Annotated in this window: 40 protein-coding genes and 1 tRNA gene (2 of these 41 running past the window's edge); 20 read left to right on the plus strand and 21 right to left on the minus strand. The window is 63.1% G+C overall.

Going from position 1 to position 57,671, the window contains the following annotated elements; genetic code table 11:
- Positions 1 to 77 carry the 3' portion of a DUF4403 family protein gene (locus tag HCN50_RS27320; RefSeq protein ID WP_171712997.1) on the plus strand. Its footprint begins 1,369 nt before the window's first position, so only the last 77 of its 1,446 coding nucleotides appear in the window; its start codon lies off the left edge, out of view; the stop codon is at positions 75 to 77.
- A gap of 16 nt (positions 78 to 93) precedes the next feature.
- Positions 94 to 1,290: an alpha/beta fold hydrolase gene (locus HCN50_RS27325; protein ID WP_235977231.1), complete on the plus strand. Its 1,197-nt coding sequence runs from the start codon at positions 94 to 96 to the stop codon at positions 1,288 to 1,290.
- A gap of 519 nt (positions 1,291 to 1,809) precedes the next feature.
- On the opposite strand, the gene HCN50_RS27330 is transcribed toward HCN50_RS27325, so the two are convergent.
- Positions 1,810 to 1,885, minus strand: a tRNA-Ile gene (locus HCN50_RS27330).
- 171 nt (positions 1,886 to 2,056) lie between these two features.
- Here HCN50_RS27330 and HCN50_RS27335 point away from each other — a divergent pair.
- The gene (locus tag HCN50_RS27335; protein WP_171712998.1) at positions 2,057 to 3,022 is read left to right on the plus strand and encodes a TAXI family TRAP transporter solute-binding subunit; all 966 of its coding nucleotides are present in this window, start codon (positions 2,057 to 2,059) and stop codon (positions 3,020 to 3,022) included.
- Between the two features lie 79 nt (positions 3,023 to 3,101).
- On the opposite strand, the gene HCN50_RS27340 is transcribed toward HCN50_RS27335, so the two are convergent.
- Positions 3,102 to 4,313: an ABC transporter substrate-binding protein gene (locus HCN50_RS27340; RefSeq protein WP_171712999.1), complete on the minus strand. Its 1,212-nt coding sequence runs from the start codon at positions 4,311 to 4,313 to the stop codon at positions 3,102 to 3,104.
- Positions 4,314 to 4,493: 180 nt separating this feature from the next.
- Between HCN50_RS27340 and HCN50_RS27345 the strand changes: the two genes are divergently transcribed.
- Genes HCN50_RS27345 through HCN50_RS27355 form a run of 3 tightly spaced genes read left to right on the plus strand, consistent with a single transcriptional unit; the run spans position 4,494 to position 8,750 of the window.
- Positions 4,494 to 5,603 (plus strand): molybdopterin-binding protein, encoded by a 1,110-nt coding sequence (locus HCN50_RS27345; protein WP_171713000.1) that lies wholly within the window; start codon positions 4,494 to 4,496, stop codon positions 5,601 to 5,603.
- A 13-nt stretch (positions 5,604 to 5,616) separates the two neighbouring features.
- Positions 5,617 to 7,566 carry a molybdopterin biosynthesis protein gene (locus tag HCN50_RS27350; RefSeq protein ID WP_171713001.1) on the plus strand — a complete coding sequence of 650 codons (1,950 nt, stop codon included), beginning with the start codon at positions 5,617 to 5,619 and terminating at the stop codon, positions 7,564 to 7,566.
- A gap of 53 nt (positions 7,567 to 7,619) precedes the next feature.
- Positions 7,620 to 8,750 (plus strand): FAD-dependent monooxygenase, encoded by a 1,131-nt coding sequence (locus HCN50_RS27355; protein WP_171713002.1) that lies wholly within the window; start codon positions 7,620 to 7,622, stop codon positions 8,748 to 8,750.
- A 73-nt stretch (positions 8,751 to 8,823) separates the two neighbouring features.
- On the opposite strand, the gene mobA is transcribed toward HCN50_RS27355, so the two are convergent.
- Positions 8,824 to 9,453 carry a molybdenum cofactor guanylyltransferase MobA gene (gene mobA / locus HCN50_RS27360; RefSeq protein ID WP_376700328.1) on the minus strand — a complete coding sequence of 210 codons (630 nt, stop codon included), beginning with the start codon at positions 9,451 to 9,453 and terminating at the stop codon, positions 8,824 to 8,826.
- A complete protein-coding gene (locus HCN50_RS27365; RefSeq protein WP_171713004.1) occupies positions 9,434 to 10,324 on the minus strand; it encodes a formate dehydrogenase accessory sulfurtransferase FdhD in 891 nt (296 codons plus the stop codon). The genes mobA and HCN50_RS27365 overlap by 20 nt, the downstream gene beginning before the upstream one ends.
- Before the next feature lie 94 nt (positions 10,325 to 10,418).
- Between HCN50_RS27365 and mobB the strand changes: the two genes are divergently transcribed.
- The 8 genes from mobB to fdhF all read left to right on the plus strand — a co-directional run bounded on the left by mobB (position 10,419) and on the right by fdhF (position 22,898).
- Complete coding sequence (gene mobB / locus HCN50_RS27370; RefSeq protein WP_171713005.1) at positions 10,419 to 10,946, plus strand: molybdopterin-guanine dinucleotide biosynthesis protein B; 528 nt, start codon at positions 10,419 to 10,421, stop codon at positions 10,944 to 10,946.
- 8 nt (positions 10,947 to 10,954) lie between these two features.
- Positions 10,955 to 12,208: a molybdopterin molybdotransferase MoeA gene (locus tag HCN50_RS27375; protein WP_171713006.1), complete on the plus strand. Its 1,254-nt coding sequence runs from the start codon at positions 10,955 to 10,957 to the stop codon at positions 12,206 to 12,208.
- A 68-nt stretch (positions 12,209 to 12,276) separates the two neighbouring features.
- Positions 12,277 to 12,528 (plus strand): sulfurtransferase TusA family protein, encoded by a 252-nt coding sequence (locus HCN50_RS27380; RefSeq protein WP_171713007.1) that lies wholly within the window; start codon positions 12,277 to 12,279, stop codon positions 12,526 to 12,528.
- A 69-nt stretch (positions 12,529 to 12,597) separates the two neighbouring features.
- Complete coding sequence (locus HCN50_RS27385) at positions 12,598 to 14,028, plus strand: sigma-54-dependent transcriptional regulator (protein WP_171713008.1); 1,431 nt, start codon at positions 12,598 to 12,600, stop codon at positions 14,026 to 14,028.
- Complete coding sequence (locus HCN50_RS27390) at positions 14,021 to 16,045, plus strand: sensor histidine kinase (protein WP_171713009.1); 2,025 nt, start codon at positions 14,021 to 14,023, stop codon at positions 16,043 to 16,045. The genes HCN50_RS27385 and HCN50_RS27390 overlap by 8 nt, the downstream gene beginning before the upstream one ends.
- Positions 16,046 to 16,453: 408 nt before the next feature.
- Complete coding sequence (locus HCN50_RS27395) at positions 16,454 to 18,109, plus strand: OFA family MFS transporter (RefSeq protein ID WP_171713010.1); 1,656 nt, start codon at positions 16,454 to 16,456, stop codon at positions 18,107 to 18,109.
- A 308-nt stretch (positions 18,110 to 18,417) separates the two neighbouring features.
- Positions 18,418 to 20,136, plus strand: coding sequence for an NADH-ubiquinone oxidoreductase-F iron-sulfur binding region domain-containing protein (locus HCN50_RS27400; protein ID WP_171713011.1), 1,719 nt, complete (start codon positions 18,418 to 18,420; stop codon positions 20,134 to 20,136).
- A complete protein-coding gene (gene fdhF, locus HCN50_RS27405; protein ID WP_171713012.1) occupies positions 20,133 to 22,898 on the plus strand; it encodes a formate dehydrogenase subunit alpha in 2,766 nt (921 codons plus the stop codon). Before HCN50_RS27400 ends, fdhF begins: the two co-directional genes overlap by 4 nt.
- Before the next feature lie 60 nt (positions 22,899 to 22,958).
- Here fdhF and HCN50_RS27410 read toward each other — a convergent pair whose 3' ends face one another.
- The gene (locus HCN50_RS27410) at positions 22,959 to 23,708 is read right to left on the minus strand and encodes a crotonase/enoyl-CoA hydratase family protein (RefSeq protein WP_171713013.1); all 750 of its coding nucleotides are present in this window, start codon (positions 23,706 to 23,708) and stop codon (positions 22,959 to 22,961) included.
- Positions 23,709 to 23,797: 89 nt separating this feature from the next.
- Here HCN50_RS27410 and HCN50_RS27415 point away from each other — a divergent pair, with 89 nt between their 5' ends.
- Complete coding sequence (locus tag HCN50_RS27415) at positions 23,798 to 24,382, plus strand: TetR/AcrR family transcriptional regulator (protein ID WP_171713014.1); 585 nt, start codon at positions 23,798 to 23,800, stop codon at positions 24,380 to 24,382.
- A 181-nt stretch (positions 24,383 to 24,563) separates the two neighbouring features.
- The gene (locus tag HCN50_RS27420; RefSeq protein ID WP_210265119.1) at positions 24,564 to 25,169 is read left to right on the plus strand and encodes a pyridoxamine 5'-phosphate oxidase family protein; all 606 of its coding nucleotides are present in this window, start codon (positions 24,564 to 24,566) and stop codon (positions 25,167 to 25,169) included.
- Positions 25,170 to 25,253: 84 nt separating this feature from the next.
- On the opposite strand, the gene HCN50_RS27425 is transcribed toward HCN50_RS27420, so the two are convergent.
- Complete coding sequence (locus HCN50_RS27425; RefSeq protein ID WP_171713015.1) at positions 25,254 to 26,861, minus strand: AMP-binding protein; 1,608 nt, start codon at positions 26,859 to 26,861, stop codon at positions 25,254 to 25,256.
- A 155-nt stretch (positions 26,862 to 27,016) separates the two neighbouring features.
- Positions 27,017 to 27,901: a non-homologous end joining protein Ku gene (gene ku / locus HCN50_RS27430; protein WP_171713016.1), complete on the minus strand. Its 885-nt coding sequence runs from the start codon at positions 27,899 to 27,901 to the stop codon at positions 27,017 to 27,019.
- 102 nt (positions 27,902 to 28,003) lie between these two features.
- On the opposite strand from ku, the gene ligD reads away from it, so the two are divergent.
- Positions 28,004 to 30,664, plus strand: coding sequence for a DNA ligase D (gene ligD, locus HCN50_RS27435; protein ID WP_171713017.1), 2,661 nt, complete (start codon positions 28,004 to 28,006; stop codon positions 30,662 to 30,664).
- Positions 30,665 to 30,813: 149 nt separating this feature from the next.
- Here ligD and HCN50_RS27440 read toward each other — a convergent pair whose 3' ends face one another.
- Positions 30,814 to 30,978 (minus strand): DUF3309 family protein, encoded by a 165-nt coding sequence (locus HCN50_RS27440; RefSeq protein WP_065752791.1) that lies wholly within the window; start codon positions 30,976 to 30,978, stop codon positions 30,814 to 30,816.
- Between the two features lie 164 nt (positions 30,979 to 31,142).
- Between HCN50_RS27440 and HCN50_RS27445 the strand changes: the two genes are divergently transcribed.
- On the plus strand, positions 31,143 to 31,454 hold the full coding sequence (locus tag HCN50_RS27445) for a polyhydroxyalkanoic acid system family protein (RefSeq protein WP_171713018.1): 312 nt from the start codon (positions 31,143 to 31,145) through the stop codon (positions 31,452 to 31,454).
- A gap of 7 nt (positions 31,455 to 31,461) precedes the next feature.
- On the opposite strand, the gene treY is transcribed toward HCN50_RS27445, so the two are convergent.
- From treY to HCN50_RS27475, 6 genes are read right to left on the minus strand one after another with little or no spacing between them, the layout of a single operon-like run.
- Positions 31,462 to 34,251, minus strand: a complete 2,790-nt coding sequence (gene treY, locus HCN50_RS27450; RefSeq protein ID WP_171713019.1) for a malto-oligosyltrehalose synthase — start codon at positions 34,249 to 34,251, stop codon at positions 31,462 to 31,464.
- A gap of 4 nt (positions 34,252 to 34,255) precedes the next feature.
- Complete coding sequence (gene treZ, locus HCN50_RS27455) at positions 34,256 to 36,007, minus strand: malto-oligosyltrehalose trehalohydrolase (protein ID WP_171713020.1); 1,752 nt, start codon at positions 36,005 to 36,007, stop codon at positions 34,256 to 34,258.
- A complete protein-coding gene (glgX, locus tag HCN50_RS27460) occupies positions 36,004 to 38,079 on the minus strand; it encodes a glycogen debranching protein GlgX (protein WP_171713021.1) in 2,076 nt (691 codons plus the stop codon). Before glgX ends, treZ begins: the two co-directional genes overlap by 4 nt.
- A gap of 3 nt (positions 38,080 to 38,082) precedes the next feature.
- Entirely contained in the window at positions 38,083 to 40,230 is a 2,148-nt protein-coding gene (gene glgB, locus HCN50_RS27465; protein WP_171713022.1) for a 1,4-alpha-glucan branching protein GlgB, read from the minus strand.
- Positions 40,227 to 43,532: a maltose alpha-D-glucosyltransferase gene (gene treS / locus HCN50_RS27470; protein ID WP_171713023.1), complete on the minus strand. Its 3,306-nt coding sequence runs from the start codon at positions 43,530 to 43,532 to the stop codon at positions 40,227 to 40,229. Before treS ends, glgB begins: the two co-directional genes overlap by 4 nt.
- A 9-nt stretch (positions 43,533 to 43,541) precedes the next feature.
- Positions 43,542 to 45,491: an alpha-1,4-glucan--maltose-1-phosphate maltosyltransferase gene (locus HCN50_RS27475; protein WP_171713024.1), complete on the minus strand. Its 1,950-nt coding sequence runs from the start codon at positions 45,489 to 45,491 to the stop codon at positions 43,542 to 43,544.
- A gap of 197 nt (positions 45,492 to 45,688) precedes the next feature.
- Here HCN50_RS27475 and malQ point away from each other — a divergent pair, with 197 nt between their 5' ends.
- Both malQ and HCN50_RS27485 read left to right on the plus strand, forming a co-directional pair.
- A complete protein-coding gene (malQ, locus tag HCN50_RS27480; RefSeq protein ID WP_171713025.1) occupies positions 45,689 to 47,641 on the plus strand; it encodes a 4-alpha-glucanotransferase in 1,953 nt (650 codons plus the stop codon).
- A gap of 16 nt (positions 47,642 to 47,657) precedes the next feature.
- Positions 47,658 to 49,457, plus strand: coding sequence for a glycoside hydrolase family 15 protein (locus HCN50_RS27485; RefSeq protein WP_171713026.1), 1,800 nt, complete (start codon positions 47,658 to 47,660; stop codon positions 49,455 to 49,457).
- A gap of 318 nt (positions 49,458 to 49,775) precedes the next feature.
- On the opposite strand, the gene HCN50_RS27490 is transcribed toward HCN50_RS27485, so the two are convergent.
- From HCN50_RS27490 to HCN50_RS27520, 7 genes are all read right to left on the minus strand, one after another.
- A complete protein-coding gene (locus HCN50_RS27490) occupies positions 49,776 to 50,579 on the minus strand; it encodes an HAD family hydrolase (protein WP_171713027.1) in 804 nt (267 codons plus the stop codon).
- Positions 50,576 to 51,064, minus strand: a complete 489-nt coding sequence (locus HCN50_RS27495) for a gluconokinase (RefSeq protein ID WP_171713125.1) — start codon at positions 51,062 to 51,064, stop codon at positions 50,576 to 50,578. The genes HCN50_RS27490 and HCN50_RS27495 overlap by 4 nt, the downstream gene beginning before the upstream one ends.
- Before the next feature lie 29 nt (positions 51,065 to 51,093).
- Complete coding sequence (gene pgl / locus HCN50_RS27500) at positions 51,094 to 51,843, minus strand: 6-phosphogluconolactonase (protein WP_171713028.1); 750 nt, start codon at positions 51,841 to 51,843, stop codon at positions 51,094 to 51,096.
- Positions 51,844 to 51,846: 3 nt separating this feature from the next.
- Positions 51,847 to 53,358 (minus strand): glucose-6-phosphate dehydrogenase, encoded by a 1,512-nt coding sequence (gene zwf, locus HCN50_RS27505; RefSeq protein WP_171713029.1) that lies wholly within the window; start codon positions 53,356 to 53,358, stop codon positions 51,847 to 51,849.
- Between the two features lie 6 nt (positions 53,359 to 53,364).
- Entirely contained in the window at positions 53,365 to 54,360 is a 996-nt protein-coding gene (gene gnd / locus HCN50_RS27510; protein WP_171713030.1) for a phosphogluconate dehydrogenase (NAD(+)-dependent, decarboxylating), read from the minus strand.
- A 12-nt stretch (positions 54,361 to 54,372) separates the two neighbouring features.
- On the minus strand, positions 54,373 to 57,219 hold the full coding sequence (locus HCN50_RS27515; protein WP_171713031.1) for a bifunctional transaldolase/phosoglucose isomerase: 2,847 nt from the start codon (positions 57,217 to 57,219) through the stop codon (positions 54,373 to 54,375).
- 345 nt (positions 57,220 to 57,564) lie between these two features.
- A protein-coding gene (locus HCN50_RS27520; RefSeq protein WP_171712895.1) for a hypothetical protein crosses the window boundary here: on the minus strand, positions 57,565 to 57,671 show its 3' end. 208 nt of this gene lie beyond the right edge of the window; 107 of the gene's 315 nt are visible here — the last part of the coding sequence; its start codon lies beyond the right edge, outside the window; it ends in the stop codon at positions 57,565 to 57,567.

Raw genomic sequence — 57,671 nt, forward strand, 5'->3', positions numbered from 1 at the left:
AGGTGCAGTTGTTGAGCGAAGGAATCTTGATTGCCCTTCATGCCAGCGGCGGTCTGAAGATACTTTACGGGCTGTGAGCACGTGAGCTGGACCATGCGATACTTCAATTCCGTCGGCCGCTGGCGACGCAAATGGATGCCAAATGCGCTCGTCGCCGCAGCGATCTTTGGCTTGGCGCAAATAGCGTCGGCCCAGACGGCATTTTATGATGCGCCGGAATCATTGCTCGCCGGTGCACCGGGCACCCTGGTGCGGCAGGAGCCGATGGACGGTGCGCCGCTCGGCGCCTCTACCTATCGCGTGCTCTATCGGTCGACCGGGCTGAATGGCCGGCCGATCTTTGTGTCAGGCGTCGTCATCGTCCCGCAAGGTGCGCCCCCGTCCGGCGGTCGTCCGATCGTTGCTTGGGCACATCCCACATCCGGCATCGTCCCGCGCTGCGCCCCGTCGCTCGCCATTTTTCTGTTTCAGCAGATCCAGGGCCTTCGCTCGATGGTCTCCCGTGGCTTCGTCGTGGCGGCGACCGATTATCCGGGGCTCGGCACGCCGGGCCCGCATCCTTATCTCGTGGGTGAGAGTGAAGGTCGCGCCGTGATCGATATCGTGCGCGCGGCACGTGCCCTTCCCCGCGCAGGCGAGGGCAAGGATTTTGCGGTGTGGGGACATTCGCAAGGTGGGCAAGCCGCGCTCTTCGCTGGGATGTTGGCAAACGCCTACGCCCCTGAGCTGAGGCTTCTCGGCGTCGCGGCGGCGGCGCCGGCGACGGATCTTGCGAAGCTGATGAGTGACGATATCAACTCGATCGGCGGCAAGAACATCACCGCGATGACGCTATGGTCGTGGCACCGCGTCTACGGAGCCGCCATCGATAGCGTCATCGACCCGCGCGCCATGCGCGCAATCGACAGGCTGGCGCAAGAATGCATCGAAGGGCCTTTCGATTTGATCGTCAGGCAGAGGACAGGGAGACCACTCGAGCAATATTTCCTGACCGTGCAAGATCCGACCAAGACCGAACCGTGGCGCTCGCTTCTCGAACAGAACAGCACCGGCGTGCTCTCCCCTGAGATACCCATCTTTCTGGCGCAGGGGACCAACGATGAGATCATCCAGCCCGCGGTTACCCAGGCCTATATGGACAAGCTGTGCAAGGCCGGCAGCAAGGTCAGGATGGTCAAGCTGCCCGGTATCGGCCACGCCCGCGCCGCCCAAGCGAGCACGATGGCGGCGGTGAACTGGATGACGGATCGTTTTGCGGGAAAAACACCTCCGGACGATTGCGTCAGATAGGCTATCTTCGCCTCGCGTGTGCATCGGGCAATTGAGCGGGAGCAACGAACTCGCGCCTTGCCTCGACGGCGGTTCTTGAAGCCAAAGGCATCGGCTCATCCCTCGGAGCAAGCAGGCCGAAATACCATACCTCTAGCGGATCAGGGAACTGACTCGATTTTTCAGAGCGGCAGATCGAATTCCCATGGGCCGTGCGATCAGGTGAGCACAAAGGGCTTAAGCTCGTCCTTGCATTCGATAACGCAGCCGAATCCACGATTGAACGGCGGAGGGCCTGTTGTCGGATCGAGGTCCCGCAATTATTTGCCGTCGCCGAGGTTAACAGGTGCAGACAGTCGATCGCGGGTGATGTTCCTTTGCCGCTGATTTGCCCGACGTGTCAATGTCCTCGGTAACACGTGGCGGCAACGGTCACGCTACTTTGCATGGGGTTGTTTTCGATATTTTGGTCGGGAGCGGTCCGGTCCGCCTGCGCCCTGAGGGTTTCGGCGCGGCAGCTTCCGCTCGCGTCGCGAAGGCTGGTGGGCCCGGCAGGACTCGAACCTGCAACCAGACCGTTATGAGCGGCCGGCTCTAACCATTGAGCTACAGGCCCCGCCGCGGAGCGGCCGCGGGGGAGGGCGGCCGGCAACGGTGCCGCCATCGTTTACAGGCATGACAGCGATACGGCAATGACGGGTTCTGGGCCGAAAACGTGCTTTCACAGGCTATTGGCCTTGCTTACAACCTTCCTCGCATCATCGTCACCGAACGTTTGAGGCCAACAATGAAACTCGCTGGGATCGCCTGGGCCGGCCTGCTGCTGTTGGCTGGCACCGCTGCGGCGCAGGAGGGAGGCAAGGCCATTACCAAGACCACGATCAGCCTGGGAACCGCGACACCGGGGGGCGGCTTCCCGGTTTACGGCAATGCGTTTGCGGAGGTGATGAACACCGCCGATCCGGCGCTGTCGATCGAGCCGCGCAACACCAAAGGCTCCAACGAAAACATCCCGCTCCTGGAATCCGGCCAGCTCGACATCGCGCTGGTGGCGGGCGAGCCCGCCTATGAGGCTTTCATGGGCATCGGGCGGACGCCGACCAAACTGAAAATCCTCACCGCGATGTATTCCAGCCCCGGCATGTTCGTGGTGCGGGCGGACAGCCCCTACAAGACGATCGGAGATCTGGTCGGCCAGCCGGTCGCTTTCGGCGCGAAGGGCTCGGGCCTGCCGATCCTGTCACGCTATATCCTCGACGGCATCGGGCTGAAGCAGGACGAGGATTTCAAGTCGATCTATCTCGATCGCGCCGGCGACGGCCCCGCCATGGTGCAGGACGGCCGCGCCGCCGCGCTGTGGGGCGCGGGCGTCGGCTGGCCCGGCTTTGCGGCAATGGCGCAGGCACCGGGCGGTGCGCGCTTTATCGCGCCCGACGCCGGCGAGATCGCGCGCGTCCGTGCCAAGCATACGTTCCTCAAACCGCTGACGGTCCCCGCCAACAGCTATCCGAATCAGCCGACGGCGATCGATTCCGTCGGCTCCTGGAGCTTTGTGCTGGCGCGCGAGAGCCTGCCCGACGACGTCGCTTACCGGCTGGCACGCACGCTGCACGCGGCGGAAGCTGCGCTCTGCAAGAAGCTGCCGCAGGCCTGCGAGACCACGGCGGCGAACACGGTTGCTGCCGCGCCGAATGCGGCGCTGATTCATCCCGGCGTGATGAGGTATTTTAGGGAGGCGGGGGTGGTGAAATGAGAGGCGAATAGCGAATAGCGAGTAGCGAATAGAAGTTCGCTGCTTACCACTCGCTATTCGCCACTCGCCATTCGCTTACTTACTTCTTCGCCATCGCACACGCCGGATCGGGCGGGCCGAACGCTTCGTCGCCGGGAATCTTCGCGAGGATCTGATAGTAGTCCCACGGATATTTGGATTCTTCCGGCTTCTTGACCTGCACCAGCCACAGGTCGTGCACCATCAGATTGTCCTCGCGCAGTTTGCCGTTGCGGGAGAAGAAATCCTCGATCGGCTTCTCGCGCATCTTCGCCGCCACCTTCAGCGGCTCATCGGTGCCGGCTTCCTTGATGGCGTTGAGATAGCTCATGACCGAGGAATAGACGCCGGCCTGCCACATCGTCGGCATCCGGTTCATCTTGGCGAAATAGCGCTTCGACCATTCGCGGGTCTTGTCGTCCATGTCCCAGTAGAACGAGGTCGTCAGCAACAGGCCCTGGGCCGCCGGCAATCCCAGCGAATGAATGTCCGTGATCAGCGCCAGCAAGGCCGCCATCTGCTGCCCGCCCTTGAACACGCCGAACTCGGCGCCGGTCTTGATCTCGTTCATGTTGTTGGGCGGCCCCGCCGCGATGCCGATGATCTTGGCCTTGGAAGCCTGCGCCTGCAGCACGAAGGATGACAGATCAGGCGTAGCGAGCGGCGGCCGCACCGAGCCCAGCACCTTGCCGCCATTGGCGGTGACGACGCTCGAGGCGTCGCGCTCGAGCGAATGGCCGAACGCATAGTCGTCGGTGATGAAGAACCAGCTATCGCCGCCGCGCTTCACCACGGCCTGTGCGGTGCCGACCGCCAGCGCGCGGGTATCGAACACCCATTGTATCGCGTGTGGCGAACAGAGCTTGCCATGGAAGTCTGCGGTGCCGGTCGAGTGCACGATCAACAGCTTCTTCTTCTCGCTGGTGATGTTTTGCACCGCAAGCCCGACCGCAGAAACCGGAACGTCGAGGATCACGTCGACCTGATCAACGTCATACCAGCGCCGCGCGATGCCGCCGCCGATATCCGGCTTCAACTGGTGATCGCCGACGACGATGCTGATCGGCTTGCCCAGCACCGTGCCGCCGAAATCGTCCACCGCCATTTGCGCGGCCGTGACCGAGCCCTGGCCGGTCGCCGTGGCCGCCGGGCCATTCATGTCAGTGAGAACGCCGAGCTTGACGACGTCGTCCGAGATTTGCGCAAGCGCTGTGGTCGATGCCAGCATCGCGGCCGCGAGTATTCCCAGCCTGGATAGGTCCCTGGCGAACATCCCTGTTTTCTCCCCTGGAATCGGCGCGTTGGCCGTAGGCTTTTCGCAGGCGGTTGATCCCCTATTGGTCTCATTTGCAACTATTTCGGAACCGCGTCAACGCTGTTCATCTATATGTATTGCAGTGCCGCCAGACCGGTTCTGTTTATTTCCGGTCGGATTCAGGGCATAGCCGGGGCCATGACCTCGCCCCAACGCCTGCCGATCTCGCTGACACCGCTCGATGCGGCACTCGATGTCTTGCTCAATGGCGTGGACCCGGTTGGGCCGGTGGAACTAACGCTGCAGGAAGCACTGGGTTGCATCGCCGCCGGGATGCCGCCGCTCCAGGCCTATCCGCCGCGCGATACCGCGGCGGCGGACGGCTACGTTTTTTGTGCGCGCGATCTCGTCGGCGCATCTTCCTATTCGCCGCTGCCCTTGGCGGCGCCACCGGTTTGGGTCGAAGCCGGGGATGCCATTCCCGAGGCTTGCGATTGCGTGCTCGATTCCGATTCCGTCGATGTGTCAGGCCCGCTGCCACAGGTGCTGGCGGAAGCGATCCCGGGGCAGGGGGTGCGCCGGGCGGGTAGCGATATCGCTGCGGGCAGCCTCGTCGCGATTGGGCGGCGCGTGCTGCCGCGCGATCTCCTGGTGGCGCGGGCGGCTGGATTGGCGCGACTGAAAGTCCGGCGCCCGCGGCTCCGCATCGTCAACGTGCCCGGCGGCAACATGACGGCGGATCTGATCGCGGACAGCGCACACGCCGCAGGTGCCGAGACTACATCCTTCACCGCCGCGGGCCGCGATGCAGGATCGATTGGCGCGGCGCTGGAGGATAGCGCGTGTGACCTGCTGCTGATCGTTGGCGGCTCCGGAGTCGGGCGCGCCGATGCGGCGGTGACGGCATTGGCTGCGCGTGGCGAAGTTCTCGTCCATGGCATTGCCCTGCAGCCCGGCCGCACGTCGGCCGTCGGGCGTATCGGCAACATGCCTGCCGTAGTGCTGCCGGGCGCGCCGGATCAGGCCCTTGCGGCATGGTGGACGCTGGCGCTTCCCGCAGTCGATCAGCTCGCCGGGCGAGGCGTGCGACAAACATTCAATTTGCCGATGATGCGCAAGATTGCATCTTGCGTCGGCCTCGCCGAGATCGTGCTCGTGGAGCGGAAGCAGGACATGTGGATCCCACTGGCGGTCGGCGAATTGTCGCTGGAGGCGATCGCGCGCGCCGAAGCCTGGCTGGTGGTGCCCGGCGGCTCGGAAGGATTTGCGGCTGGCGCGCCAGTCGCTGCCTATATGTTGCGGGAATGATGTGAGTGCAGGAATGACCAACACGCTTTCGCCCGGAGATCGCGACAGCAGCGAGCAGGAGCAGTTCCTGACGATCCTGTCGCGCGAGGATGCGCTGGCGCGTTTCGAAGCCGCCTTGTTTCCGCGGGCAATCGCGCGCGAGCAGCGCTCGCTCGCTGACGCACTCGGCTGCGCGCTTGCCGAGGACGTAGTGGCGCCGATCGACGTACCGCCGTTCGATCGCTCCAATGTCGATGGCTTCGCGGTGCGCTCGGCCGATCTCGCCGCTGCCGGCGAGGCTACGCCGGTCTGTGTGATGCTGAACGACGAGGAGATCGCCTGCGGCACTGCGCCAACGCGGCCGGTATTGTCGGGAACAGCCACGGCCATCGCGACCGGCGGTCCGGTGCCGCGCGGGGCCGACGCCATCGTGATGGTCGAGCATACGCAAACGGCAGGAAATCGCGCTATCGACATTCGCCGCGCCGCTTCGCCCGGACAATTTGTATCCTATGCAGGCTCCGACGTCGCCCGCGGCGAGGCGCTGCTGCGCGCCGGCACCGTCATCGGCTCGCGTGAGATCGGCATGCTGGCGGCCTGCGGCATCGCGGATGTGACCGTCGCGCGCCGGCCGCGCGTCGCCATCATCTCGACCGGCGACGAGCTAGTGCAGCCCGGCCAAGCCCTGCGGCCGGCTGCGATCTACGACACCAACGGTGCGATCGTCACCGCGGCGATCTCGGAGAACGGCGGCGAGGCCCGCTTTCTCGGCGCCATCCCGGACGACGAGGCGCAGCTTGAAGCCGCGATGCGCGAGGCGCTCGCAACGAGCGACATGCTGGTGCTGTCAGGCGGCACCTCCAAAGGCGCGGGCGACGTGTCACATCGTATCATCGGTCGGCTCGGCGAGCCCGGCATCATCGCCCATGGCGTGGCGCTGAAACCCGGCAAGCCGCTATGCCTTGCGGTATGCGACGGCAAGCCCGTGATCATCCTGCCGGGATTTCCGACGTCGGCGATGTTCACCTTCCATGACATGATCGTGCCGGTGTTGCGGCGGATGGCGGGCCTGCCGCCGCGTTCGGATGCCAAGGTCAATGCACGCGTTCCTGTACGGATCGCCTCCGAGCTCGGCCGCACCGAATTCGTCATGGTGTCGCTGGTCGAAGGCGCGGATGGATTGATCGCGTACCCCACGGGAAAAGGCTCCGGCGCTATCACCTCCTTTGCACAGGCGGACGGCTTTCTTCGGATCGACGCGCTGGCCGACCAGATGCCGGCGGGCAGCGCGGCCGAGGTCACGCTATTCACGCCGCATGTGCGGGTGTCCGATCTCGTTATCATCGGCAGCCACTGCACCGGGCTCGATCTCGTCACCGCGCCGCTGGCGCATGCCGGACTTATCGTGCGCTCGATCGCCGTCGGCAGCCTCGGCGGCCTCGCAGCCGCCAAGCGCGGCGAATGCGACTTTGCCCCGATCCATCTGTTCGACGAGAAGACCGGGACCTACAACACGCCGTATCTCAGCGACGGGCTCGAACTGGTGCCGGGCTGGCGGCGCATGCAGGGCATCGCATTCCGCAGGGGTGACCGGCGTTTCGAAGGGCTGGATGTGGAGGAGGCGGTGCGCGCCGCACTCGCCGAACCCGCCTGCATCATGGTCAACCGCAACCAGGGCGCCGGCACGCGTATTTTGATCGACCGGCTGCTTGGCGGCGCTCGCCCGGAGGGCTACTGGAATCAGCCGCGCTCGCACAATGCGGTGGCAGCAGCCGTTGCCCAGCACCGTGCCGACTGGGGCATGACCATTGCGCCGGTCGCGCATGCATCGAACCTGGGTTTCATTCCCTTTGCCGAAGAGCATTATGACTTCGCGCTGGTGAAGGCACGCAAGCAAAGGCCGGCCGTGCAGGCCTTTCTCGGCGCGCTGGCGTCGGAGGCCGGCCGCGCGGCATTGGCGCAGGCAGGTTTTCGGCCGGCCTGAAGCGTTCGCGAAGCGAGAAGCCGTCAACAGAAACGGCTCGGGCAGGGATCGGAATGGCAAGACCGCTGTCGATTGCGATTGTTGGCGCCGGCATGGGTGGGCTCGCGACCGCCGCGGCGCTGCGACGGGTGGGTATCGACGTCACCGTCTACGAACAGGCGACGCAGTTCGCGCGGATCGGGGCCGGCATCCAGATCGGCTGCAACGCCATGAAGGTGCTGCGCACCCTTGGACTGGAGGCAAGGCTGCGCGCGCAATCCTTCTATCCGCGTTCCTGGAACAACCGCGACTGGCGCACCGGCGAAGTCAGGTTCGACATGATCTTCGGCGAGAGCGCCGAACAGAAATTCGGAGCGCCTTATCTCCTGGCGCATCGCGGCGACCTTCACGCGGCGCTCGCCGGCGCCGTTCCCGATGCATGCATCAAGCTCAGCCACAGACTTATCGGACTGGAGGAAAGCGGCGAAGGCGTCCGGCTGGTCTTTGCAAATGGCGCGACCGCCGTCGCCCACGCTGTGATCGGCGCCGACGGCGTCCACTCGGTCGTGAGAGACATTCTGTTCGGCGTCTCGGCGGTGAACTTCACTGGGCGGATCGCCTACCGTACCACCTATCCGGCTGCGCTGCTCGGCGGCGAAAGGATCGACGACTGCACCAAATGGTGGGGCGAGGACCGCCACATCGTCATCTATTATGTCAAGCCGGATCGCAGTGAGATCTATCTCGTCACCAGTCCGCCGGAGCCGGACTTCCGGATCGAATCATGGTCAGCGAAGGGCGATGTGAGGGAGTTGCGCAAAGCGTTCGCGGACTTCCACCGTCAAGTCGAACAGGTATTGGCGGCTTGCCCAGACGTCCACAAATGGGCGATCGTCGATCGCAATTCGCTGAAACGATGGACGGATCGCAACATCACGCTGCTCGGCGATGCCTGCCATCCGATGACGCCCTACATGGCGCAGGGTGCAGCGATGGCGATCGAGGACGCTGCCGTGCTCTCGCGCTGTCTCGACGGCGTGGAGCGGGAAGGCGTTGCCAATGCATTTCGTCGGTTCGAGGCGACGCGCAAGGCGCGGACGGCGCGCATTCAAGCGACTTCGCGCGCCAATACGTGGCTCAGCGGCAAGACCGATGCCGACTGGGTCTATGGCTACGACGCCTGGACCGTGCCGCTGGCGGCGTAGATTTTCGATGGTGGCACGTGTCCCGGACGCCGTGCAGCGTGTAACGCTGCTCCGCAGAGCCGGGGTACGAAGCCTAACCGCCGTCCAGCGCCGCCAGCCGTTCGGCTTCCGCAATGTCATCCATGGTATTGGCATTGAAGAACGGATCCAGCGGCGTGACCGGCCATGTCACCGTGGCAAGCCGGTAGCGCGCGGTCCAGCGGTCGATCTTCCTGATGTCCTCGACGACGAGCGCATGACGCAGCTCTTCGCGCAAGCTCACGCTCCATAATCCGATCACTGGATGCGACTGGCCATTGGAGGCGGCAACGGCCAGTTCGGTCTTCTCCGCTTCGAGCGCGCCATGGAGCCGCGACACCAGATCGCGTGGCAGGAATGGACAGTCCGCGGCGGCGCTGAGCACAACCTTTACGTCGGGCCGGTTGCTCGCGGTCCAGTCGAGTGCCGCGAGGATCCCTGCGAGCGGTCCCGGAAAATCGGCGACGCTGTCGGCGATCACTGGCAGGCCGAATGCCGCAAAGCGCGCCGGATCGCCATTGGCGTTGAGGATCAAGCCGTCGCACTGCGGCGCAAGCCGCGCGATCACGCGATCGAGGATGGTGCGGCCGCCGATCGCGCGCATCGGCTTGTCGCCGCCGCCCATCCGCCGCGCAAGGCCGCCGGCGAGCAGCACGCCTGGAATATTACTCGTCACGCTCTTCACCCTTGCGCTTGTGCCGTGCGGATTCCTCCTCGACATAGTCGAGGTTCTGGTCGAACACGATCCGCTCCTGTCCCGACAGCGCAATGAAGCGCTTGCCGCGCGTGCGTCCGACCAGCGTCAGACCGACCTGCCGCGCCAGTTCGACGCCCCAGGCGGTGAAGCCGGAGCGCGAGACGAGGATGGGAATGCCCATCCGCACCGTCTTGATCACCATTTCCGAGGTGAGCCGGCCCGTGGTGTAGAGGATCTTGTCGGCGGGATCGACGCCATGGCGGTAGATCCACCCCGCTATCTTGTCGACGGCGTTGTGGCGGCCGACGTCCTCGGTGTAGCAGATGGGCCGGCCTTCCTTGCACAGCACGCAGCCATGGATCGCGCCGGCTTCCAGATAGAGCGAGGGCATGGTGTTGATGGTGCGGGTCATCTCGTAGAGCCACGACGTGCGCAACTCGGCCTTCGGCAGTGCCACGCTTTCCACCGCTTCGAGCAGGTCGCCGAATGCGGTGCCCTGCGCACAGCCTGAGGTCTGCGTGCGCTTCTTCAGTTTCGCTTCGAAGTTGGTGTGATGCTCGGTGCGCACCACCACCACCTGCAGGTCGTCGTCATACTCAACCTCGGTGACGACGTCATCGTATTTCAGCATGTTTTGGTTGAGCAGGTAACCCAGCGCCAGATATTCGGGGTAGTCGCCGATCGTCATCATGGTGACGATCTCCTGGGCGTTCAGATAGAGCGTCAGCGGTCGCTCCATCGGCACCCGGATCTCGACCGCCGCGCCGGTCTGGTCGGTCCCGGCAACCCGCTCCGTCAACCGCGGATCCTCAGGATTCGGCACGATCAGGGGGGCGGGGGCTTTTTCCATTTTCATCATAGGACGCAGGTTAGCATGACAACGGCTTCCAGCCGATATAAAGCACACTTGGAGAATGCCTAGCCCGGTCCTGGCCAAGGCAGCGGAGAACGCAATGAAAGTGATAGGCCTCGCCGGATGGAGCGGCGCCGGCAAGACCACCTTGCTGACGCGGGCGATCCCGCAATTCGCAAGACAGGGCCTGCGCGTGTCCGTGATCAAGCACGCCCATCATGCCTTCGATGTCGACGTGCCCGGCAAGGATTCCTGGCGGCACCGCGAGGCCGGTGCGGCCGAAGTGCTGGTGTCCTCCAGCAAGCGCTGGGCTCTCATGCACGAGTTGCGTGGCGACGCGGAGCCGAGACTGCCGGAACTGCTGGCGAAGATGTCGCGGGTCGATCTCGTCGTCGTCGAGGGATTCAAGCGCGAGCCGCATCGCAAGATCGAGGTCTATCGCGCTGCCAACGGCAAGCCGTTGATGTTCCCCGACGATCCCGGCATTGTCGGAATTGCGGCCGATACGGCGGTTGAAACTGCGCTGCCCACAGCCCATCTCGACGATATCGAGGCGGTGACGTCGATGATGCTGAAATCGGCGATTTCGCTCGAAGACGTGCTGGCCAAATGCGAAGCTGAGGGCTGATCAGGCACATGGCGCAATTGTCCGACGATTGCTTTGCCTTTGGCGGCCCGATGATGTCGGTCGATGAGGCCGTGGGTCTCATTGCTACGCGCGTGACGCCGGTCGTGGACGTCGAGACGGTCCCGCTTGCGCGCGCCGATGGCCGTATTCTCGTGCACGAACTTCTCGCGCCGTTACCGCTGCCGCCCTTCACCAACTCGGCCGTCGACGGTTATGCGGTGTCGAGCCGCGACCTGCCGCAGAAGGAAGAGCAGGCATTTCCGGTTACCGGCCGCGTCCAGGCGGGTGGCGCCGCATCTGCGCCACTCAAGCCGGGTCAGGCGATGCGCATCTTTACCGGCGCACCGATGCCCGAGGGCGCCGATACCGTGTTCATGCAGGAAGACGTCCGTGTCGAAGGCGACAAGGTCGTGCTTCCTGCGGGCCTCAAACCGGGCGCCAATGTGCGACCTGCGGGAGAGGATATTCCCGCAGGCTTTGCGGCGCTGAAGGCTGGTCAGCGGCTGCGGCCGCAGGACGTTGCGCTCGCCGCAGCCTTCGGTCTGACTGAGCTCAATGTGGTCAGACGCCTGCGCATTGCGGTATTTTCCACCGGCAATGAACTTGCCTCGCCGGGCGAGATGCGCGCTGCGACGCAATTGTTCGATTCCAACCGCTTCATGCTGATGGCAATGCTGTCGCGGCTCGGCTGCGAGGTCAGCGATCTCGGCATCATCGGGGATGACCGCGCCTCGCTCGCTCGCGCGCTGCAGGAGGTGGCCGCCGCGCACGACCTGATCCTCACCACCGGCGGTGTCTCGACCGGCGAGGAAGATCACGTCAAGGCGAGCGTCGAGAGCGTCGGCCGGCTCGTGCTGTGGCGGATGGCAATCAAGCCGGGACGTCCGGTTGCGATGGGCATTATCGGTGGCACGCCCTTTATCGGGTTGCCCGGCAATCCGGTGGCCAGCTTCGTCACCTTCGTTCACGTGGTGCGACCGACAATCCTGGCGCTTTCGGGCGCGATACAGGAGAGGCTGGTTCCGATACCGGTTCGCGCCGCTTTCACTTACAAGAAGAAGATCGCCCGCCGCGAATATGTGCGCGTGACCTTGCGCAGGGCCGCCGACGGTGCGCTCGAAGCGGTCAAGTTTCCGCGCGAAGGAGCGGGGCTCTTGTCCTCGTTGGTCGACACCGATGGCCTGGTCGAACTCGGTGAACAGGTCGCGCTGGTCGAGCCCGGCCAGGCGGTCGGCTTTCTGTCATATGCAAGTTTGCTGTAGGAAATCGCAGGGAAGCCGCCTGCCAGCCATCCGTTGACGGCACACTCCCGTTTCGCCATGGTCGCAACATGACCACCACCAAACTTGATCTTACCGGCCTCAAATGCCCCTTGCCGGCGCTGAAGACCCGCAAAGCGCTGAAGACGATCACACCCGGCGACTTCCTCGAGGTGCACTGCACCGATCCGTTGTCGGTGATCGATATTCCTAACCTGATCCGCGAGACCGGCGACAAGGTCGAGATCACCGAACGCGTCGAAACGCGCATTGTTTTTTTGATAGAAAAGGCAAATCGCCCGATAGAAAAGGCGAATGTCTAAGTCCTCCAGGTCGAGGATCACTAGAGCGTGCGATTGCCGGGTGCCGCAATCGGCCCTACAAACTCGCCCATGACTTCCCCGACATCGAAAGCGCGCGCAGCGGTGGGGCTTCCCGCGGGTAATGACCCGGCCAGAATCGGCCGGCCGGCCAGCGGTCCCGAATTCAGTGCGCTGGCGCAGGCCTCGATCCTGATCATCGACGACGAGCCCGGGATGCGCAATTTTCTGATGCGCACGCTGGGCCCGCGCTGCAAGCATGTGGAAGAGGCGGCAGACACCGAGGAAGCCTCGCGCAAGCTCGACAAGAACCGGTTCGATGTCGTGATCCTCGACAACATCATGCCGGGCAAGAATGGGGTCGACTGGCTGGCGGAGCAGCGGGCCGTCGGCTTCTTTGCGGATGCCATCCTCATCACGGCCTATGCCGATCTCGACACCGCAATTCAGGCGCTGCGCGCAGGTGCTGCCGATTTCGTGCTGAAACCTTTTCGCTCGAACCAAATCCTCAACGCGGTCGCGCGCTGCCTCGATCGCCTGCAACTGCAGCGCGAGAACTACGTGCTGCGCTATGCGTTGCGGGCTTCATCGGATCGCACATTCCTGCGCGACAATCTGGTCGGGACATCGCCGGCCACCCGTACGGTGCGCGAAACGATTGCGCGTGTCGCCCCGCTGCCGACCTCGATCCTGCTCACCGGCGAATCCGGCACCGGCAAGGAAGTTGCCGCGCGCTCGATACATTCGTTGTCCGACCGCGCCGATAAGCCGTTCGTGCCGGTGAACTGTGCCGCCATTCCGCCCGAGATGATCGAGGGCGAGCTGTTCGGCCACATCAAGGGCGCCTTCACCGGCGCGGATAGCGGCCGCGAGGGCCTGTTCCTCTATGCGCATGGCGGTACGCTGTTTCTCGATGAAATCGGCGAACTGCCGCTACCGATGCAGAGCAAGCTGCTGCGTGTCCTGGAGGACCGCCGCGTCCGTCCGGTCGGCTCCGAACGCGAAGTCCCGGTCGACCTTCGCTTCATCTTTGCGACCAATGCCGATCTACAGAAGGAAGTCGAGAAGGGACGCTTTCGTGCCGACCTCTATTACCGCCTGAACGTGATGCAGATTCGTCTGCCGCTCTTGAAGGACCGCGGCGATGATGTGCAGGAGCTTGCTACGATCTTCATGAACAAGCTCTCGACGCAGCTCGGCATGCCGCCGGTTCCTATCGACGGCGCGGTCCGCGCCGCACTGGCGAGCTACGACTGGCCCGGCAATGTGCGCGAGTTGCGCAACCTGATCGAGCGCACCTTGATCCTCGGCGCATTCCCGGACGATTTTGCCGGCCCGCGAAACGATGGGCAGCCCGCCACCGCCGACAGTCTGGCGGATTTGGAGCGCCGGCACATTCTTTCGGTGCTGAAGGAAACCGGCGGCAACCGCGAAGAAGCGGCGCGGCGGCTCGGCATCTCGCGCAAGACCATCGATCGCAAACTCGCGTTATGGAATGGCTGACCGGACGAGCAGCATGGAAGCGCCGGTGCGCGGGCGATCCGTCCGCTTTCGGCTGCTCGCCATTGCACTATTGCCGATGCTGGTCATCCTGCCGCTTCTGCTGGGGGTCGCCATCTATCGTTGGAACGCGCGGTTCGATGCCACGCTGATTTCGAAGGTGAACGGCGATCTTACCATCGCCCACCAATATCTGGCCCGCATTCTGGAAAAGACCGGCGTGCAGATTCGCGGGTTGAGCCTCTCGTTCCGCTTCCGTGAAGTTGAAGAGCAGGAAACGCTCTCGGCCGTCGAGACGTTGCTCGAACAGTCACGCAAGGAGATCGGCCTCGACTTCCTCTATTTGATGGATGCCGGTGGCAAGGTCATCGCCTCGTCACCCGCGCTCAAGGGAGCGCCAAGGGCCGAGTGGCCGATCATCACTTCGGCGTTGTCAAGCGAATCCCCGGCGACCGGCATCGATATCTTTACCAACGACGAACTTGCGGCGATTTCGCCTGCGCTTGCCGAGCGCGCGCGCCTCGACCTGGTGCCGACGCCAAATGCGGTGCCGACCGATCGCAGCACGGAAGCCCATGGCATGGTGGTGCATGCCGCGAGCCGCGCGACGGCGCCTGGAGGAGGACCAGCCGCGCTGGTTGGCGGCATTCTGCTGAACCAGAATCTGGAATTCATCGATACCATTAACGACCTCGTCTATCGCGCGGCAAGCCTGCCAGAAGGAAGCCAGGGAACGGCGACACTGTTCCTGGACGACGTACGGATTTCGACCAATGTCCGGCTGTTCGAGGGACGCCGCGCGTTGGGGACGCGGGTGTCGGCGGCGGTTCGCTCAGCAGTCATGGGCGAGGGGCGCACCTGGCTGGACAGCGCCTTCGTCGTCAACGACTGGTACATCTCGGCCTATGAGCCGCTCGTCGACACCTACGGCAAGCGTGTCGGCATGCTCTATGTCGGATTTCTGCAGAAGCCGTTCAACGATGCCAAGCTCGAAACACTCCTGATCATCGCGCTCGCGTTCATCGTGATCACGGCGGCAACCGTACCGATCTTCCTGCGCTGGGCGCAATCGATCTTCATGCCGCTCGAACGCGTCACCGCGACGATCGGCGAAGTGGAGAGCGGTAATCTCTCCGCGCGGACCAAATTGCCAGCGTCTGGCGACGAGATCGGCCGCGTGGCGTTCCACCTCGATACGTTGCTGGACCAGATCCAGGAGCGCGATCGCCAGTTGCGCGCGTGGAACGAGGAGTTGAACGCGCGGGTACGCGAGCGGACCCGCGAGCTCGAGCTCGCCAATCTGAAGCTCGAGGCGACCACCAAGCAGCTCATCATGTCGGAAAAACTCGCCGCCATCGGCGAGATCACGGCTGGTGTTGCCCACGAGATCAACAACCCGATCGCGGTGATGCAGGGCAATCTCGACGTCATCCGCAGCGTGATCGGTGCCGACGTCGAAAAGGCCAAGGTCGAGTTCCGCCTGGTCGACGAGCAGATCCACCGCATCAGCCAGATCGTCACCAAGCTCCTGCAGTTTGCGCGGCCGGAGGAATATGCCGGCTATATCGAGCGTCATGCGCCTGGCGCCGTCGTGGCGGACTGCCTGCCACTGGTGCAGCATCTCCTGAACAAGACCGAAATCAAGCTTACACGGGAAGACCGCGCGAGCCGGCTGGTCCTGATGAATCGCACCGAACTGCAGCAGGTGCTGATCAACCTGATCGTCAACGCGATCCACGCCATGCCGGATGGCGGAACGCTGACCCTTCGATCCTTCGATGCCGATCGCGACGGCGTGACCGGCATTGTCATCGAGGTGGCCGACACGGGAATCGGCATGGATGCGGATGTCGTGGAGAGGGTATTCAATCCCTTCTTTACAACAAAGCGCCGCGATGGAACCGGCCTTGGTCTTTCCATCAGCCAGACCCTGATCAAGCGCCAGCGTGGCCAGATTACGGTGGAGAGCGAAGTCGGCCGGGGAAGTACGTTCCGCGTGTGGCTTCCGGAGGCGGATTGATTACGACTGATTTGGACATTTTGTCCGGCAGGTCCGGACATTTTGTCTTCAGCGGCACGATGGTCACCCGCAAGTCATTGATCTCCGGCATCGTGCCATTTGGCACATGGATTGCTCACTCCTTTTCGACAAGGTGAAAAGGGAGGGCGTCAACCAGCGGTGCGCAGTCGAGTTGAGCTGTCGCCCGCGCAATCATGCCGGCAAAATCTCACCTCAATTGGCCGGCATTGCTGCGAACATAATCAAAAGCATCAGGGTGGATGTTCTCGAATGCGCGGGTCAATTCCGCGCGTTAGCGGAATCGCATGGAACAGCGGATGGGGCTGTTCCACTGCGCGGCCGAAGATGACGGACGGAAAACAGTAAAACAGAGGCCCAGTTCAAGACTGGGCCGCAGGGGAAATAGCGATGACAACAATCAGTAGCGCCGGGAGCATCCCGGGCGCAGGAACAGGATTCCTTGACAAAGAGCGAACGATTGCGACAGCCGGCTTCAACCGCTGGCTGGTGCCGCCGGCGGCGCTTTGCATCCATCTTTGCATCGGCATGGCCTATGGCTTCAGCGTGTTCTGGCTGCCGCTGTCGCGCGCGATCGGCGTGACGGCGCCAAAGGCCTGCCCCGACATGACGCTGGTGCAGGAATTGTTCACCACCACCTGCGACTGGAAAGTCGCCAGCATGGGCTGGATGTATACGCTGTTCTTCGTGCTGCTTGGCGTCTCCGCCGCGATTTGGGGCGGCTGGCTGGAGCGCGTCGGACCGCGCAAGGCAGGTTTTGTGTCGGCGCTGTGCTGGTGCGGCGGTCTCGTGCTGGGCGCGATCGGCATCATCACCCATCAACTGTGGCTGTTGTGGCTGGGCTCCGGCGTCATCGGCGGCATCGGGCTCGGCCTCGGCTACATCTCGCCGGTGTCGACGCTGGTGAAATGGTTTCCGGACCGTCGCGGCATGGCGACCGGCATGGCCATCATGGGTTTTGGCGGCGGCGCCATGATCGGCGCGCCGCTGGCGAACCTGTTGATGAATTATTTCAGGTCGCCGACCTCGGTCGGCGCCTGGGAAACCTTCATCGCGATGGGCGCGATCTATTTCGTGTTCATGATGATCGGCGCCTTTCGCTATCGCATTCCGCCGGCGGGCTGGCGGCCCGAGGGTTGGACGCCGCCGGCGAAGGCCAATGCGATGATCTCGCAGAACCACGTCCACCTGAAGGACGCGCACAAGACGCCGCAGTTCTGGCTGATCTGGTGGGTGCTCTGCCTCAACGTCTCGGCTGGCATCGGCGTGATCGGCATGGCCTCGCCGATGCTGCAGGAAATCTTCGCCGGCAAGTTGATCGGACTGCCCGACGTCGGCTTCAACCAGCTCGACGCCACGCAGAAGGCGACGATTGCGGGTATCGCGGCCGGCTTTGCCGGGCTGCTCTCGCTGTTCAACATCGGCGGCCGGTTCTTCTGGGCCTCGCTGTCGGACAAGATGGGCCGCAAGAACACGTACTATACGTTCTTCATTTTGGGCATCGCGCTCTACGCGCTGGCGCCGACATTTGCGGCGATGGGCTCAAAACTTCTGTTCGTGCTCGGCTTCGGCATTATCCTGTCGATGTATGGCGGCGGCTTCGCCACCGTGCCGGCCTATCTGGCCGATATGTTCGGCACACAGTTCGTCGGCGCTATCCATGGCCGTCTGCTGACCGCGTGGTCGACGGCGGGCATCATCGGTCCCGTAGTCGTAAACTACATCCGCGAGTTCCAGCTTGCCGCCGGCGTGCCGCGCGACCAGCTCTACAACACCACGATGTATATACTGTGTGCGATGCTGATCGCGGGCTTGATTTGCAACTATCTGATCAAGCCGGTCGACGCGAAGTGGCACATGAGCGATGCCGAGGTCGCCAAGCTGCAGGCGGCGACAGCGAATGCCGGCAGCTCGGGACCGTCAGGTTCCTACGGCATCGGCTTTGGCGGGCTCGACGCCAAGGCCGCGCTGTTCTGGGCGTTCGTCGGCATTCCCCTGGCCTGGGGCGTGTGGAAGACGCTGGAAAGCGCCGTCAAGATCCTCTGACTCTTCTGGCCGTCGCGGGACGCGCGTTCCGCGACGGCATTCAGATGCGATGTCGAATTCAAATCGGGTAATCGGAAACCCAGATCAATGCGCATTCGCAATCGCAGCATGAGACGGCTTTATTGATCTCCGAGCCAAATTCGCGTTCTCATTCAGGGATCAGGCAAAGCGAACGTGGTTGCTCCGGGCCCGGATAGGATCGAAAGCTCGCGGCCTGTGTTTGCCCTAAACATCTGACAAACCTCTTGGCATCTGGCATGCCACGGACTAGAGTTGGCCGGCAGACCGGCAGGAACGAGACCGTTTCGATGGATCACGACGTACACGACCTACAAAAAGTCCGCTCGTTCGATCATCCTGGCGCGGGACGGAAACGGGCCAAGGCAACGCCGAAGGGCCGCCAGGTCGATCCCACCGCCGCCCATGAGATCGAGCTCCTGCTCGGCGACCGGCCGCGGCGCCGCGATCTGCTGATCGAGCATCTGCACCTGATCCAGGACAGGTATCACCAGATCTCGGCGGCGCATCTGGCGGCGCTGGCCGATGAGATGAAGCTCTCGTTTGCGGAAGTGTTCGAGACCGCGACGTTCTATGCGCATTTCGACGTGGTGAAGGAGGGCGCGCCCGACATCGCGCCATTGACCATTCGGGTCTGCGATTCACTGACCTGCGCCATGATGGGCGCGGAAAAGTTGCTGCATGATCTGCAGGACAAGGCAGGCCCCGGCATCCGCGTGGTGCGCGCGCCCTGCGTCGGCCGCTGCGACACGGCGCCCGCCGCGGAAGTCGGCCATCACTTCGTCGATTATGCTTCCGTGGCGAACGTGCTCGCCGCCGCGAAGGCCGGCGACACCCACGCGGATCTGCCCAAATATACTGACTATGACGCCTATATCGCGGATGGCGGCTACAAGCTGCTCAACCGCCTGCGCTCCGGCGAAATGAGCAGGGAAGAGCTCCTGAAGGCGCTCGACGACGCTTCGCTGCGCGGGCTCGGCGGCGCGGGCTTTCCGACCGGGCGCAAATGGCGCGCGGTGCTGGGTGAGCCCGGCCCGCGGCTGATGGCCATCAATGGCGACGAGGGCGAGCCTGGGACGTTCAAGGATCGCTATTACCTCGAGACCGATCCGCACCGCTTCATCGAGGGCATGCTGATCGGCGCGCATGTGGTCGAGGCGAGCGACGTCTACATCTACATCCGAGACGAATATCCGGCCTCGCGCGAAATCCTCACGCGCGAAATTGCGAAGCTGCCGCCGGGTGGGCCTGTCTTGCACATGCGGCGGGGTGCGGGCGCCTATATTTGCGGCGAGGAATCCTCGCTGCTCGAATCGATCGAGGGCAAGCGCGGCCTGCCCCGGCACAAGCCGCCGTACCCGTTCCAGGTCGGCCTGTTCGGTCTGCCGACGCTGATCAACAATATCGAGACGCTGTGGTGGGTGCGCGACATCGTCGAGAAGGGCGCCGACTGGTGGAAGAGTCACGGCCGCAACGACCGTCACGGCCTGCGCAGCTATTCGGTGTCGGGACGCGTGAAAAATCCCGGCATGAAGCTGGCGCCGGCCGGCGTCACCGTGCGCGAGCTGATCGACGAGTTCTGCGGCGGCATGGCCGATGGCCACACCTTCCACGCCTATCTTCCGGGTGGCGCATCGGGCGGCATTTTGCCGGCGTCGATGGACAACATCCCGCTCGACTTCGGCACCCTGGAAAAATACGGCTGCTTCATCGGTTCGGCCGCGGTCGTCATCCTGTCCGAGCAGGACAGCGTGAGGGATGCGGCGCTGAATCTGATGAAATTCTTCGAGGATGAAAGCTGCGGCCAGTGCACGCCGTGCCGTGTCGGCACCCAGAAGGCAGCGCTTTTGATGCAGCGGCCGGTCTGGAACCGCGAACTGCTCGATCAATTGAGCCAGGCGATGCGCGACGCCTCGATTTGCGGGCTTGGACAAGCCGCCTCGAATCCACTGACGTCAGTGATTAAATATTTTCCGGAAGAATTCGTGCCGAAAGAGGCCGCGGAATGACCAAGATCAAGTTCGAACTCGACGGCCAACAGGTCGAGGCCAACGCGGGCGAGACCATCTGGCAAGTGGCCAAACGCCACCAGAAGGAAATCCCGCACCTCTGCTATTCGCCGGAGCCGGACTACCGGCCGGACGGCAACTGCCGTGCCTGCATGGTCGAGATTGAGGGCGAGCGCGTGCTGGCTGCGTCCTGCAAGCGCACGCCGAGCGTCGGCATGAAGGTGAAGACCGAAAGTGCGCGTGCGGTCGCGGCGCAGAAGATGGTCATGGAATTGCTGGTCGCCGATCAGCCGGCCCGCGAGACCTCGCACGATCCCGATTCGAAATTCTGGCACTGGGCCGATAAGGTCGAGGTCACCGAGAGCCGCTTCCCAGCGGCCGAACGGTGGACGAGCGATACCAGTCACCCCGCCATGAGCGTCAATCTCGACGCCTGCATTCAGTGCGGCCTCTGCGTGCGCGCCTGCCGCGAGGTGCAGGTCAACGACGTCATCGGCATGGCCTATCGCAACGCCGGCGCCAAGATCGTGTTCGACTTCGACGATCCAATGGGGGAATCCACCTGCGTCGCCTGCGGCGAATGCGTGCAGGCCTGTCCGACCGGTGCACTGATGCCGTCCGTGATGCTGGACGAGAAGCAGACCCGCGTCACTTATGCCGACAAAAAGGTGGATTCGCTGTGCCCGTTCTGCGGCGTCGGTTGCCAGGTCACCTATCAGGTCAAGGACGAGAAGGTCATCTATGCTGAGGGCCGCGACGGCCCGGCCAACCACAACCGCCTCTGCGTCAAGGGCCGCTTCGGTTTCGACTACATCCATCACCCGCATCGTCTGACCAAGCCGCTGGTGCGGCTGGCCAACGCCAGGAAGGATGCCAACGACCAGGTCGATCCGGCCAATCCGTTCACGCACTTTCGCGAAGCCTCGTGGGAAGAGGCGCTGGATATCGCCGCAAAGGGCCTGGTGAAAATTCGCGACGAGAAGGGCGTCAAGGCGCTGGCCGGCTTCGGCTCGGCCAAGGGCTCGAACGAAGAGGCGTACCTCTTCCAGAAGCTGGTGCGCACCGGCTTCGGCTCCAACAATGTCGACCACTGCACGCGGCTCTGCCATGCCTCGTCGGTCGCAGCCTTGATGGAAGGCCTGAACTCTGGCGCGGTGTCCGCGCCGTTTGCCGCCGCGATGGACGCCGAAGTCATCATCGTGATCGGCGCCAATCCGACCGTGAACCATCCGGTCGCCGCGACCTATCTCAAGAACGCGGCCAAGCGCGGTGCCAAGCTGATCGTGATGGACCCGCGCCGGCAGGCGCTGTCGCGCCACGCCTGGAAGCATCTCGCGTTCAAGCCCGGCAGCGATGTCGCCATGCTGAACGCGATGCTCCACACCATCATCACCGAAGGGCTGACCGACCAGCAATATATTGCGGGATATACCGAGGGCTTTGACGAGCTCGCCGAGCGCATCAAGGAATTCCCGCCGGAGAAGATGGAAGCGATCTGCGGCATTCCGGCCGAGACGCTGAAGGAAGTGGCGCGGGCTTATGCGCGCTCGCGTGCCTCGATCATCTTCTGGGGCATGGGCATCAGCCAGCACATCCATGGCACCGACAACGCGCGCTGCCTGATTGCGTTGGCGCTGACGACGGGCCAGGTTGGCCGCCCCGGCACCGGCCTGCATCCGCTGCGTGGCCAGAACAATGTGCAGGGCGCTTCCGATGCCGGCCTGATCCCGATGTTCCTGCCGGACTACCAGCCGGTCGGACGCACTGATCTGCGCCAGCCGTTTGAAAAACTCTGGCACCAGGACCTCGATCCTGTACGTGGATTGACCGTGGTCGAGATCATGAATGCGATCCATGCCGGCGAGATCACCGGCATGTATATCGAGGGCGAAAACCCCGCGATGTCGGATCCCGATCTGCAGCATGCGCGCGAGGCGCTGGCCAAGCTTGACCATCTGGTGGTGCAGGATCTCTTTGTCACCGAAACCGCATTCCATGCCGACGTGATTCTGCCCGCCTCGGCGTTTGCCGAGAAGAGCGGCACCTTCACCAACACCGACCGCCGCGTGCAGCTCGCGCGCGAAGTGATCCGTCCGCCCGGCGATGCGCGGCAGGATCTCTGGATCATCCAGGAGATCGGCAAGCGGATGGGCCTGCCGTGGAACTACAACGGCGCGGCCGATGTCTTCACCGAGATGACGCAGGTGATGCCGTCCTTGAAGAATATCACCTGGGAGCGGCTGGTGCGCGAGGGCGCGGTGACCTATCCGGTCGACGATCCGAACAAGCCGGGCAACGAGATCATCTTCACCACGGGCTTCCCGACCGAAAGCGGCCGCGGCAAGATCGTGCCGGCCAAGGTGGTGCCGCCGGATGAACTGCCCGACGCCGAATATCCGATGGTGCTGTCCACCGGCCGCGTGCTCGAACATTGGCACACCGGTTCGATGACTCGCCGCGCCAGCGTGCTCGATCAGATCGAGCCGGAGGCGGTGGCGTTCATGTCGCCGAAGGATATGCGCAAGCTCAGCGTCTGGCCTGGCGATTTCATTCGCCTGCAGACGCGCCGCGGCGCCGTCGAGGTCAAGGTGCGTTCCGACCGCGACGTGCCCGAGAACATGGTGTTCATGCCGTTCTGTTATGCGGAGGCGGCGGCGAACCTGTTGACCAACCCGGCGCTCGATCCGTTCGGCAAGATTCCCGAATTCAAGTTCTGCGCGGTTCGTGCCGAGCGCGTCGAACTGCGCGACGCGGCGGAGTAGAGCACCGCGTCCGACGTCAGGTCCCGGCAAAAGCCGGGACCGCATCATGGATACTCCAGCCTAATTCCTGGCGCCCGGGAGCACGACGGCCGTCCGCGCCTTGCTGTTCGCTTCATACGCCGCCATCGTCAATTCCCGCTCGATCGCCGCCCGCATCGCTTCCGCGGTCGATCGGCGCAGCCGCTTCTTGGCGGTGGCGTGGGAAGGCCCGTGGATGGCGCGCAATGCCGCGATGGTATCGCCAAGCGTCTTGTCGATCATGGCTTGCGGCACGATACGATCGAGAAAGCCTGCGGCAACGGCGTCTTCCGGCTTGTACATCTCTCCCAACACCGCGGTGCGGCTCAACCACGTCGGATGCAGGCGGCTGCGGGCGAGCTCGATGGCAAATCCGGGCGGCGAAATGCCGATGGCGACTTCGTTGAGACCCATCCGGTGCGGACCATGCGCGCCGAGCCGCACGTCGCAGGCGAGCAGCAGGAAAGTACCCATGGGGTAGGCGTGGCCTTCCAGAACGCCGATGGTCGGAAGCGGATGCAGCATCAGCCGCAAGGCAAGCTCGGCGCCGGCCTTCACCATCGCCAGGCTTCCCGCAATATCGCCGGAGGCAAACACCTTGAGATCGAAGCCGGCGGAGAAAATCTCTGGTCGGGTGGAGCGCAGCACCACGATATCAGCCTCGTTTTCCGTGCGATCAAGCGCCGAATCGATGTCAGCCAGCATCGCGGCTGACATGACATTCACCTTGCCGTCGTCCAGTTCGATATGGGCGACCCTGTTTTCCACCCGGTAATGCACGCGTTGCGTCATCTTCATCATCTCCCTTTTGCGTGCCCTTGACTATCGGAAGCTGATGTAGACCAATCAATATAGTCTGCTCTGCATCAAAAGGGGACGCCATGCCCGCCATTCCGAAGCATCGCCAGCCCATCATCAATGCCGCGGTGACACTATTCCGGCGGCAAGGTTATTCCCGCACCGGCCTCAACGATATCGTCGACGTCAGTGGCGCACCGAAGGGGTCGCTCTATCATTACTTTCCACTCGGAAAGTCCTCGATTGCCGTCGCTGCGGTCGAGGAGGCAGGCCGCCGCGTGGCAACCACCATCGAAGCGCTCGCGAAGGAATGCCGCTCGACCGGCGACCTGTTGCGGGCGCATGCAAGGCTGTTGGCGGGGTGGATGCGAGGCTCGGGATTTCGCAATGGCTGTCCGATCACAACCGTTCTGCTCGAGCTTGCGCCAAGGGAGCGCGCGGTAGCCGAGGCCGGCAGGAAGGCCTATGCGGCGCGCGTGGCAATCCTGTCGGACAAGCTCGTGGCCGACGGCCATCCGAAGGCGCGCGCCGAGGCGCTTGCGGTGCTCTGCACGTCGGCGATGCAGGGAGCGCTGATTCAGGCGCGCGTCGAACGCAGCGGCCGCCCGATCGAAGTGACGGCGGCTGAGTTGGCGCGGCTATTGGAGGAGCGGCCCGCGGGCGTGTAAGGCGCAGTGCGAACAGCCGGTAGGCTATCGTCCGGTCGTGTTGGGTCGCCACGCGGACAGGTGACGCCGCCCATTGCCGTACTCCGAGGCGGACGAGTGATATGCTGATGGGGCACTATGATCGCCACCCCGAAGTGCTGACCTCGCACGCCACAGAGACTTGATAGCAGGAGGGTACCGGATGACCGAGAGCATCATGTATCATGAAGGCAATCGACAATTGCAGGATCGGTTCGACAGCCGCCGGAGTTCGGACCGGCTGGAAGAGAAGCTGATGCGCAGGGAATTTACTGCTGACGACAAGCAATTCATCGAAAGCCTGCCCTACTTCTTCCTGGCGACCGCCGATGCCGGGGGCCGGCCCGATTGCTCGTTCAAGGGCGGTGCGCCGGGCTTCGTGCGCATCACCGGTCCGTCCGAGATCGCATTCCCCGACTATGACGGCAACGGCATGTTCAAGAGCCTCGGCAACATCCTCGTCAATGCCGATGTCGGTTTGCTGTTCATTGCCATGCATGACAAGCCGCGGCGGCTGCGCGTCAACGGCAGCGCCAGGGTGAGCGACAACGATCCGCTGCTATCGGAAACCGTCGGCGCACAGCTCATCGTTCGCGTCACCGCGCGCGCGATCTTTCCGAATTGCCCGCGCTACATTCCGACGATGGGCGCGATCGAGCCGTCGATCTATGTGCCGGTTGCCGGACAGGACGCGCCGGAACCGGCGTGGAAAGGCTTTGCGGATTTCAAGGACTGCATCCATCCGCGGCAGCCGACGTTCAAGGGTTAGGGAGCGATTGTAGTCTGCACCGCAAATTACCTCCATGCGTTCGTAGCGACGACGGCGAATGTTTCTGCAGTGAACGGAAGCGGTTTAGACCGGCGTCATCTCGCCCTTGGTGCACGCCTCACGCAGCTTGAATTTCTGGATCTTGCCTGATCCGGTCAGTGGGAATGCGTCGACGACGTACCAGTGTTTCGGCGTCTTGTGTGGGGCGAGCGAGGCGCGCATGTAGGCGATCAGCTCTTCCTTGTCGATCGCAGCGCCCGGCGCGGGGCGGATGAAGGCCGCGACCTCTTCACCCCATTTCTCGTGCGGCAGGCCGATCACGGCGACTTCGCCGACCTTGGGGTGCTTGAACAGCAGCTCCTCAAGTTCGCGCGGATAGATGTTTTCGCCGCCGCGGATGATCATGTCCTTAAGGCGGCCTTCCACCGTACAGTAGCCGCGCGCGTCCATCGCGCAGAGATCGCCGGTATGCAGCCAGCCGTCAGCATCGATCGCGGCGGCGGTCGCATCAGGCATTTCGAAGTAACCGATCATGACGTGATAGCCGCGGGTGCAGAATTCGCCGATCGTGCCGACCGGCACGGTCTCGCCGGTGTTCGGGTCGATGATCTTGGTTTCCATGTTGGGAAGCGGCAGGCCGATCGTGTTGGCCTTGTCCTCGACGCTGTCATGGGTGCGGGTCTGCGCCGCGACCGGGGAGCATTCGGTCTGGCCGAACACGATGGTGAAGGGCGCGCCGAGCTTTTCCTCGAGCAGCCGCACCAGTGAGGCCGGCACGGTCGAGCCGCCGGAGCAGATCGCCTTGACCGATGAGAGATCGGTCGTTGCGAATGTCGGATGCTCCAGCATCGCGACCAGCATGGTGGGCACGCCGAGCATCGCATTGCCGCGATAGGTCCCCAGCATTTCCAGCACGAGGCCGGGCTCGAAGGCTTCGATCAGCACCTGGGTCGCCGCTTTCGATACCGCGCCTATGACGCAGCAGACGCAGCCGCCGGTGTGAAACAGCGGCATGGTGGTGACGAAGACGTCGCCGGAATCGACGCCCATCCGGTCGGCGGTGTCGGCGCCGTTGTTCAGCAGCCCACGATGCCGGAGCAGGGCGCCCTTTGGAAAGCCGGTCGTGCCCGAGGTGTACTGGATCATCACAGGATCGTCGGGACTGACGGCGGGGAGCGTGATGCTCTCATCATCGCCAGCGGCAATGAAGGCGTTCCAGTCGATAAAACAGATGATTTCGCGCAATTCGGGACAGTTCGGCGCGATTGCCTGCACCGTCTCGAGCATGGGGTTGCCGCGGAAGCCGTCGACGACGAAGACACCGGCCGAGCGCGACTGCTTCAGCACGTACTCCACCTCACGGGCGCGAAAGGCGGGGTTGACGGTGACAAGCACCATGCCTGCGAGGCCCGCGCCGAATTCGAGCATGATCCATTCCGGGATGTTTTGCGCCCAGACCGCGATGCGCTCGCCGGGCCGAAAGCGGGATAACAGCGCGCGCGCCGTGCGCTGCGCCTCCCGATAGAATTCCGCGTAGGTCCATTGCCGTCGCAGCGCAGGATCGGGTACGCCCGCGATCAGGGCGAGACGATCGGGTGCGGCCTCGGCCGCCTTGCGCAAGAGATCGCCGAACGTCATTTCCCGTACCGCAGGCGTAGTCGGCCCTGCGACGTACGATTCCGTCAATGCCATCAAACCCTCCCCGGTCCGGCGCCGTTATTGTCGGTGGCGTCAGGTCCCAGGGGGAAAATGCCTTCCGGCGCTGGCCAATGCAAGCCGACGTGAGGTTGGGTCGAGGAGGGACGGCAACTCAGTCATTGCACAGCAATGACGGCCGGGAGCGAGCCTCAGCTCGCCTTGCGATGCCTGGCTGTGGACCGGTGCGCTTTCCGTGCCGTCCGGCGTGCCGGCGCCCGCCGCGACGCCGGGCCATGCGCGCGCCGTTTCGTTGCCGCCTTGCCTTTCAGGCTGGCCTTGAGCGCATCCATCAAATTGATGACGTTGTCCGGTTTTTCCTCCGGCTCGGCGACCTTGATCGGCTTGCCGGACGCCTTGCGACGCACCAGCGCCTTCAGCGCATCCTCGTATTCGTCCTTGAACTTCGAGGGATCGAAATGCGCGGCCTTGGTGTGCAGGATGTGGCCGGCGAGTTCGACCATATCCTTTGTAATCTTCGGGGTCTTGATGCCCTCGAAATAGTCCTCTTCATCGCGCAGTTCGTAAGGATATCGCAGCGTGGTGCCGAGCAGGCCCTTGCCGAGCGGCTCGATCGCCATGACGTGCTCGCGGTTGGTCAGCACGATGCGCGCCAGCGCAACGCGGTCCTCTTCCTTCATGGCGTCGCGGATCACCGCGAAGGCATCCACCGCGGCCTTGCCGTCGGGTGCGATGTAATAGGGATGGTTGTAATAGCGCTTGTCGATTTCCTCCCGCGGTACAAAGCTGTCGATCTCGATCGTGTGATTGCTCTCGATCTGGACGGCTTCGAGTTCCTCCTTTTCGATCTCGACATACTGGCCCTTTTTCAGCTCATAGCCGCGGCCCTTCTGCTCGCTTTCGACGACATCGCCGGTTTCGGCATCGATCATCTGCTGCTTCAGCCGGTTGCCGGTTTCCTTATTGATCATGTGAAAACGGGTTTTCTCGACCGATGTCGAGGCCGGATAGAGCACCACCGGACATGACACCAGCGAGAGTTTCAGCGAGCCTTTCCAATAGGCGCGGGGGGCCATTTAGGGTCTCCGGCAAAGGTTGGGTTTGGGAACTTCAACGGTTAGTATGGGTTTTCGTTCCGAATGCCGCCGTGCGAGCGGACGTAAGGGTCGAGGTTTGCCGTGGCGTTGAAGAAACTCAGCACGTATCGAAAGAAGCGCGATTTCGGCAAGACGTCGGAGCCGTCCGGTGAAGTCAAGGTTGCGCCCGCCAAACGGCTCCGCTTCGTGATCCAGAAGCACGACGCGACGCGCCTGCATTACGATCTCCGGCTCGAATTCGGCGGCGTGTTCAAGTCCTGGGCGGTCACCAAGGGGCCCTCGCTTGATCCGCACGACAAGCGCCTGGCGGTCGAGGTCGAGGACCATCCGCTCGATTACGGCGATTTCGAAGGCACCATTCCGGAAGATCAGTATGGCGGCGGCACCGTGATGCTGTGGGACCGGGGCTATTGGGAATCCGACGATCCCGAGCGCGGCTTCAAGAAAGGCGATCTGAAATTCACGCTGCATGGCGGCAAGCTGCATGGAAGCTGGGTATTGGTGCGGATGCGGGGCGACCGCTATGGCGGCAAGCGCACCAACTGGCTTCTGATCAAGCACCGTGATGAATTCGCGAAAGAAGGCGAGGCCAACGACATCCTGGAGAACGATCGCTCCGTGGCCTCGGGGCGAACGATGGAGCAGATCGCCCAAGGCAAGGGCAGGGCGCCAAAGCCGTTCATGCTGGCCAGCAAAACGAAAGCCGACGCGGTCTGGCAATCGAACCGGGGCGATGCCGCCGAGGCGCGGACGTTGCGGAAGACGGCTGCCTTGCGGGCGGCGCCGGAAATCAAGACGCGCGCCCCCGCGCCAACCGTCAAACCGAAGAAGGTCGCGGCGATGCCGGATTTCGTGGCGCCGCAGCTTTGCACGGTGGTCGATCGGCCGCCCGGCGGCGCAGGCTGGTGCCACGAGATCAAGTTCGATGGCTATCGCGTGCAGTTGCGGGTCGAGGACGGCGATGCCGTGCTCTATACCCGCAAGGGGCTCGACTGGACCGACAAGTTCAAGGCGATCGCAGATGAAGCGAAGTCGCTTCCCGACGTGCTGATCGACGGCGAGATCGTCGCGCTCGATCACAACGGCGCGCCCAACTTCTCCACCCTGCAGGCGGCGCTGTCGGACGGGGACAGCGAAAGCCTGATCTTCTATGCGTTCGACCTGCTATTTGCCGATGGCGAGGATCTTCGCCGGCTGCCGCTCGGTGACCGCAAGCAACGGCTGAAGAAATTGCTGGAGGCGCAGAAGGGGAAGGACAAGCAGATCCGCTATGTCGAGCATTTCGAAAGCGGCGGCGATGCCGTCCTGCAGTCGGCCTGCAAGCTGGAGCTGGAAGGCATCGTTTCCAAGAAGCTGGACGGGCCCTACCGCTCCGGCCGTACCGAGAGCTGGACCAAGGCGAAGTGCCGGGCCGGTCACGAAGTGGTGCTAGGCGGCTGGAAGACCACCAACGGCAAATTCCGCTCGCTGATGGCGGGCGTCTATCGCGGCGATCATCTCGCTTTTGTCGGGATCGTCGGCACCGGTTTCGGGCAGGACAAGGTGCGCCGCATCATGCCGGCGCTGAAGGCGGCAGCCTCCGACAAGAGCCCGTTTGGCGGCAAGAACGCGCCGAAGAAGACCCGCGATGTGCATTGGCTGAAGCCCGAACTGGTGGCCGAGATCGAGTTCGCGGGCTTCACCGCGGATGGAAATATCCGCCAGGCCGCGTTCAAGGGGCTGCGGCAGGATAAGCCGGCCGAGGAGGTGGCGGCGGAAACGCCGTCCACCGCAGGGGTCGCACAGCCAAGGCCGGGCAAGGCAACAGCGGCCCGGGCAAGGCCTGCCGCGAACAAGACCGGCGAGGTCATGGGCGTGGTGATCTCCAAGCCTGACAAGGAACTGTGGCCCGATGCCGGCGACGGCGAGGGCGTCACCAAGCTCGACCTTGCGCAATATTTCGAGGCAGTCGGCGAATGGATGATCGGCCACCTCAAGGGCCGTCCATGCTCGCTCGTCCGTGCGCCGGACGGCATCCATGGCGAGACGTTCTTTCAGCGCCACGCCATGCAGGGCGCCTCCAACCTGTTCGAATTGGCCAAGGTTTCCGGCGATCGCAAACCCTATTTGCAAATAGATCGGGTCGAGGGGTTGGCGGCGGCCGCGCAGATCGGCGGGCTGGAGCTGCATCCCTGGAATTGCGCGCCGGACGCGTACGACACGCCGGGGCGGCTGGTGTTCGATCTTGATCCCGCCCCGGACATTGAATTTTCCGAAGTGATCGAAGCGGCCAAAGACATGCGCCAGCGGCTGGCTGCCGTCGGCCTCGAAAGCTTCTGCAAGACCACCGGCGGCAAGGGGCTGCACGTGGTGACCCCGTTGCTTCACGGCGCAAGGGACAAGGTGTCGTGGAAAGAGGCCAAGGGCTTCGCGCAAGCCATTTGCCAGTGGATGGCGAACGACGATCCCGAGCGCTATCTACTCAACATGTCGAAGAAGCTGCGCAAGGGAAAGATCTTTCTCGACTATCTTCGCAACGACCGCATGTCGACGGCGGTTGCTGTCCTGTCGCCACGTGCCCGCGAGGGCGCCACCGTCTCAATGCCGCTGACCTGGACGCAGGTGCGCGGCGATCTCGATCCGAAGAAGTACACGGTCCGCACCGTGCCGGCTTTACTGGCAAAAACGAAGGCCTGGGATGGCTATGATGACGCGGCGGCGTCGATCAAGACGGCAATGAAGAAGCTGGTTGGGAAGGTCTAGCTGTACACTCCGCTGCGATACCCCTCGAAAGCGGGGTATCCAGTACGCTGCGGCCCCTCGATCGATTACGAACGTCTCTGGAATACTGGATCACCCGCTTTCGCTTTCGCGGGTGATGACAGTCTTGATGTGGCATAGAGCGCAGCCGCTCACAGCTTGCCGAGCAGCAGCAGGATTAACAGAATCACGATCACTAGCCCCAAGCCGCCGCCGCCGTAATATCCGGTGCCATAGAACGGGCCGCCACCGATGCCGCTAAAGCCGCCGAGCAGGGCGATGATGAGAATGATGAGAATGATGGTGCCGATAGACATAAATCTCTCCTCAGCCCGAACGGGGCGTTATGGATGTTTCTGCCCTTCGCGTGGAACAACAACCGGGAGTCATCTAAGTTCCGCGTTGCATCGCGATAATGCGCGTGGCTCTTTCATTCGCAACGCGTGCAATTACATGCGGATAGATTGAGAGGGATTTCGCGATGACCAAACCGCTTGTGGTATCCATCCCGCATAGTCTGGGGCGCGAGGAAGCGATGCGCCGCCTCAAGACCGGCCTATCGCGCGCCGCTTCCAGCGTGCCGGTGCTGAGCGTCGATGAGGAGCGCTGGGAAGACAATCGCATGATCTTTCGCGTGCGCGCACTTGGGCAAGCAGCGGCGGGCCATGTCGATGTTGCCGATGATCATGTGCAGGTGGAAGTCGTGCTGCCGTGGCTGTTGCAGCGGTTTGCCGAAGCGGCCCAGGCCGCCATCCGCAGCCGCGGCCAGTTGCTGCTGACCAAGAAAAGCTGATGCTGCGCTAGGCGGGGCGACGCATTCGTGCCGGCTTTGTCATGCCGTTGAATCTCGCCTTCAGCACGGCGACCGGCAAATGCGTCAGCAGGTCTGACAGGCGCAATAGCGCGGCATCGGCGTCGGCAAAACTTTCGACCGCATAGCCGTCGACGTGTAGCGCGGCGGCATAGTTTGGCGGGCTAGGCCAATGTCTGCCGCTGTCGGTAAACGGTGCAAACCAGCGTGTGACGACGATGATCGCGGCCTCACGGCCTCGCCGCCGGGCAAAAGCGATGAAATGGTCGCGCTGCGGACCGCTCACCTGCAAAGGCTCGTAATCGCCATTCGAAAAAATGTCGGAGAGTTCGGTCCGAAGCTTGAGCAGATGCCGTGTCCAGGCGAGCTTCAGATGACCGCTCGGCCACTTTTCGACCAGCCGGTCCCAGTCCGGCTCCTTGAGCGCGTCCAAGCGGCCTGCACGTTCGGCAAAATCGACCGGCCGCCGGTTGTCGGGATCGACCAAGGAAAAATCCCAGAGCTCGGTGCCCTGATAGAAATCCGGTACGCCGGGCATCGTCGCTTTCAGCGTGATCTGGCTGAGCGAATTCAGGGCGCCCAGCAGCGACAGTCGCTGCGCCAGCGCTTGCAGAGAGTTCAGGAATTCAGCCGAGAGCGAAGGATCGAGAATTTTCGAAATAAAGCTTTTGACGCCCGCCTCATATGCCGCATGGGGATTGAGCCAGCTGGTTTCCTGCTTGCCCTCCCGCGCGGCCTTCAGCGCATATTCCTGCATCCGGTCCACAAACGAAGCGTCGTCCGACCGCCATGCCCCGAGCAGCGCCTGATACAGCATGTATTCGAATGTCGCCGACGGCGCGCGCAAATCGCCATCGACGAGCAGATGCGACGCGTTGAGCAGTTTCCATCGGGCCACGGCGCTGGTCCATTCCCCCGGAATTTCCGCTAGTGCCGTGATCCGAGCACGGGCATCCTCGCCGCGCTTGGTGTCGTGCGTTGCGGTCGCCGTCATGCCGTGCGGCCATTCCCTGGCGCGCGTCTCCATCATCCGGTGAAAGTCATCGACCGATAATGCTTTTGCCGCGGGATCGCCGCCGACCTCGTTGAGCGCAAGCAGGCGGTGGTAACGGTAGAACGTCGTGTCCTCCAGCGACTTTGCCATCATCGGTCCGGTGAACTGTTGCACCTTCAACGCAAACCGGCGCACGCGCGGCGCGCTGTGGTGCGTACGGCCGGGTTTGATCAGATCCATCGTCAGCGCGTCACGCAGGAAATCGAAAATGCCGTCATCGGCGGCGAACCAGTCGGCGCGCGCCCGCTCGATGGTTCCGGATATCAACTGGCGGTCATGCGCGGATGGGCCCGACAATGTCAGGTAAGTGCGGTAGACCGGAAAGTGCAGCACGTAGAGTTCGAGTGCCTGTCGCAGGCTGTCGGCCGAATAGTCACGGGTGGAGTAGTGTCCACTGGCAATCCGGGCCAGCAGGCGCGTCAGCACCGTGAACTCGCTGGTCAGCAGCGTTTCGAGCACGCGGCGTTTTGCGTTCCGCAGGATCGGCTCGAGTTGCGGCGAATGGTTGCTGATCTGCCGCCAGATCTCGTCGAGTGGCTCAAGGCCTCGCCCGTCGATCAGCACATGGGTGATCGCGTTCATCCATTCATAGCCGGTGGTGCCGTGGACGCCGGCGAATGACGGCAGCTTTTCGCCCTCGCCAAGAATTTTCTCGATCACGACGTAAAACGGGCGGATTTGCCCGCCAACCGCATCGCGCACCAGCCGGCGCAAGCGCTGGAAATACTGGACGGGATCGCGCAGGCCATCGATGTGGTCGAGCCGCAGCCCCTGCAGCTTGCCTTCCGCGATCAGCCGTTTGACCAGGCGGTGAATCGCCTCGAATGTGCCGGCGTCCTCGACGCGCAGGCCCGCCAGCGTATTAATGTCGAAAAAGCGTCGGTAGTTGATGTCGCTGGATGCGAGCCGCCAGTGGCCGAGCTTGTAGTGCTGGCGTTCGAGCAGATGGTGCAGCGCCAGCGTCGGCGCCATGCGGTCCGCGCCGGCGCGGTAGGCCTCAAGGCCTCGCGCGATGAGATCGGCGGCACCTGGGACGTCCTTCAGTTCGGCCTTGAAGCCGGGCGCTTCCTTGCGGTTGGGACGTCGCGGTCCCTGGTATTGCTGTGCCAGCGCAAGCATCGCCTCGCCGGGCGCGCTTTGCTCCGCGCCGGCTTCCTTGACGATCATGCGCAGGATCTCGCCATAACGCTCCGGTGCGATCGGCAGCCGATGCTCGAAATACCAGGCCGAAAAACTGCCTTCGCCGGCGTCATAGCGCAGTTCGATCTCGCCATTTTCCAGCGCCTTGCCATAGGACGAGCCGATGATCGGCAGCAGCACGCCGCCGCGCGCCCGATAGGGCAACTGCTCCCAATCGATATCGAAAGAGGCCGCGTGCGGCGAAGCAGGTCCCCATTCCAGCATGTCGAGCCACCACGGGTTATCGGCATAATGCACGCCGACATGGTTGGGCACGAAATCGAGGATGAGTCCGAGATCATGCTGCTGCAGTACGGCGCTCAGCCGCTCGAAGCCGGCTTCGCCGCCGAGCTCGGGATTGAACTCGGCGTGGTTGGTGACGTCGTAGCCATGCGTACTGCCCTTGCGGGCCCGCGTGAAAGGCGACGCATAGAGATGGGTAATGCCGAGCGCCTTCAGGTAGGGCACCACGGAAGCGGCGGCGTCGAAATCGAAGTCCGGCGACAATTGCAGGCGGTAAGTCGCGATCGGGATCGCCGGGGGCATTTTCCTATCCGAGGCGCCAGTGCACCGACCATGGCGGGACGCTATCGCCCAACTCGCTACCCCAGATCAGGGTTCCCGCGGCCTGGCTTTGGCTGACCGCCTTTTCCGACAGGTTGGCGGTGAGACGAAGCGTCTTGCCATCGCCCATGCGCCAGTCGGCCGTCAGCAACCCGTTGCCCGCCGCGTCTGCTTTTCCAAAAGCTGTGCCCGCAAGCCGCGGCACAATCTCCTGGCGCCGGACCTGCAACAGTTCTCGCACCATCGTCAAGCGCTTCCGCCCCGCCGGAGCGTCGCGGCCGTCCCAATCGAGAACGGCAGAATCGCGGGTCGATGCGGCAAGCGCGTCGGGGACCTCGTCGCCATATTCTGCATAGGCCCAGGCCAATTCGACGCGGCGACCTTTCCGAACTGCGTCAGCAAGCTCGCCGCCGAAATCGCAGAAGAACGGGAAGGGGACCGTTGAGCCCCATTCCTCGCCCATGAACAGCATGGGGATGTGAGGTGCAATCAGCAGTACCTGAAGCGCCGCCTCGATCATCCGCACGTCGGCGTTGCCCTCGAGCCGGTCGCCCAGCGCGCGGTTGCCGATCTGGTCGTGGTTCTGCAGAAAGTTGATGAAGGCGGTCGGCGTGAGATGGCCACTCGGCTCGCCGCGCTTGCCGCGGCGAAACGTGGACATCTCGCCCTGATAGATGAACCCCGATGACAGCGCGCGTGCGAGATCCGAAATCGGCGAGCGCTGGTAGTCGACATAATAGCCCTGCTTCTCACGGGTCATCAGCACGCGCCAGGCGTGATGATAGTCGTCGTTCCATTGTGCGCGGTATTTCCCCTGCGGCGGATCCTGGACGGCGTCCAGAATGCTGGCGCGATTGTCGCCATTCTCCAGCACGAGATGAATGTGCCGGCCGGTTTCCGCGGCCAGTTGGCCGGCGGCGACGCTGATATCGTGCAGCAGCGACAGCCCGCCCGGCTCGACGATCGAGTTGACGGCATCGAGCCGCAAGCCGTCGAAGCGATAGTCGCGCAGCCAGGACAACGCATTCTCGATCGCAAATGTGCGCACTTCCTTGACGCGATAGTCGATCGCGCTACCCCAGGGCGTGTGGGCTTTCGTGAAAAATGAAGGCGCATAGCGGCCGAGATAATTTCCCTCGGGGCCGAAATGGTTATAGACGACGTCGAGCATCACCATCAGCCCGCGCAGATGCGCCTCATCGATCAAGGCCTTGAGATCGTCGGGTCGCCCATAGGCGCTATCGGGCGCATACCACAAGACGCCGTCATAGCCCCAGTTTCGAGATCCTGCGAAATCCGCCAGCGGCATCAATTCCAGCGCGGTAATGCCGGTCTCGACGAGATGATCGAGCCTTTTGATCATCGCGCGATAGGTGCCTTCTTTGGTGAAGGTGCCGACATGGGTCTCGACGATGACTGCCTCCTGCCACGGCCTTCCGCGCCAGCTCGCAGCCCGCCACCGATAGGCGTCATGGTCGATCACTTCGCTCGGGCCGAAGACGTCGTCGGGTTGAAACGCCGATGCCGGATCCGGTACGTCGATCTCGTCATCGATGCGGAATTTGTAGCGCGCGCCGGCCTTCACGCCGGCGATGTCGGCCGTGAACCAGCCATCCTCACCGCGCTTCATCGGGTGAGGTTGCTCCAGCATCACATCGACGCGTTTCGCTGCCGGCGCCCACAGCCGAAACCGGGTGCCGTAGTTCGTCAGAAGCGAGCCGAATTGCCGGTCATTCATGCCGCGCCTGCAAAGGCAAGCACCGACCGCGGCGGCGCGCTGGTCTCTGCACCGGATGCGAATTCGGTGAAGCCCGCCGTGGCCTCAGTCGTATTCAGCACCTGCTGCCAGTTCTTGTATTCGGACATCTTGGGCAAAGTGAAAGCGATCTCTTCGGGGGCGGCGTTCAGGACGATAAAGATCGGCGGCTGACCTTGTTCCAATGGCCCCAGCACGTAAGCGAGGAACCGTCCTTCCGGAAAATTCCAGTCGGCTTCCTGCATCTCCTCGGCCGCCGGCGTCAGCCACAGCACGCCAAAGGAGCCGTCCTTGCGCCGCCCGGAGAGCCAGCGCTGGGATCGGAGCTGGGGAAAGCGCCGGCGCAATGCGGTCATGTGGCCAATGAAATCGGTGAGGTCGTCGCCCTGCTTTCCGAGATTGTCCCAATTGATCCAGCCAATCTCGTTGTCCTGGCAATAGGCGTTGTTGTTGCCGTTCTGCGAGTTGCCGACCTCGTCGCCGGCCAGCAGCAACGGCGTTCCTTGCGCGAGGAACAGGCAGGCAAGCTGGTTCTTGCGGAGCTGCCGGCGCAGGGTCACGATCGCAGCGTCGGTGGTCGGGCCCTCATGGCCGCAATTGTTGCTGTGGTTGTCGTTGGAGCCGTCGCGATTCTCTTCGCCGTTCGCCTCGTTGTGCTTCTCGTTGTAGCTGAACAGGTCGGCCAGCGTGAAACCATCATGCACAGTGATGTGATTGATGCTGGCGCGGGTGGCGCGGTTGTCGTGGTGAAACAGGTCGGATGAGGCGGTCATGCGGCGCGATACTTCGCCGATCAGGCTGCCTTCGCCGCTCCAGTAGCGCCGCATCGCGCTGCGGTAACGGTCATTCCATTCCGACCATTGCGAAGGGAAGGCGCCGACCTGATATCCGCCGAGGCCGAGGTCCCACGGCTCGGCGACGAGTTTGACTGTCGCCAGCACCGGATCCTGCCGCACCGCGGTCAGAAACGATGAATTGCGGTCGAAGCCGTTCGGCCCCCGCGCCAGCGTCGTGGCGAGATCGAAGCGGAAACCGTCGACGTGGCAGACCTCGACCCAGTAGCGCAACGAGTCCATCACCATCTGCAGCACGCGCGGATGGGTGAGGTTGACCGAGCTGCCGCAGCCGGTGAAGTCGTCGTAGTAGCGCGGATTGTCCTTGTTGAGCCAGTAATAGGAAGCGTTGTCGATGCCGCGGAAGCACAGCGTCGGACCGAGGTGATTGCCCTCGGCGGTGTGGTTATAAACCACGTCGAGCATCACCTCGATGCCGGCATCGTGCAGCCGTGCTACCGTGGTGCGGAATGCGTCCAGCGCGTTATCCTGAGCATAGCGCGGCTCCGGCGCGAAGAAGGCCAGTGTGTTGTAGCCCCAGTAGTTCACAAGCTTTCGCTCGACCAGTACCCGGTCGTCGATCAGCCCGTGGACCGGCAGCAACTCGATGGTGGTGACGCCGAGCCGTTTGAGATGATCGATCATGGCCGGCGAGCACAGCCCGCCATAGGTGCCGCGCCAGCCTGGCGCCACGTCCTCGCGCTTCTGCGTCAGGCCCTTGACATGGGCCTCGTAAACAATGGTGTCTTGCCAGGAAATGTTCGGCCGTATTTCGCGGCGGCCCCAGTTGAAGGTTTCGTCGACCACGACCGCCTTCGGCATGCCGCGCGCATTGTCGCGGCGATCGAAGGAAAGATCTTCGCGCGCGCTGCCTGTTCGATAGCCGAAATGCGCGTCGCTCCACACCAACCGGCCGGCGAGCCGTTTGGCATAGGGATCGAGCAGCAGCTTGTTGGCGTTGAAGCGGTGCCCGCGCTCGGGCGCATAGGGCCCGTGGACGCGGTAGCCATAGAGCTGCCCAGGGGAGACGTCGTTGAGATAGCCATGCCAGACGTCCTCGTTGCGCTCCGGCAGTTCGATCCGCTCGAGCTCGCGGCGGCCTTGGGCGTCGAACAGGCAAAGCTCGACCTTCTCTGCATTGGCCGAAAACAGCGCAAAGTTGGTGCCCCTGCCGTCCCAGCTTGCTCCAAGGCGAGCGGGGCTTCCCGCTGACAGTCGCATGCGTCAGCTTTCCGGCACGAGGAAGATCGCGCCCAACGGTGGAATGGTCAGGTGCAGTTCAGGCACCAGTGCGTCCCGCGTCCGAACCTCACCCACGTTGCCGACATTGCTGCCGCCATAATGCGCCGAGTCTGAGTTGAAGATCTCGCGCCATGCGCCGGCGAACGGCACGCGGATGCTGTAGTCGTGATAGACATTGGGCGAGAAGTTTACGACGACGAGGCAACGCGCCCGCGGTTCATTGCCTTTGCGGATCCACGCAAACACGTTGTTGTTGGCGTCGTCGGTGACGACCCATTCGAAGCCGGCCGGGTCGCAATCAAGTTCATGCAACGCCGGCACGCTTCGGTACAGCCGGTTGAGGTCGCGGATCAGGGCCTGGACGCCGGCGTAGCTGGTCTGCTCGAGCAGATGCCAGTCGAGCGACTGCTCGTGATTCCACTCCCGCTCCTGGCCGAATTCGCATCCCATGAACATCAGTTTCTTGCCGGGATGGCCGAACATGAAGCTGTAATAGGCACGCAGATTGGCAAAGCGCTGCCACTGATCGCCGGGCATGCGGCCGAGGATCGAGCGCTTGCCGTGAACGACCTCATCGTGGGAAAGCGGCAGGATGAAGTTTTCCGAGAACGCATAGTGCAGACCGAACAGGATGTCGCCGTGATGATATTTCCGGTGGATCGGATCCTTGCCGATATATTTCAGCGTGTCGTGCATCCAGCCCATGTTCCACTTGTAGCCGAAGCCGAGTCCACCGAATTCGACCGGCCGTGAGACCTGCGGCCAGGCGGTGGATTCTTCTGCGGCCGTGGTGGCCTGCGGATAATGTCCGAACACCTCGGTGTTGAAGCGGCGCAGGAAGTCGATCGCTTCCAGATTTTCCCGGCCGCCGTACTTGTTCGGAATCCATTCATCGGCGGGCCGGCTGTAGTCGAGATAGAGCATCGAGGCGACCGCATCGACGCGCAGTCCGTCTACGGCATAGCGGTCGAGCCAGAACAACGCGTTGGACACCAGGAAATTGACCACTTCGGTACGGCCGTAATTGTAGATCAGCGTACCCCAGTCGCGGTGGCGGCCCTGCAGGGGGTTGGCATGTTCGTACAGTGCGGTCCCGTCGAAATGGCCGAGGCCGTGGGGATCGTCCGGAAAATGCCCGGGCACCCAGTCGAGCAGCACGGCGACGCCCTCGCGATGGCAGGCATCGACCAGCGCGGCAAAATCGTCCGGAGTGCCGAACCGGCTGGTCGGGGCGTACAGGCCGGTCGGCTGATAACCCCAGGAGCCGTCGAAGGGATGCTCGTTGACCGGCAGAAATTCGATGTGCGTAAAGCCCATATCCTTCGCGTAGGCCGGAAGCTGTTCGGCGAGCTCGCGGTAGGTCAGCCATTCGTTGTTGCCCTTGCGCCGCCAGGAGCCAAGATGGACCTCGTAGATCGACATCGGCGCGCTTAATGCGTTCATGCCTGAAGGGGCAGGCCGTGGGCGGGCCAGTTTGGCCTCGTCGAACACGATCGAGGCGGTCTTGGGACGAACTTCGGTGGCGAAGGCGAATGGATCGGATTTCAGCGGCAGGTGTTGGCCGTTCGGTTCGATGATGTCGAACTTGTAGTGATCACCGACGCTTGCTTGCGGGATGAACAGCTCCCAATAGCCGACCCCGCGCACCCGCATCGGATGCCGCCGCCTGTTCCAGTAGTTGAAGTCGCCGACCACGCTGACGCCCTTTGCATTCGGCGCCAGCACCACAAAGGCCACGCCCTCGACGCCATCCAGCGTCATCGGATGCGCGCCGAGCTTGTCGTAGATCTGCTGATGGGTGCCTTCGCCGAGCAGATAGAGATCGAAATCAGTGAGCACCGGAGGAAACCGGTAGGGGTCATCCAATTCGACCACATTGTCCCCGAACCGGGCGCGCAACTGGTATTTTCTCGACCCGTTCGGCAGCGCGCCGGCGAACAGCCCGGCTTCGTGAATTCGTTCCAGTGGCGCACGCTCGCCATGCTCGCCGATCGCTTCGACATTCTGGGCTTCGGGGATAAAGGCGCGTACGACGTGGTGGCCGCCTTCATCGTGCAGGCCAAGATAGCGGAACGGGTCGGAGTGGCGGCCCTCGATGATGGCATAGGCCTCAGGGGAGAGTGTGATCATGAGGCGCCTTCCGCTTGTTGCAGGAGGATTCGGATGATTCCGGTCAGCGGGACACGCAGCCAATCCGGCCGGTGCGACAGTTCATATTCAACCTCGTAGAAGGCCTTTTCGACCAGGAAGAAATTCAGGAGCCGCGCGGAAGCGTTTGCGTCGGCAGGCCAGAACCGCTGGTTGGCCGTCGTCTCACGATAGGAGGCCAGGAACGCCTCCGTCGCGCGGTCGCGCCAATCCGCCAGCGCGGCAGCCAGTCTGTTCTGCTCGTCCGGGAAAAACTTCAGCGCACGCTCGTAAGCCGCGGTGGCTGAATAGTCGATCGAGCGAATCAGGCCGGCAACGTCGCGTGCCGCGGGCGCCTTGCGGCGCCGTTCCACGATGCTGCGGCGCGGTTCGCCCTCGAAATCGATGATGAAAATGTCCTCCTTGACGATCAGCATCTGGCCAAGATGAAGATCGCCGTGCAGGCGGATGTTGAAACCATCGATCTCGCGCGGCAACATTGCCCTCAGCAAGCCCGGCAGCGTTGGCTCAAGCGCCAGCAGTTGATCGCTCAGCACGCGGTCGGGTTCTTTCAGGCTGTCGCGCCGTTGTCTGAGCGTGTCGAAGATGCGCTCGGCACGAATTAGTATGTCGTCGATCCAGCGCTGCGCGTCCTCGTGCCGAATCGGCTCCGGCGCGAATTCGGGAATCTCGCTGTTGCTGGCCAGCGCCAGGTGCATCTCTCCAATGCGCCGCCCGGACTGCGACATGTAACGCAGATAGGGAATCTGCTCTTCGCTCTCTCCGGGATGCTCGGCTGCCGCCAGCAGGCGTTGCTCCTCGACAAAGCGATCCAGATAACCGGCGGTTACGACCCAGGCGTCACCCTGGTTGGCAACGAAGGCATGGACGATGCCGATCGCGCTTCTCTTTTCGCCTTCCACCAATTCCACGCTGCCGAGCAATGCCGGTGTGTTGGCAAAGCCGGCCACATCGGTCAGGAAGCGGCCCATCTCGATTTCCGGATTGATGCCGCTTTCCAGCTTCCGGTAGATCTTGACGACGTAGTCCTCATCGACCAGCGCGGTGCTGTTCGACTGCTCGGTTTCCACCGCGCGGATGCGCTCCGGCTGCCGGACCGGGCGATCCGAGAAGCGGCTGGTCGGCTTGAATTCCAGCCGCAGTCCCTGTTCGCCTTCCTCGACGACCAGCGACTCGCGCAGATTGCGCAACAGGAGCGCGATGAAGATCTGGTCGGTGGCGACGTCGAGCAGGGTTCCTTCCCGCGCGCCCTGCCGAACCGCGGCCAGCGCATGCGGATTGTAGCGCTCGCGGTCGAAGCGTACCCATTCGATCTGCATCGGCAGCACGTAGCGGCTGGTGACGCCGCGCTGCGTGGTTTCAAAAAAGGCGAGCCACGGCCGGTTGTCGCCGATATCGCAGAATGGCACCGCCGAGACCAGCGCCGGATGAATAGCCTTGGCCGTTCGTTCCGGATACCAGCGGCTGCGCGCCAGATGACCCGGCAGCACGTCGCGCTCGAAAACGCCGCGCTCGCGCGCCAGAGAAACCCAGGTCGCGTTCACCGGCACCACCAGTGTTTCGAATTCGGGCACGGCCCGCAGCACCACCGGCGCCGACTTGTCCGGCTCCTGCAGCTCGAACCAGTAGAAGCCGTAAGGCGCCAGCGTGATCATGTAGGGCAGTTCGCCGATCGCCGGGAAGCGCGTTCGGCCGAGCATTTCCAGGGGGATACGATCCTTCCAGGCGGAAAGATCCAGTTCGGTCGCCTGTGCCGATCGCGACAGGTTGGCAACGCACAGGATCGCCTGATCCTGATACTGGCGTACATAGCAAAGTACCGCGCGATTTTCGGGACGGACGAAAGTCATGGTGCCCCGGCCGAAGGCCAGTGTGGACTTGCGAACCGAGATCAGCTTCTTGGTCGCGCTGAGCAGCGACGAAAGGCTGCGCGACTGCGCCTCGACATTGACGGATTCATAGCCGTAGACCGGATCCATAATGCAGGGTGCATAGAGCCGTGCCGGATCGGCACGGGAGAACCCGCCATTGCGGTCCGGCGTCCATTGCATCGGCGTGCGGACGCCGTTGCGGTCGCCGAGATAGATGTTGTCCCCCATGCCGATCTCGTCGCCGTAATAGATGATCGGCGTGCCCGGGAACGAGAGCAGCAGCGAGTTCATCAGCTCGATCTTGCGGCGGTCGTTGTCCATCAGCGGAGCCAGCCGCCGGCGGATCCCGACATTAATGCGCGCGCGGGGATCGTTGGCATAGGTCGACCACAAATAGTCGCGTTCGACGTCGGTCACCATTTCGAGCGTCAGCTCGTCGTGATTGCGCAGGAACAGCGCCCATTGGCAGTTGCCCGGAATATCCGGCGTCTGGCGCAGGATGTCGGTGATCGGGAAGCGGTCTTCCTGGGCGATCGCCATGTAGATGCGCGGCATCAGCGGAAAATGGTAGGCCATGTGGCATTCGTCACCGCGGCCGAAATATTCCTGCACGTCCTCCGGCCACTGATTGGCCTCGGCGAGCAGCACCTTGCCCTTGGCATAGGCGTCGAGCTCGCGGCGCAGCCGTTTGATGATGGCGTGCGTCTCCGGCAGATTCTCGTTGTTGGTGCCGTCGCGCTCGCAGAGGTAGGGAATGGCGTCGAGACGGAAGCCGTCGACCCCGGTATCGAGCCAGCGCTTCATCACCTGCACGATGGCGCTCACCACGCGCGGGTTGTCGAAATTGAGATCGGGTTGGTGGGAAAAAAACCGATGCCAGTAGAACTGGCCGGCTTCCGGGTCCCAGGTCCAGTTCGATTTCTCGGTGTCGGTGAAGATGATCCGCGTGCCCAGATATTTCTGGTCGGTATCGCTCCAGACATACCAATTGCGTGCTGAGGATTTCGGGTCCGAGCGCCGGGCGCGCTTGAACCAGTCGTGCTGGTCGGAAGTGTGGTTGATGACGAGTTCGGTAATGACCCGCAGGCCGCGCTTCTTGGCTTCCTGGATGAAGCGGCGGAAATCCTTCATCGTCCCGAAATCGGGATTGATGTCGCCGTAATCGGCGATGTCGTAGCCATCGTCGCGGCCGGGAGAGGGATAGAACGGCAACAGCCACAGTGTGGTGACGCCAAGGTCCTGCAGATATCCGAGCTTCTCGGTCAGCCCGGCAAAGTCGCCGATGCCGTCATTGTTACTGTCGGCAAAGGCTTTGACATGGAGCTGATAGATGATCGCATCCTTGTACCAGAGCTCATCGGCCGTTTCGTCGGCCTTCACTTCGCTTGAATCGACCGGTGACATGACATTCATGGCGGCCCCTCACGCCAGGCAGCGCAGCATGACGGCGGGATCGCGCGCCGGATCGATGCGAAGGCGAATGCCGCCCCATTCGATCGCATGCCGCTCGCCCGTCATCAGGTTCTCGACCGCCGCAACGGGCCGGCGCGTATTGCCTGAAAGGACCTGGACGTCGCCGAGGGGCAGCCAGAAATCGTGTATGTCGCGCGACAGCGCGATCGCCACAGCGACCGTGTTGGTGCCGTCGACGGATTCCTTGACGAAACCGATGACGTTGCTGTCCTCGATGCCGATAAAGCGCAAATTGCTGGTTTGCTGCAGCGCCGTGTTGGCCCGCCGCGCGCGATTGAGCGCGGTAATGTAGGGTTTGATGTTTCCAGGCTTGTCCCAGTCCCGGACCTTGATCTCGTATTTCTCGGAATCGAGATATTCCTCACGTCCGGGGATCGGCTCATGTTCCAATAATTCGAAACCGTTATAGACGCCGTAGGTGCCGGACAGCGTCGCAGCCAGCGCGACACGGGACTTGAACATCCAGGCTTCGCCGCTTTGTAGGTGATAGGGCAGGATATCAGGCGTGTTGACGAAGAAGTTCGGCCGATAGAAATCGCGCTCGGGATAGCCGGTCAGCTCGGTCAGATACTGCTCGAACTCCCATCGCTGGGTCCGCCAGGTGAAGTAGGTGTAGGACTGGGTGAAGCCGAGCTTGGCTAGGCCCTTCATCAGCTTCGGTCGCGTAAAGGCTTCGGCCAGGAAGATCACATCGGGGTGGCGCAACTGCACCTCGTGAATGAGCCACTCCCAGAACCGGAACGGCTTGGTATGAGGATTGTCGACCCGGAAGATCTTCACGCCCTGGGCGATCCAGAACAGGATGACGTCGCGCAGCGCATTCCACAGTGCACCGGCGTCCTCGGACGTGAAGTCGGGGTTGACGATGTCTTCATATTTTTTCGGCGGATTTTCGGCATAGCGCATCGATCCGTCCGGACGGCGCTTGAACCATTGCGGGTACTGTTTGAGCCAGGGATGATCGGGCGAACACTGCACGGCGAAATCGAGCGCCACTTCCATTCCGTGGCTATGGCAGGCCGCTACCAGGGCGCGGAAATCCTCGAGCGTGCCCAGTTCCGGATGCACTGCATCATGGCCGCCCTCGGCGCTGCCGATCGCGTAGGGACTGCCGGGATCGCCCTCATTGGCGGTGGTCGCGTTGTTGCGGCCCTTGCGGTTGGTTTTTCCGATCGGATGGATCGGCGTAAAATACAGCACGTCGAAGCCCATCGCGGCGACATCCGGCAGCCGTTCGATGCAGTCCCGGAACGTGCCGTGTTGGCCGGGAATCTTGCTCTGGCTCCGCGGCACCATCTCATACCAGGCGCCATAGCGCGCCTGCGGCCGGTCTGCCACGAAGGGAAATAGCTGCGAGCGCGTCAGATCCGGCCGCAACTGGCTCTCGGCCATGGCTTCCTTGAGATCCTGGCTGAGGAGCTGCGCAGTATCGCCTGTCTGCAGGTAGTCTTCGCAATGCTTTACGATGACGGAAGCAGCGTTCCGGTCGGCGGCCTGCGCCTTGGTCAGCATTCCGGCGCCCTCGATGGCGTCCACGGACTGGTCGGTACCGGCTTTCAGCTTGAGCTCAAATCCGTGGCGCCACGTCGCGAATTCGTCGGTCCAGGCCTCAATGGCATACACGTAGCGGCCGGGTGCAGGGGGAACGAAGGAGCCGGACCAGCGGTCGTTGCTGTGCAGCGTCATCGGCTCGCGGCGCCAATCCCGGTCGAGTTCGCGGCGCCAGATCAACGCCGCGGCGACCACTTCATGCCCATCCCGGTAGATGTCCGCCCACACGTCCACCGGTTCGCCGACAATCCGTTTGACCGGAAAGCGCCCGCCATCGATCGAGGGGTAAACGTCTTCAATATGGAAAGCACCGCTGGTGCTCTCGACAGATTGTGCAGGTTTGTTCACGGTGATGCCGCCATTGCCATGAAAATGACGACCCGGACGCAGGAAGATGCGCCGGGCCTACATAGAAAGCCGCTCGCCACGCAATGGTTCCAGCGGAACGCAACGCGGGCGAACGCGTTAGAGATGGTCTATCCCCTTCCTGTATCTAGACAATTTTAGGACGCTCTCCTGACCTTTGCGTGCAAACCGCGTGTCGAATGAACCTCTTTGCCGAAGCCGCTAGTCGCGGAATTCAAGCCGAATTCCTGGATGGTCAGGGCCGCCGCCGCGTGACGGACGCCGCGGCCTTGAAAATGGTGCTGGACGCGCTGCCGCCGCAGGCTCCGGGACCTCTGATCAGCCAGCCGGTCGTTGTCCGGTCCGGGCGCCCGGCGCGCACCGATCTCCAGGCCACCGCCAAGCTCCCAGCGAAATGGAAAATCGTTGCGGATTCGAGGGTTATCGCCACAGGCGACGCCCACGAGCGTGCCATTGATTGGCCGCGGGAGCTGGCGCCGGGCGTCTATCGGCTGCAACTCGCCGACGCTGCCGGGGCAACCGAGGAAGTGCCGCTGATAGCGGCGCCCGAGAAGGCCTTTAATGGGGATTTCGACCGCGGCTGGCTGCTTGCGGTGCAGCTCTACAGCGTCCGCTCCGCGCGGAACTGGGGCATCGGTGATTTCACCGACCTCCAAGAACTTCTCCGGTTGGCCGATCATCTCGGGGCCGACGGCGTCGGCCTCAATCCGCTCCACGCCTTGTTCGACGATCGTCCCGGCGATTGCAGTCCCTATTCGCCGAACAGCCGGCTGTTTCTCAACCCGCTCTATGTGGATGTCCAGGCTATTCCAGAGTTTGAGGCCGATTCGGAAACACGCGATGCGCTGGCCACACTTCGCCATGGCGATGTCGTCGATTATGTGGCGGTCGCCAATCTGAAATGGCGCGCGCTTCGCGCGGCATTCGCCGCGTTCAAAGCCAATGCCCAGCCGGCGCGCCGACGCGACTTCGACCAATTCCGTGCGGAGCGAAATCCGCTGCTGTCGCATTTTGCCTGTTTTGAAGTGCTGCGGCACAAATTTGCCAAGCCCTGGTGGGAATGGCCGGAAGAATGGCGGCAGCCTGACGACGCGAAATGCGCCGCCTTCCACAAAGCAGCGGATGGATCTGAAGTCGAGTTCGTCGAGTTCGTGCAATGGACCGCCGACCGGCAATTGGGAGCCGCCGCCGATCTTGCGCGAAAGCTCGGCATGAAGATCGGGCTTTATCTCGATGTCGCTGTCGGTGTGCAAGCCGACGGTTTCGATGCCTGGAATGAGCAGGCCGCCATCTCGCGGATTCTCGGCGTCGGTGCGCCGCCGGACGCGCTCAATTTGGCTGGCCAGAGTTGGGGTCTTGCCGGCTTCAATGCCGCCGGCCTCGAGCAGCAGTCCTTTGGCCCATATCGTGACATGCTGCGCGCTTCCATGCGGCATGCCGGCGCGATCCGGCTTGACCATGTGCTCGGGTTGAAGCGGTTGTATCTGGTTCCACAAGGTTTCACGGCCGCCGACGGCGTGTACGTGCAGATGCCATTCGAGGCGCTCCTGGCGGTCACCGCGCTCGAAAGCGTCGCTCATCGCTGCGTCGTCATCGGCGAGGACCTCGGCACGGTGCCGGAAGGCTTTCGCGACCAGATGGCCGACTGGGGCATCTGGTCATATCTTGTGATGTTGTTCGAGCGTGACGATCGCGGCTCGTTCCGCCATATCGATCACTACTGGACCAATGCGCTCGTTACCTTCAACACCCACGATCTCTCGACCTACGCCGGCTGGCGTTCGTTCGGCGATCTGAAAACAAAGCGCTCGCTCGGCATCGATCCGGGCGAAAGCGACGATGCGCGCTGGCATGCGCTTGCGATGCTGGACGACGTGCTGCGTCACCACACCATCGACCGTAACGATCTCTTTTCGGTGGCGAATTTTCTGGCGCGCACCAAGTCGCGGCTGCTCGCGATCTCGCTGGAGGATCTCTTGGGCGTCGTAGACCAGCCCAATATTCCCGGCACCGTCGACGAGCATCCGAACTGGCGACGGCGGCTTCCGGTGCCGCTCGAGGAAATGGCGTCCGCGATGGATGTCGCTGCGCTCAAGGCCGCGACACGGGAGCGCTCGCGCGCCGCGGTATAATGTCAGGCGGTGAATCTTGCCGTGCCGTATTGAAGATTATGGGCTGATCGGCGATTGCGAAACGGCGGCACTGGTCGGCCGTGACGGATCGATCGACTGGCTGTGCTGGCCGGCATTCGATTCCGACGCCTGCTTTGCCGCGCTTCTCGGCACCCCAAAACATGGCCGCTGGCTGATCGCACCAGCGCAGGAAATCACCGGCACCTCGCGGCGGTATTGGGACAATACCCTGATCCTGGAGACGCGGTTTGAGACCGCCGACGGCGCGGTCGATCTGATCGATTTCATGCCGCCACGCGGCAACGCTTCCGACGTGGTGCGGCTGGTGCGCGGCGTTCGTGGCCGGGTCAGGATGCACATGCAACTGGTGATCCGCTTCGGCTTCGGCATTGATATTCCCTGGGTCAAGAAAAGCCAGGACGGCTCGGCGCTGCTGGCGATTTGCGGGCAGGACATGACGGTGCTGCGGACGCCGGTCGAGACCCGCGGTGAGGACCTGACGACGGTCGCCGATTTCGAGGTGGGCGAGGGCGATACCATTCCCTTCGTGCTCACCTACGGCCCCTCGCACCTGCCGGTGCCGAAGCCGATTGACCCTTCCTATGCGTTGAAGGATACCGAGGCGTTCTGGAACGAATGGTGCAGCCGCTGCAGCTACCAAAGCGAGTATCGCGATCTCGTGATGCGCTCGCTGATCACGCTGAAGGCGCAGACCTATGCGCCAACTGGCGGCATTGTGGCCGCGCCGACGACGTCGTTGCCGGAAAAGCTCGGCGGCGCCCGAAACTGGGATTATCGCTTCTGCTGGCTGCGCGATGCCACCTTCACACTGCTGGCGCTGATGAACTCGGGCTACACCGAGGAAGCTTCCGCCTGGCACCGTTGGCTGTTGCGGGCGGCTGCCGGCTCTCCCGCCAACATGCAGATCATGTACGGCATCATGGGCCAGCGCCGCCTTCTGGAATGGGAAGCCACATGGCTGCCCGGCTATGAAGGCGCAAAGCCGGTGCGGGTCGGCAACGCCGCGCATGCGCAATTGCAGCTCGACGTCTATGGCGAATTGATCGACGCCTTTCACCAGTGGCGCGTGGCCAAGCTCGAAATGGATGAAACCAGTTGGGCGGTGGAATGCGCCGTGCTGCAGCATCTTGCCGGACGATGGGACCAGCCGGATCACGGCATCTGGGAGCGTCGCGGCGCGGGCAAGCATTACGTTTCGTCGAAGGTGATGACGTGGGTCGCGTTCGACCGCGGGATCAAGAGCGCCGAAACGTTCAACCTCAAGGCGCCGCTTGTGAAGTGGCGGGTGCTGCGCGACGCCATTTGCGCCGACGTCTGCGCGAACGGCTTTGATGCCGAGCTGAACTCATTCGTCGAATCCTATGGCTCAAAGATGCTCGATGCCTCTGTCCTGCTGCTGCCATCGGTCGGATTTTTACCGCCGCAAGATCCGCGCGTCCGCGGCACGTTGGAGGCGACGGAACGGTATCTCATGCGCGACGGGTTCGTGCTGCGGCACGATCCCCGTGAAGCGGAGAAACAGCCGGCTGAAGGCGCGTTCCTCGCCTGCACGCTGTGGCTGGCGGATGCCTATGTTCTGGCGGGTGAGTTCGCCAAGGCACAGGAGCTGTTTGACCGCGTGGTCGCAGTCGCCAACGATCTCGGCCTCTTGGCCGAGGAGTACGATACGGTGGCGCGCCGTCAGACCGGCAATTTCCCGCAGGCGCTGACGCACATCGCGCTGATCAACACTGCGCACAATCTCAGCCTGGCCAAGAAATCAACCGAGAAGCCGGCGATGCAGCGCTCGAAATAGGGATCGAGGCCGGTAGGGTGGGCAAAGGCGCGCGAGCGCGCCGTGCCCACCATCTCTCCAGTGACGCCGATGGTGGGCACGCCGCGCTTTGCCATCCTACGATTCAGCGCAATGCCGCTGAGCAAGTCGCGCGAGCCGGCGCCCTTCTTCGCCGCGGCGGGCTCGGGCTGGGGTGAGCCTGCCTTCATGGGAGGAGACGGCGGTCGGGCACCGGCTCGCGCTTGCCGTCGTGCCGGACGACAGAAACGGATTCGTCGCGCGAAGACTTTGAGAAATCCTCGATTTATCCTTCAGGCGCGCTTGATACGCTGGCTCGTTCTATCCGAGCTGGAGCACCGTCTCGATCGCACGCGCAAACCCGTCGCGCTCGTTGGTGTCGGTCACATGCGTCGCGTGACTTTTGATGTTGTCGGCCGCATTTCCCATCGCAAACGAAACGCCGCTCCGGGCAAACATCGGCAGATCGTTTTCCATATCGCCGATGGTGGCGACGGCCGCGGCCGGAATGCCGAGCCGCCTGATCATGGCGTCCACGAAGGTGCCCTTGTCGTGACCGGGCGGCGTGATATCGAGGTAGTAGGTCTGCGAGCGGACCGCGGTCGCCTCTTGGCCGACGGCGTCCCGCATCGCCGCCTCGCAACGCTGCAACAATGCGGCATCCGAACTGGCGCCGACGATTTTGCAGGCTTCGGGCAGATACGGCGTGAAATCGGGAATTACGGTCGGATCGGCCTTGATCGCGCGCTTCTCGAGTGGAACGTACTCGCCGTCAGGATTGCGCGTGTACCAGTGCCGGTTGGTGAACAGCCAGATATCGACACCGAACGCATTGAGCACATCGAGGCTGCGCTGTGCCACGGCGGGGACGAGCAAATGCTGTTCGATCGGCCTCAATCCGGCGTCGACGATCGCGCTGCCGTTGAAGGCGCCGACAGGAAGCGTGATCGAAAGCGACTCGACCAGAAAACCCATGCCGATGGTTGGGCGGCTGGAGACAATGGTGAAGCCTATGCCGGCCGCGTGCAGCCTGCGCACGGCCGCCTTTGCGCTCTCGGTCAGAATCTTGTCATGCGTCAACAGGGTGCCGTCGACATCGGAAACTACGAGTGCAATGCGGGTCATTGGGGAACCAGGTTCAATTGACTGACAATTTCATCCACGATCGCTTCAACCGGCGCATCGATCGACACGATGATCGGCCGCTCGTCGGCGCCCGGCCGCTCCAGTGTCGCGAACTGGCTCGTGAGCAGTCCCAGCGGCATGAAATGCCTCTTGCGGGCGGCAAGCCGCGCCGCGATCAGATCCTGCGTACCGTCGAGAAAGACGATCCTGATATCGTCGCGGCCATGCACGAGAATGTCGCGATAGGCTCGCTTGAGCGCCGAGCAGGCGATCACGGCGCGCTCGCCGGATGCCGAGAGGCGGTCGATCTCGTCGGCAATCGCCTTGAGCCACGGCCAGCGGTCCCCATCGGTGAGCGGATGGCCGGCGCTCATCTTCGCAACGTTGCCCGGCGGGTGGAATTGGTCGCCGTCCTCGTAGCGCCAGCCGAGGCGTTTGGCGAGATGATCGGCGATGGTGCTCTTGCCCGAACCGGAAACGCCCATCACCACCAGCGCGCAAGGAGTGCTGTCGCTCAACCAAAATCCTCCGGAAGCGCTTCCCGGTCGACCAGCCAGATCGTCTCGCCGGTCGATCGCGCGCGGTTGGCGGGCAGGTTCTCGCCTGCAAAGAGGCGCGTCAAGATCGCGCGCTTGGGCCAGCCGGCAACCTCGAACAGCATTTCGCGGCAGGAGGCAAGGGTTAGTAGCGTGAGGGTTACCCGCGGGACGAACGGTTCGACATTCGCGCGTGGTACGCCGACCACCCAGCGCGCGGTCTCGTCGAGCGCGGGATCGCCGGGAAACAGTGATGCTGTGTGGCCGTCGGGACCGACGCCCATCAGCACGAGATCGAACAATGGGCGGGCCCGATCGAGCGTATCGGCTCGATAGAACGATCGCAGCTCCTCTTCGTAAAGCGAAGCCGCGCGGTCGGGATCGGCGGGGTCGGCGGTTGCGGTCGGAATCGGATGGATGTTTGCGGCCGGCGCGCATTGATCCAGGAAAGCCGCTCGCGCCAGCCCCATGTTGTTGAGCGGATCGTCCGCCGGCACGAAGCGTTCATCGCCGATGAACCAGTGTACGCGCTGCCAGGGAATCCGGCTTCGATAGGTCTCGGTCGCGAGCAGTTGATAGAGCTGTTTCGGGCTCGAGCCGCCGGTCAGGCAGATCGCGACGCGGCCGCTGTTCTCCGCTATTCTGGCCAGCACGCGTTCAGCCGCGGCCATCGCCAGCGCCGCTGCGTCGGCGACCCCTATCACACGGCGCTGCTCGTTGGCCGTCATCGCTCACCCGAGCTTTCGCCAGCTTCGGCCGTCGCGGCTCAACAGCTCGTTGGCTTCCTCGGGACCTTCGCTGCCGGCCTTGTAAGTCCGCAGACCCTCGACGCCGGCCTTCTTCCAGGCATCGATGAACGGTTGCACCGCCTTCCAGCCGGCCTCGACGCTGTCGGCGCGCTGGAACAGGATGTTGTCGCCGATCATGCAGTCATAGATCAGCGTCTCGTAGCCGGTCGAGGGCTCCGCCTTGAAATAGTCCTTGTAGCGAAACTTCATCTCGACGCCGTCGATCAGGATCGCGGGGCCGGGCACCTTGGTGTTGAACTGCAGTGCGATGCCCTCGTTCGGCGCCACGCCGATCACGAGGTAGTTTTGCGCCAACCGTTCCACCGGCGTGCAGTTGAACATCGCGAACGGCGCCTGCTTGAACTTGATCGCAACTTCCGTCCGCTTGACGCCGAGCGCCTTGCCGGTGCGCAGGTAGAAGGGAACGCCGGCCCAGCGCCAGTTGTCGATCATCAGTTTCAACGCCACATAGGTCTCGGTCGTGCTGCCGGGCGCGACGTCCTCGATCTTGCGGTAGTCGGCGATCTCGGTATCTCCGATCCGGCCGGCCAGATACTGGCCGCGTACCGAATTCCGCAGCGCCTCGGCCTCGCTCTGCGGCTGGATCGCGGCGAGCACATCCGCTTTTTCTCCGCGCACGGAATGGGCGTCGAAGCGGATCGGCGGCTCCATCGTAACCAGCGACAGCAACTGGAAAAGATGGTTCGGCACCATGTCGCGCAGCGCGCCGGTCTGGTCGTAGAAACTGCCGCGATGGCCGACGCCGAGCTGTTCATCGACCGTGATCTGAATATGGTCGATGTGGTTGCGGTTCCAGATCGGCTCGAACATGCCGTTGGCGAAGCGCAGCACCAGGATGTTCTGTACCGTCTCCTTGCCGAGATAGTGATCTATCCGGTAAATCTCATGCTCGTTGACGAGCTTGAGCAACTCGCTGTTCAGCGCCTTGGCCGACGCGAGGTCGGTGCCGAACGGCTTTTCCACCACCAGCCGCCGCCACGCGCTGTTCTCGGCCAGCATGCCGGTACGGCCGAGTTCGCGGCTGATCGGCAGGAAGGCGTTGGGCGGGGTCGCCAGATAGAACAGGCGGTTGCCGCCGGTGTTTCGTGCGGCTTCGAGCTCAGCGAGCCGCTTGCTCATCGCATCGAACGAAGACGGATCTTTCGGATCGGCCTCGATGCACGTCAGGCATTCCAGGAGACGGCGCGCGATCGCCTCGTCCACCGCTTGCGTCGCGAACTGGCGCAGGCCCTTCATCAGGCTGTCGCGCAGCTTGTCGTTAGACATGCCCTTCCGTGCGACGCCGACCAGGCAGAATCTCTCCGGCAGGAGATTGCTTGCAGCAAGATTATAAAGGGCAGGGACGACCAAGCGGTGCGCGAGATCGCCGGTCACGCCGAAGATGACGAAGGAGCAGGGATCGGGCTTCTTCTGTACTGGTTGACCGACCGCCATGACCGCTCACGCCTTCGTGTCAGGTTTCTTCGGTGGCTCCTTGTGTCCACCGAAACCGGCCCGCATCGCGGACAGGATCTTTTCTGCAAAAGTGTGGTCCTTGCGCGAGCGGAAGCGCGCATAGAGCGCCGCCGTCAACACCTCTGCCGGCACCGCTTCGTCGATCGCGGCATTGACAGTCCAGCGGCCCTCGCCGGAATCCTCGACAAAGCCCGAATAATTGTCGAGCGTCTGGTTTTCCGCGAGCGCGGAGGACGTAAGATCGAGCAGCCAGGACGGAATCACGCTGCCGCGCCGCCATACCTCGGCGATATCGGCAATGTCGAACTCGAAACGATGCTCCGGCGGCAGAGCTTCGATACCGGCGTTCTTCAGGATGTCAAAGCCTTCGGCATAGGCCTGCATCAGGCCGTATTCGATGCCGTTGTGGATCATCTTGACGAAATGGCCGGCGCCGGACGGACCGGCGTGGATATAGCCCTGCTCGACGCGCGGGTCGCGGCCCTCGCGCCCCTGCGTGCGCGGGATGTCACCAATGCCCGGCGCCAGCGTCTTGAAGATCGGATCGAGCCGGTCGACCACCGCCTTGTCGCCGCCGATCATCATGCAGTAGCCGCGCTCGATGCCCCAGACGCCGCCGCTGGTGCCGACATCTAGATAATGCAGGCCTTTTTCCTTCAAAGTCGCGCCACGCCGGACGTCGTCCTGCCAGAATGTGTTGCCGCCATCGATGATGACGTCGCCCTTCTGCATCAGCTTTGCCAAGGCCTCGATTGTCGCCTCGGTGATCTTGCCGGCCGGCAGCATCACCCAGGCGGTGCGTGGCTTGTCGAGTTTGGCGATGAAATCCTCCAGCGTATCCGCGCCGACGGCGCCTTCCGCCGCAAGCGCGGCGACCGCCCTGGCGTCCTTGTCGTAGACCACGGCGGTATGGCCATTCTTCATCAGCCGGCGGACGATGTTGCCGCCCATCCGGCCGAGACCGATCATGCCGAGTTGCATTGTCCTGACGTCCTAACTGAGCGCTTCCGAAATCGCGGCATCCAGAGCAGCCAGCCCCGGCCCCAGGCTACCCTTGAGGTGGACGCGCAACGCACGCCTGCCGCGCTCGGTGAGCACGTCAAAATCGCCGCGCGCTTGCGCCGCCTTGATGATGCCGAAACTCGCCTTCTGTCCGGGCACCGGCAGATCCTCGGCATCGTCAGCGGTAATTTGCAGGAACACGCCGCTGTCGGGGCCACCCTTGTAGGCCTGGCCGGTGGAATGCAGGAAGCGCGGGCCGAATTCGGCGCAGGTCGCGAGGCGATGCTTGTCGCGCACCGCGAGCCGCATCTTTTGCAGCGAGCCGATCGTGCCGGGATTTCGCGCCATATAGGCGAGCAGGGCGACATAGTCGCCGCTGTCGGAGCGTGAAAGATGCGCTTTGATCCAGGAACCGAGCGTGCCGTCGGCGCCTGCTTTGCGCAGCGCCGCCGCGTTATGCTCGTCCGTGTAGAGGTCGGCCTCGTCCGTCGAAATCACCGGCTCCTCCGCAGGGAGCGAACCGGTCTTCTCGAACGCACCGGTCAACTCGCGGGTCTTGACCTTGGCGGCTTCCACGTCGGGCTGGTTGAAGGGATTGATGCCGAGAATCGCGCCCGCTACCGCAGTAGCCATCTCAAACCGGAAAAATTCCTGGCCGATGTGGTCGATCGACTTCATGACGATGCGAACCACGGGATGTCCGGCTGCCTCAAGCGCCTTGAGCCTGTCGTCATGCGAGGCGTCGTCCTCGCCTTCGGTCCGGATATCGATGAAGAAGCGGTCGTCGCCGTAAAGCGAAGGGGCGCCGAGCGGTTCGCCGTCGATCGGAATCAGGCCCTTGCCCTCCTTGCCGGTGGATTCGGCAATGAGCTGTTCGGCCCATGCGCCGAAATCGGCCACCTTCGCGGACGAAGTGATCGTCACCTTGTCGCGGCCTTCGAGGCCGGCGATCCCCATCGCGAGCCCGAGCTGCACACCCGGATTTTCATGCGGCGGCACGTCGGCGCCGCAGGAACGCACCATCGCAAGGGTGTGCGCGATCAGGCTGCGCACATCGATGCCGGCGGCAGCCGCCGGCACCAGTCCGAACGGCGACAGCACGGAATAGCGTCCGCCGATCGTGGGATCGCCGTGGAAGATCCGGGCAAAGCCCAGCTTGAGCGCAGCTTTCTCCAGCGACGAGCCGGGATCGGTCACCGCGATGAAACGATGGCCGGCCTTGTCCTTGCCGACCGTCTGGGCGATGCGATCGAAGAAGTAGTCCTTCATCACGTTCGGCTCGGTGGTGCCGCCCGACTTGCTGGAGACGATGAACAGCGTGTGGGCGAGGTCGACCGTGTCCTCCATGGCGCGCACCTGCGCGGGATCCATGGAATCAAGCACGTGCAGCTTTGGAAAGCCCGATTTCTTCGGGAAGGTTTCCGCCAGAACCTCCGGCCCGAGGCTCGATCCGCCCATTCCGAGCACGACGGCGTCGCTGAATTTCTGTCCCTTCACGCGCTGGGCAAAGTCCTCGTAGTCGGCAATGTTGGCAGCAGCAGGACTGTTCAGCCAGCCCAGCCATTTGTTCTCGTCGTCATCGGTCCAGACCGACTTGTCCTTCTGCCACAGACGGCGAACTTTGGCAGACGCGCGCCAGTCCTCGGCGCTCTTCTCGACGGCCTTTCGCATGCCGTCGCCAAGCGCGATTTGCTGCCGGTCGATGCCGCCGCCGAGCGAGGTCGCGCGCTTGTATGCGACCGCGCCGTAGAGTTTGTCGGCGGAGTCTGCGAACAGCTTGACGCCGTCCTTGACCAATTCGGCCGTAATGGCATCGAGCGAGACGCCGGATTTTTCGAGCTCTTCCAGAACGCGCCTTGCGCCCTCGATATCTTCCTCGAGGCTATCCCTCACTTTGCCATGGTCGCGGAACGCATCCAGCGTTGCCGGCGGCACCGTATTGACGGTATTGGGGCCGATCAATTCCTCGACATACAGCACATCGCTGTAGTCCTTGTTCTTGGTGCCGGTAGAGGCCCACAACAGCCGCTGCGGCTTGGCGCCCTTGGCCGCGAGCCTTTCCCATCGGGGGCCTGCAAACAGCTGCTTGTAGTCCTGATAGGCGAGCTTGGCGTTGGCGATCGCGACCTTGCCCTTCAGCGCGCTCAGCCGCTCCTTCTCGCTTGGGTCATTGGCTTTCGCGATTTTCTCATCGAGCTGCTTGTCGACAGCGGTATCGATGCGGCTGACGAAAAACGACGCGACGCTCGCGACAGGCGCGGGATCGCCACCTTGGGCAACGTATTTTTCCAGGCCGGCGATATAGGCCTCAGCCACGTCGCGATAGACGGCTTGCGAGAATAACAGCGTGATGTTGATGCTGATGCCTTCGCCGATCAGGTGCTCGATCGCGGGCAGGCCTTCCGGCGTGGCCGGCACCTTCACCATCAAGTTCTGCCGGTTGACGTCTTTCCAGAGCCGTTGCGCCTCCGCAATGGTGCCCTTGGTGTCCGTTGCCAGATAGGGTGAGACCTCGAGGCTGACGAAGCCGTCGTTACCGTTCAGGCGATCGTATACCGGGCGGAGCACATCAGCGGCATTCTGGATGTCCTCGATGGCGAGCGCCTCGAACAGGTCGGCAACGGGGAGGTCGCCCTTGTGCAGCGCCTTGCCGATCGCGCCGTCATATTCGTCCGAGCTGCCGATCGCCTTTTCGAAAATCGAGGGATTCGACGTCACGCCCTTGACGCCGTCGGTATCGATCAGCGCCTTGAGGTCGCCCTTGGCGACGAAGCCGCGGGCGAGGAAGTCCAGCCAAATCGCCTGGCCGTGGTTTTCGAGTGCTTTGACGGAATTCATGGTGCCTGTTCTGTTCGAGCGGTCAATTTTTAGGTTTTCGGCAAGTTTCGGGGGCAGGGCCGGAAAGTCAACATTTGGTTGGGCGCGCAACTGGATGGAATCGGGCGCTCGAGGACGACAACGCTATGGATGCCGGTTCGATCCCGAAAATGGCCGGCGCTGCCGGCCCCGATACGGCCGGATCGGTCGAACCGGCTTGGACGGCGACACCAATGGGCACGAGCACGAAGTCGTGAACGAGGCAGTCATGAGGGGCAGGCGCGGTGGCGCCGTCGCGCCCTAGTCCAAACAAGGAGCATTCAGCTCGATGGAGCGGGCGAAAGTGCGGCGACCCAATCGCCCAAATCAGCGCTCGTCGTGAAATGTTCGCGTCACCGGCGCGGGTCTCAAGGCCTGATCGATGCGCTTCGACAGATCCGGGCTTGCCGAAGCCGAATGAAACGCCCCCAACG

This window comes from Bradyrhizobium archetypum (genome assembly GCF_013114835.1).
In the GTDB taxonomy this organism is placed as follows: Bacteria; Pseudomonadota; Alphaproteobacteria; order Rhizobiales; family Xanthobacteraceae; genus Bradyrhizobium; species Bradyrhizobium archetypum.

Coding starts and splice junctions, on each gene's coding strand:
- HCN50_RS27515 (WP_171713031.1), bottom strand. CDS start 57,219: ATGAATTCCGTCAAAGCACTCGAAAACCACGGCCAGGCGATTTGGCTG.
- HCN50_RS27410 (WP_171713013.1), bottom strand. CDS start 23,708: ATGACGCAACGCGTGCATTACCGGGTGGAAAACAGGGTCGCCCATATC.
- HCN50_RS27425 (WP_171713015.1), bottom strand. CDS start 26,861: ATGGCATTGACGGAATCGTACGTCGCAGGGCCGACTACGCCTGCGGTA.
- HCN50_RS27365 (WP_171713004.1), bottom strand. CDS start 10,324: ATGATGAAAATGGAAAAAGCCCCCGCCCCCCTGATCGTGCCGAATCCT.
- glgX (WP_171713021.1), bottom strand. CDS start 38,079: ATGCGACTGTCAGCGGGAAGCCCCGCTCGCCTTGGAGCAAGCTGGGAC.
- HCN50_RS27335 (WP_171712998.1), top strand. CDS start 2,057: ATGAAACTCGCTGGGATCGCCTGGGCCGGCCTGCTGCTGTTGGCTGGC.
- pgl (WP_171713028.1), bottom strand. CDS start 51,843: ATGACGGCCAACGAGCAGCGCCGTGTGATAGGGGTCGCCGACGCAGCG.
- HCN50_RS27385 (WP_171713008.1), top strand. CDS start 12,598: ATGACTTCCCCGACATCGAAAGCGCGCGCAGCGGTGGGGCTTCCCGCG.
- glgB (WP_171713022.1), bottom strand. CDS start 40,230: ATGATCACACTCTCCCCTGAGGCCTATGCCATCATCGAGGGCCGCCAC.
- zwf (WP_171713029.1), bottom strand. CDS start 53,358: ATGGCGGTCGGTCAACCAGTACAGAAGAAGCCCGATCCCTGCTCCTTC.
- treY (WP_171713019.1), bottom strand. CDS start 34,251: ATGCCCCCGGCGATCCCGATCGCGACTTACCGCCTGCAATTGTCGCCG.
- HCN50_RS27440 (WP_065752791.1), bottom strand. CDS start 30,978: ATGTCTATCGGCACCATCATTCTCATCATTCTCATCATCGCCCTGCTC.
- mobB (WP_171713005.1), top strand. CDS start 10,419: ATGAAAGTGATAGGCCTCGCCGGATGGAGCGGCGCCGGCAAGACCACC.
- HCN50_RS27400 (WP_171713011.1), top strand. CDS start 18,418: ATGGATCACGACGTACACGACCTACAAAAAGTCCGCTCGTTCGATCAT.
- HCN50_RS27380 (WP_171713007.1), top strand. CDS start 12,277: ATGACCACCACCAAACTTGATCTTACCGGCCTCAAATGCCCCTTGCCG.
- HCN50_RS27495 (WP_171713125.1), bottom strand. CDS start 51,064: ATGGGCGTTTCCGGTTCGGGCAAGAGCACCATCGCCGATCATCTCGCC.
- HCN50_RS27340 (WP_171712999.1), bottom strand. CDS start 4,313: ATGTTCGCCAGGGACCTATCCAGGCTGGGAATACTCGCGGCCGCGATG.
- ku (WP_171713016.1), bottom strand. CDS start 27,901: ATGGCCCCCCGCGCCTATTGGAAAGGCTCGCTGAAACTCTCGCTGGTG.
- HCN50_RS27345 (WP_171713000.1), top strand. CDS start 4,494: ATGACCTCGCCCCAACGCCTGCCGATCTCGCTGACACCGCTCGATGCG.
- HCN50_RS27390 (WP_171713009.1), top strand. CDS start 14,021: ATGGCTGACCGGACGAGCAGCATGGAAGCGCCGGTGCGCGGGCGATCC.
- fdhF (WP_171713012.1), top strand. CDS start 20,133: ATGACCAAGATCAAGTTCGAACTCGACGGCCAACAGGTCGAGGCCAAC.
- HCN50_RS27420 (WP_210265119.1), top strand. CDS start 24,564: ATGACCGAGAGCATCATGTATCATGAAGGCAATCGACAATTGCAGGAT.
- malQ (WP_171713025.1), top strand. CDS start 45,689: ATGAACCTCTTTGCCGAAGCCGCTAGTCGCGGAATTCAAGCCGAATTC.
- HCN50_RS27325 (WP_235977231.1), top strand. CDS start 94: ATGCGATACTTCAATTCCGTCGGCCGCTGGCGACGCAAATGGATGCCA.
- treS (WP_171713023.1), bottom strand. CDS start 43,532: ATGAATGTCATGTCACCGGTCGATTCAAGCGAAGTGAAGGCCGACGAA.
- HCN50_RS27375 (WP_171713006.1), top strand. CDS start 10,955: ATGGCGCAATTGTCCGACGATTGCTTTGCCTTTGGCGGCCCGATGATG.
- HCN50_RS27395 (WP_171713010.1), top strand. CDS start 16,454: ATGACAACAATCAGTAGCGCCGGGAGCATCCCGGGCGCAGGAACAGGA.
- gnd (WP_171713030.1), bottom strand. CDS start 54,360: ATGCAACTCGGCATGATCGGTCTCGGCCGGATGGGCGGCAACATCGTC.
- HCN50_RS27445 (WP_171713018.1), top strand. CDS start 31,143: ATGACCAAACCGCTTGTGGTATCCATCCCGCATAGTCTGGGGCGCGAG.
- HCN50_RS27415 (WP_171713014.1), top strand. CDS start 23,798: ATGCCCGCCATTCCGAAGCATCGCCAGCCCATCATCAATGCCGCGGTG.
- HCN50_RS27350 (WP_171713001.1), top strand. CDS start 5,617: ATGACCAACACGCTTTCGCCCGGAGATCGCGACAGCAGCGAGCAGGAG.
- treZ (WP_171713020.1), bottom strand. CDS start 36,007: ATGAATGACCGGCAATTCGGCTCGCTTCTGACGAACTACGGCACCCGG.
- HCN50_RS27355 (WP_171713002.1), top strand. CDS start 7,620: ATGGCAAGACCGCTGTCGATTGCGATTGTTGGCGCCGGCATGGGTGGG.
- HCN50_RS27490 (WP_171713027.1), bottom strand. CDS start 50,579: ATGACCCGCATTGCACTCGTAGTTTCCGATGTCGACGGCACCCTGTTG.